Origin of the sequence: Halalkalibacter oceani, assembly GCF_023715705.1 — a bacterium.
GTDB classification, from domain to species: domain Bacteria; phylum Bacillota; class Bacilli; order Bacillales; family Bacillaceae_D; genus Halalkalibacter; species Halalkalibacter oceani_A.
Window position 1 is genome coordinate 56,738 of record NZ_JAMBOS010000011.1, and the last position, 50,763, is coordinate 107,500.

Annotated in this window: 50 protein-coding genes (1 of these 50 running past the window's edge); 15 read left to right on the forward strand and 35 right to left on the reverse strand. The window is 47.9% G+C overall.

Annotated elements, in window-relative coordinates; translation table 11 throughout:
• From deoC to gpr, 15 genes are all read right to left on the reverse strand, one after another.
• A protein-coding gene (gene deoC, locus M3212_RS12075) for a deoxyribose-phosphate aldolase (protein ID WP_251194233.1) crosses the window boundary here: on the reverse strand, positions 1–129 show its 5' end (the start). Its footprint begins 546 nt before the window's first position; the window shows 129 of its 675 coding nt (coding positions 1–129); it begins with the start codon at positions 127–129; its stop codon lies off the left edge, out of view.
• A 293-nt stretch (positions 130–422) separates the two neighbouring features.
• Positions 423–938, reverse strand: coding sequence for a type 1 glutamine amidotransferase domain-containing protein (locus M3212_RS12080; protein ID WP_251194234.1), 516 nt, complete (start codon positions 936–938; stop codon positions 423–425).
• Between the two features lie 166 nt (positions 939–1,104).
• A complete protein-coding gene (helD, locus tag M3212_RS12085; RefSeq protein WP_251194235.1) occupies positions 1,105–3,417 on the reverse strand; it encodes an RNA polymerase recycling motor HelD in 2,313 nt (770 codons plus the stop codon).
• A gap of 341 nt (positions 3,418–3,758) precedes the next feature.
• Positions 3,759–5,108, reverse strand: a complete 1,350-nt coding sequence (mtaB, locus tag M3212_RS12090; RefSeq protein WP_251194236.1) for a tRNA (N(6)-L-threonylcarbamoyladenosine(37)-C(2))-methylthiotransferase MtaB — start codon at positions 5,106–5,108, stop codon at positions 3,759–3,761.
• A 5-nt stretch (positions 5,109–5,113) separates the two neighbouring features.
• A complete protein-coding gene (locus M3212_RS12095) occupies positions 5,114–5,866 on the reverse strand; it encodes a 16S rRNA (uracil(1498)-N(3))-methyltransferase (RefSeq protein ID WP_251194237.1) in 753 nt (250 codons plus the stop codon).
• Between the two features lie 20 nt (positions 5,867–5,886).
• Positions 5,887–6,822 carry a 50S ribosomal protein L11 methyltransferase gene (gene prmA / locus M3212_RS12100; RefSeq protein ID WP_251194282.1) on the reverse strand — a complete coding sequence of 312 codons (936 nt, stop codon included), beginning with the start codon at positions 6,820–6,822 and terminating at the stop codon, positions 5,887–5,889.
• A gap of 37 nt (positions 6,823–6,859) precedes the next feature.
• Positions 6,860–7,966, reverse strand: coding sequence for a molecular chaperone DnaJ (dnaJ, locus tag M3212_RS12105; protein ID WP_251194238.1), 1,107 nt, complete (start codon positions 7,964–7,966; stop codon positions 6,860–6,862).
• Positions 7,967–8,503: 537 nt separating this feature from the next.
• Complete coding sequence (gene dnaK, locus M3212_RS12110) at positions 8,504–10,348, reverse strand: molecular chaperone DnaK (protein WP_251194239.1); 1,845 nt, start codon at positions 10,346–10,348, stop codon at positions 8,504–8,506.
• 44 nt (positions 10,349–10,392) lie between these two features.
• Entirely contained in the window at positions 10,393–10,956 is a 564-nt protein-coding gene (gene grpE / locus M3212_RS12115) for a nucleotide exchange factor GrpE (protein ID WP_251194240.1), read from the reverse strand.
• A 162-nt stretch (positions 10,957–11,118) separates the two neighbouring features.
• The gene (gene hrcA, locus M3212_RS12120) at positions 11,119–12,150 is read right to left on the reverse strand and encodes a heat-inducible transcriptional repressor HrcA (RefSeq protein ID WP_251194241.1); all 1,032 of its coding nucleotides are present in this window, start codon (positions 12,148–12,150) and stop codon (positions 11,119–11,121) included.
• Between the two features lie 97 nt (positions 12,151–12,247).
• Positions 12,248–13,405: a radical SAM family heme chaperone HemW gene (gene hemW / locus M3212_RS12125; protein WP_251194242.1), complete on the reverse strand. Its 1,158-nt coding sequence runs from the start codon at positions 13,403–13,405 to the stop codon at positions 12,248–12,250.
• Between the two features lie 143 nt (positions 13,406–13,548).
• On the reverse strand, positions 13,549–15,369 hold the full coding sequence (lepA, locus tag M3212_RS12130; RefSeq protein WP_251194243.1) for a translation elongation factor 4: 1,821 nt from the start codon (positions 15,367–15,369) through the stop codon (positions 13,549–13,551).
• Between the two features lie 171 nt (positions 15,370–15,540).
• The gene (locus M3212_RS12135) at positions 15,541–15,879 is read right to left on the reverse strand and encodes a hypothetical protein (protein ID WP_251194244.1); all 339 of its coding nucleotides are present in this window, start codon (positions 15,877–15,879) and stop codon (positions 15,541–15,543) included.
• A 2-nt stretch (positions 15,880–15,881) separates the two neighbouring features.
• Positions 15,882–17,075 carry a stage II sporulation protein P gene (locus tag M3212_RS12140; RefSeq protein ID WP_251194245.1) on the reverse strand — a complete coding sequence of 398 codons (1,194 nt, stop codon included), beginning with the start codon at positions 17,073–17,075 and terminating at the stop codon, positions 15,882–15,884.
• Positions 17,076–17,540: 465 nt separating this feature from the next.
• The gene (gene gpr / locus M3212_RS12145) at positions 17,541–18,662 is read right to left on the reverse strand and encodes a GPR endopeptidase (protein WP_251194246.1); all 1,122 of its coding nucleotides are present in this window, start codon (positions 18,660–18,662) and stop codon (positions 17,541–17,543) included.
• A 214-nt stretch (positions 18,663–18,876) separates the two neighbouring features.
• On the opposite strand from gpr, the gene rpsT reads away from it, so the two are divergent.
• On the forward strand, positions 18,877–19,146 hold the full coding sequence (gene rpsT, locus M3212_RS12150) for a 30S ribosomal protein S20 (RefSeq protein ID WP_251194247.1): 270 nt from the start codon (positions 18,877–18,879) through the stop codon (positions 19,144–19,146).
• 100 nt (positions 19,147–19,246) lie between these two features.
• Here rpsT and holA read toward each other — a convergent pair whose 3' ends face one another.
• The gene (holA, locus tag M3212_RS12155; protein ID WP_251194248.1) at positions 19,247–20,275 is read right to left on the reverse strand and encodes a DNA polymerase III subunit delta; all 1,029 of its coding nucleotides are present in this window, start codon (positions 20,273–20,275) and stop codon (positions 19,247–19,249) included.
• Between the two features lie 449 nt (positions 20,276–20,724).
• Between holA and M3212_RS12160 the strand changes: the two genes are divergently transcribed.
• Entirely contained in the window at positions 20,725–20,862 is a 138-nt protein-coding gene (locus tag M3212_RS12160; protein WP_251194249.1) for a YqzM family protein, read from the forward strand.
• A 157-nt stretch (positions 20,863–21,019) separates the two neighbouring features.
• On the opposite strand, the gene M3212_RS12165 is transcribed toward M3212_RS12160, so the two are convergent.
• From M3212_RS12165 to M3212_RS12180, 4 genes are all read right to left on the reverse strand, one after another.
• Positions 21,020–23,338: a DNA internalization-related competence protein ComEC/Rec2 gene (locus M3212_RS12165; RefSeq protein WP_251194283.1), complete on the reverse strand. Its 2,319-nt coding sequence runs from the start codon at positions 23,336–23,338 to the stop codon at positions 21,020–21,022.
• A gap of 39 nt (positions 23,339–23,377) precedes the next feature.
• Positions 23,378–23,938 (reverse strand): ComE operon protein 2, encoded by a 561-nt coding sequence (locus M3212_RS12170; RefSeq protein WP_251194250.1) that lies wholly within the window; start codon positions 23,936–23,938, stop codon positions 23,378–23,380.
• Between the two features lie 132 nt (positions 23,939–24,070).
• A complete protein-coding gene (locus M3212_RS12175) occupies positions 24,071–25,360 on the reverse strand; it encodes a homocysteine synthase (protein WP_251194251.1) in 1,290 nt (429 codons plus the stop codon).
• 75 nt (positions 25,361–25,435) lie between these two features.
• A complete protein-coding gene (locus M3212_RS12180) occupies positions 25,436–26,035 on the reverse strand; it encodes a helix-hairpin-helix domain-containing protein (protein WP_251194284.1) in 600 nt (199 codons plus the stop codon).
• Positions 26,036–26,110: 75 nt separating this feature from the next.
• Between M3212_RS12180 and M3212_RS12185 the strand changes: the two genes are divergently transcribed.
• The gene (locus tag M3212_RS12185; protein ID WP_251194252.1) at positions 26,111–26,368 is read left to right on the forward strand and encodes a DUF2533 family protein; all 258 of its coding nucleotides are present in this window, start codon (positions 26,111–26,113) and stop codon (positions 26,366–26,368) included.
• 174 nt (positions 26,369–26,542) lie between these two features.
• A complete protein-coding gene (gene comER / locus M3212_RS12190; RefSeq protein ID WP_251194253.1) occupies positions 26,543–27,367 on the forward strand; it encodes a late competence protein ComER in 825 nt (274 codons plus the stop codon).
• A 97-nt stretch (positions 27,368–27,464) separates the two neighbouring features.
• Here the strand turns inward: comER and M3212_RS12195 are convergent, their stop codons facing one another.
• The 9 genes from M3212_RS12195 to M3212_RS12235 are packed head-to-tail and all read right to left on the reverse strand — an operon-like array spanning position 27,465 to position 33,424.
• Positions 27,465–28,205 (reverse strand): class I SAM-dependent DNA methyltransferase, encoded by a 741-nt coding sequence (locus M3212_RS12195; protein ID WP_251194254.1) that lies wholly within the window; start codon positions 28,203–28,205, stop codon positions 27,465–27,467.
• Positions 28,202–29,062 carry a CvfB family protein gene (locus M3212_RS12200; RefSeq protein WP_251194255.1) on the reverse strand — a complete coding sequence of 287 codons (861 nt, stop codon included), beginning with the start codon at positions 29,060–29,062 and terminating at the stop codon, positions 28,202–28,204. Before M3212_RS12200 ends, M3212_RS12195 begins: the two co-directional genes overlap by 4 nt.
• Entirely contained in the window at positions 29,062–29,415 is a 354-nt protein-coding gene (gene rsfS / locus M3212_RS12205) for a ribosome silencing factor (RefSeq protein ID WP_251194256.1), read from the reverse strand. The genes M3212_RS12200 and rsfS overlap by 1 nt, the downstream gene beginning before the upstream one ends.
• Before the next feature lie 44 nt (positions 29,416–29,459).
• Positions 29,460–30,029 carry a bis(5'-nucleosyl)-tetraphosphatase (symmetrical) YqeK gene (yqeK, locus tag M3212_RS12210; protein ID WP_251194257.1) on the reverse strand — a complete coding sequence of 190 codons (570 nt, stop codon included), beginning with the start codon at positions 30,027–30,029 and terminating at the stop codon, positions 29,460–29,462.
• Entirely contained in the window at positions 29,998–30,594 is a 597-nt protein-coding gene (locus M3212_RS12215; RefSeq protein ID WP_251194258.1) for a nicotinate-nucleotide adenylyltransferase, read from the reverse strand. Before M3212_RS12215 ends, yqeK begins: the two co-directional genes overlap by 32 nt.
• 14 nt (positions 30,595–30,608) lie before the next feature.
• On the reverse strand, positions 30,609–30,902 hold the full coding sequence (yhbY, locus tag M3212_RS12220) for a ribosome assembly RNA-binding protein YhbY (protein ID WP_251194259.1): 294 nt from the start codon (positions 30,900–30,902) through the stop codon (positions 30,609–30,611).
• A 2-nt stretch (positions 30,903–30,904) separates the two neighbouring features.
• Positions 30,905–31,738, reverse strand: a complete 834-nt coding sequence (aroE, locus tag M3212_RS12225; RefSeq protein WP_251194260.1) for a shikimate dehydrogenase — start codon at positions 31,736–31,738, stop codon at positions 30,905–30,907.
• 27 nt (positions 31,739–31,765) lie between these two features.
• The gene (yqeH, locus tag M3212_RS12230) at positions 31,766–32,875 is read right to left on the reverse strand and encodes a ribosome biogenesis GTPase YqeH (protein ID WP_251194261.1); all 1,110 of its coding nucleotides are present in this window, start codon (positions 32,873–32,875) and stop codon (positions 31,766–31,768) included.
• Complete coding sequence (locus M3212_RS12235; protein ID WP_349774192.1) at positions 32,876–33,424, reverse strand: YqeG family HAD IIIA-type phosphatase; 549 nt, start codon at positions 33,422–33,424, stop codon at positions 32,876–32,878.
• 386 nt (positions 33,425–33,810) lie between these two features.
• Here M3212_RS12235 and M3212_RS12240 point away from each other — a divergent pair, with 386 nt between their 5' ends.
• Positions 33,811–33,951 (forward strand): sporulation histidine kinase inhibitor Sda, encoded by a 141-nt coding sequence (locus M3212_RS12240; RefSeq protein WP_251194263.1) that lies wholly within the window; start codon positions 33,811–33,813, stop codon positions 33,949–33,951.
• A 113-nt stretch (positions 33,952–34,064) separates the two neighbouring features.
• Here the strand turns inward: M3212_RS12240 and M3212_RS12245 are convergent, their stop codons facing one another.
• On the reverse strand, positions 34,065–34,277 hold the full coding sequence (locus tag M3212_RS12245) for a hypothetical protein (protein WP_251194264.1): 213 nt from the start codon (positions 34,275–34,277) through the stop codon (positions 34,065–34,067).
• A gap of 348 nt (positions 34,278–34,625) precedes the next feature.
• Between M3212_RS12245 and M3212_RS12250 the strand changes: the two genes are divergently transcribed.
• The 7 genes from M3212_RS12250 to mnhG are packed head-to-tail and all read left to right on the forward strand — an operon-like array spanning position 34,626 to position 40,389.
• Positions 34,626–37,043, forward strand: a complete 2,418-nt coding sequence (locus M3212_RS12250; RefSeq protein WP_251194265.1) for a Na+/H+ antiporter subunit A — start codon at positions 34,626–34,628, stop codon at positions 37,041–37,043.
• A complete protein-coding gene (locus M3212_RS12255) occupies positions 37,040–37,474 on the forward strand; it encodes a Na(+)/H(+) antiporter subunit B (RefSeq protein ID WP_251194266.1) in 435 nt (144 codons plus the stop codon). The genes M3212_RS12250 and M3212_RS12255 overlap by 4 nt, the downstream gene beginning before the upstream one ends.
• Positions 37,474–37,812 carry a Na(+)/H(+) antiporter subunit C gene (locus M3212_RS12260; protein ID WP_251194267.1) on the forward strand — a complete coding sequence of 113 codons (339 nt, stop codon included), beginning with the start codon at positions 37,474–37,476 and terminating at the stop codon, positions 37,810–37,812. The genes M3212_RS12255 and M3212_RS12260 overlap by 1 nt, the downstream gene beginning before the upstream one ends.
• On the forward strand, positions 37,805–39,286 hold the full coding sequence (locus tag M3212_RS12265) for a Na+/H+ antiporter subunit D (protein ID WP_251194268.1): 1,482 nt from the start codon (positions 37,805–37,807) through the stop codon (positions 39,284–39,286). Before M3212_RS12260 ends, M3212_RS12265 begins: the two co-directional genes overlap by 8 nt.
• A gap of 5 nt (positions 39,287–39,291) precedes the next feature.
• Positions 39,292–39,768: a Na+/H+ antiporter subunit E gene (locus tag M3212_RS12270; RefSeq protein WP_251194269.1), complete on the forward strand. Its 477-nt coding sequence runs from the start codon at positions 39,292–39,294 to the stop codon at positions 39,766–39,768.
• Complete coding sequence (locus tag M3212_RS12275) at positions 39,768–40,043, forward strand: Na(+)/H(+) antiporter subunit F1 (RefSeq protein WP_251194270.1); 276 nt, start codon at positions 39,768–39,770, stop codon at positions 40,041–40,043. The genes M3212_RS12270 and M3212_RS12275 overlap by 1 nt, the downstream gene beginning before the upstream one ends.
• Positions 40,030–40,389 carry a monovalent cation/H(+) antiporter subunit G gene (mnhG, locus tag M3212_RS12280; RefSeq protein WP_251194271.1) on the forward strand — a complete coding sequence of 120 codons (360 nt, stop codon included), beginning with the start codon at positions 40,030–40,032 and terminating at the stop codon, positions 40,387–40,389. Before M3212_RS12275 ends, mnhG begins: the two co-directional genes overlap by 14 nt.
• Before the next feature lie 205 nt (positions 40,390–40,594).
• Here the strand turns inward: mnhG and M3212_RS12285 are convergent, their stop codons facing one another.
• The 4 genes from M3212_RS12285 to M3212_RS12300 all read right to left on the reverse strand — a co-directional run bounded on the left by M3212_RS12285 (position 40,595) and on the right by M3212_RS12300 (position 45,394).
• Positions 40,595–41,938, reverse strand: a complete 1,344-nt coding sequence (locus M3212_RS12285) for a (Fe-S)-binding protein (RefSeq protein ID WP_251194272.1) — start codon at positions 41,936–41,938, stop codon at positions 40,595–40,597.
• Complete coding sequence (gene glcD / locus M3212_RS12290; protein ID WP_251194273.1) at positions 41,935–43,347, reverse strand: glycolate oxidase subunit GlcD; 1,413 nt, start codon at positions 43,345–43,347, stop codon at positions 41,935–41,937. Before glcD ends, M3212_RS12285 begins: the two co-directional genes overlap by 4 nt.
• A 128-nt stretch (positions 43,348–43,475) precedes the next feature.
• Positions 43,476–44,609, reverse strand: coding sequence for a CdaR family transcriptional regulator (locus tag M3212_RS12295; protein WP_251194274.1), 1,134 nt, complete (start codon positions 44,607–44,609; stop codon positions 43,476–43,478).
• Positions 44,606–45,394: a phosphatidylserine decarboxylase gene (locus M3212_RS12300; protein WP_251194275.1), complete on the reverse strand. Its 789-nt coding sequence runs from the start codon at positions 45,392–45,394 to the stop codon at positions 44,606–44,608. The genes M3212_RS12295 and M3212_RS12300 overlap by 4 nt, the downstream gene beginning before the upstream one ends.
• 383 nt (positions 45,395–45,777) lie before the next feature.
• Here M3212_RS12300 and M3212_RS12305 point away from each other — a divergent pair, with 383 nt between their 5' ends.
• Positions 45,778–46,053, forward strand: a complete 276-nt coding sequence (locus M3212_RS12305) for an HU family DNA-binding protein (RefSeq protein ID WP_144450545.1) — start codon at positions 45,778–45,780, stop codon at positions 46,051–46,053.
• Positions 46,054–46,412: 359 nt separating this feature from the next.
• Complete coding sequence (locus M3212_RS12310) at positions 46,413–47,849, forward strand: carbon starvation CstA family protein (RefSeq protein WP_251194276.1); 1,437 nt, start codon at positions 46,413–46,415, stop codon at positions 47,847–47,849.
• A gap of 105 nt (positions 47,850–47,954) precedes the next feature.
• Here M3212_RS12310 and M3212_RS12315 read toward each other — a convergent pair whose 3' ends face one another.
• The gene (locus tag M3212_RS12315; RefSeq protein ID WP_251194277.1) at positions 47,955–48,971 is read right to left on the reverse strand and encodes a S66 family peptidase; all 1,017 of its coding nucleotides are present in this window, start codon (positions 48,969–48,971) and stop codon (positions 47,955–47,957) included.
• A 618-nt stretch (positions 48,972–49,589) separates the two neighbouring features.
• Between M3212_RS12315 and M3212_RS12320 the strand changes: the two genes are divergently transcribed.
• Positions 49,590–50,468 carry an SDR family oxidoreductase gene (locus tag M3212_RS12320; protein WP_251194278.1) on the forward strand — a complete coding sequence of 293 codons (879 nt, stop codon included), beginning with the start codon at positions 49,590–49,592 and terminating at the stop codon, positions 50,466–50,468.
• The last annotated feature ends 295 nt before the right edge of the window (positions 50,469–50,763 follow it).

Sequence of the window (50,763 nt, forward strand, 5' to 3'; positions counted from 1 at the left end):
TGTCGGATTGACGCAGACGGAAGCAAATTGGTACGTCTTCGCCTCTTCACATAATGTTTCGATCTGGTCCTTTGTTGTGTCGGCCTTCAAGGCTGTATGATCAATAAATGAAGCAATGGATTGAGTCATTGGTTGCATCCTCTTTTCTTTAAAAAGTTGTCCGTACATCTTTTTTTATCCTAGCATAAAAGCGAAAGAGAAACGAGACTTACTTTTCTTAATTGCAATGCACGGTGCCCCTGCCATGTTTTACGTCAATCACCAAGTGGGCTTCATGGTGATTGACGCGCAGGGTGCGGAGCCATTGCTATTCTTTCCAACTCTCTTGAAATGGCTACATGGGTGACTGGAATTTATTAAATTCTTATCCTACAAAAAAGCGCACACTATCATAGTGATAGTGTGCACCTTTTGCTTACTCTTTATTTCAATACATTCAGCGATTCACGGTTAAAGGCAGGTAAATCGTCCGGCGTCCGACTCGTGACGAGGTTTCCGCCACAAACGACTACTTCCTTATCATGTAAGTTCGCCCCGGCATTTTCGAGATCAACGTGAATTGATTTATATCCAGTCACGTCCCGGCCTTTAAGGACCTTGGCTGTAATTAAAAGCTGTGGACCATGACAAATAGCCATAATCGGCTTCTTGCTTTCGGCAAATTGCTTTGTGAATGTCACAAAGCGGTCATCGGCACGGAGCATGTCCGGCGAAAAGCCTCCCGGAATAAAAAGCGCCTCGAAGTCATCCGGTTTCACATCGTCAATGCCTTTATCAATCGTTACGGTCGCTTCTTTGTTTTTCCCCGTAACGGTAGTCCCGCTTTCTTTTTCAATCGTCACAATTTCATGACCTGCTTCCTTAAATGCTTTGACAGGCTCCGTATACTCAGAATCCTCAAATAAGTCTGTTACGACAACAGCTATTTTCTTACTCACGTATATCACTCTCCTGTTTCAGTCTACTCTTACGATACCCCTTTATGGATAAATAAAACATGTGATTCATTACCGAATTTATCGCGTCATTATCGTAAACAAATCGAAGAGCGCAGGCTCCCCTGCATGACGAACGAACAAGTGAAAATCGACCGTTGCTGAAAAATCACTCTGTTAAAAACAGACTCGGCTCCCCGACGCAGTAAAGCTGTAAGCGATGCATCGCTCTCGTGCAGGCAGTATAGAAAACGCGGCGCAGACTCTCTTCTCCATATACCTGGTTCGACGCATCATAGATGATGACGGCCTCGAATTCGATCCCCTTCGACAAATAGGACGGAACGACAACGACACCCTCCTCATATTCGACCGAGCTGCTTTTTAACAATTTGATGGTCGCAATATCAGCAGAAAGAGCATCATAGGCACGCCCGCTCTCTTCGGCTGATTTGCAAATAACAGCAATGCTGGTAAACCCTTCGTTTTGTAAATCTGCGATTTTCGCAGCAATGCAGCGGTGCAGTTCGTCCTGACTCGTCACTTGCTGCAGCCCGGGCTGCTCCCCGTCACGTTCAAATGGAATAATTCTTTCGCCAGCCGGAACGAGATGTCTCGTAAATTCGATGATTGGCTTTGTTGACCGGTAGCTTCGTGACAAGTTGATAACCTCTGTTTGATCCGGACCATACAGGCTTGTAAGCGTGCTGAAATCGACCATTTCGCTCGCATGGGCGAAGATCGCCTGATTAAAATCACCGAGCACCGTCATTTTTGCCGCAGGAAACAACCGTCGCAGAAATTCAAATTGAAACGGGGAATAATCCTGCGCTTCATCAACGACGAGATGTTTAATCGAATTGTTTATTTGAAAGCCTTGAATCAGCTCTTTCAATAGCAGAAAAGGAGTAGCATCCTCATAATAAAACTTCTCTTCATCGAGCATTTCGAGCGTTAATTGACAAATTTCGGGCCATTCATCCGGAACCTCACCCTCTATCCACGCACTGATTCGCTGAGGATCTGCAAAAAGCTGTCTGTACATCTCCTTTATGTCGAGGAAACGAAGCGCGCGGATCTGCTTTTTCAACGGCCTTACTTTCTGCTGAACAATTAGCCGGGCAAGCGCTTCCGGCTCGATTTCATAGTCGGCAACCGCTTCTCTTTGAAAACCGCGCTTTTCCGCCAAATAGCGGTGTGCCTTATGATATTCTTCATTGCTGAGCAGCTCGATCTCCTCCTCGACCCAAGGCTTTGCCCTTTCGCCCTTCTGGACTTCTTTCACCTGCTTCATCAGCCACTCCTGCAAGCTTTCAAGCCTGTTATGGAAGCGAAGGGTCGTATCATGGCTATAAAATCGTTCCGTTATTTGCTGCGCCGTAACGACCGGCTTCCCTCTGAACATGATATCGGTGAATTGCATTCCAGCTACTTCGAGGGATTGTCTGTAGGATTGAAGCGCCTGAAAAAAATGAGCTGAAGCTTTACATGTGATCGCCGCAACCCGTTGCCTGTACGCCGGAGCATTTGCCTGCGTCAACACATATTCCAACTGCTCGTAAGGGGTTTCCACTTGAAATTCCTTGCTGAGCCGCCGGTTCAAATATTGCTGGAATGTGACCTGCTGCATATTTTCCTCCCCAAGCTCCGGCAAGACATTAGATACATAGCTGCTAAACATCGGATTCGGTGAAAACAAAATAATTTGATCAGCATTCAGCTTATCTCGATATTTATAAAGTAAATAGGCAATCCGTTGCAGAGCGGCTGACGTTTTTCCGCTTCCGGCCGCCCCGTGAACAATGAGCAGCCTTCCGCGGTCATGACGAATGATCCGGTTTTGATCCTGTTGAATCGTCGCGACGATATTGTGCATCTGTTTATCGGTCCCTTTGCCAAGCACCTCTTGCAAAATTTCATCACCAATGGTTAGACTCGTGTCAAACATGGAGTGAAGCACGCCAGCGCGGATCAGATACTGCCACTTTTTCTCCAGCTCACCGTAAACCTTCCCTCCTGGTGTTTCATAGACAGCCGGCCCCGGCTCGTAATCGTAGTAAACACTCGAGATCGGTGCTCGCCAGTCATAGATAAGAAAATCTTCTCCAGCGGCGTCACTGAGCGCGGAGATGCCGATATAAATTTGTTCCTGGCCGGCGACACCTTCCTCCGTAAAATCAATCCGTCCGAAGTAAGGAATCTCATGCATCCGGCGTAGCGTTGCTAAGCGCTTTGAGGCGAGTCGGTGACTGCTCTGGCTGACGGACAAAGCCTGAGTCTCCTGGCGTAAGCCGATAATCGTCTCCAGATAATCATCAAATGTATCGGTATTCACCTTAACTTCATCCCAAAAATGTTTGCGAATTTGAACGACTTCTTTTTTATGCCTTGAGGTTTCTTCTTCCAACCTGCTGATTTCCTCTGCAATAATTTCCGTTACACGGCCGACCCGATCTTGCTCCTTTTGTCGTTCGATATTCATAGCAACCACTCCTTAAAAAGTATAAGCCTTTCTTTTTCCAGGCACGGAGCCTCCACCACGGTTTGAGCCGGTGCTTTCCTCGAACCAACCCCGAAAAATTATATTCTTTCTCACCTTGAAAAAAGGCTTGACGAACTACCCATCCGTATCCTATAATTAAAATAGGGATAATATACGAAAATATAAAAAATGTAGGCATCTATATAAATTTAGCATAAGAGCGGGGTTTTTTCAATAAAAAAATGAGGCATCGCAAAAGCTGACACTTTTGCGATGCCTCATTTTTCTCAATCAAAGCTGGACGAAAGCAGCAGCTCCCGTTCCAGCTTAAAACCGTTAGCTTAGCCGTTCACGACTTGCTTCAGCTCATCCTTATCCAACACGCGGACAAATTCACCTTCATTATACGGATAGCCGGCTTTCGTGATTTTGACTTTAATCAGCTCTCCAATCAACTGCTCATCGCCTTTGAATCTCACCTTTAAATAATTATCCGTATAGCCGATGAAAAAGCCACTTTCCGGATTTTCTTTCTCTCTTTCCTCCGGAATCATCTCTAGCACTTCTCCTTCGAACTGGGAAGCATACTCCTTCGCCAATTGGTTTGATAGCTCAATCAGCCGGTGCACGCGCTCATTTTTCACCTGTTCGTCGACTTGGTCCTCCATCCGCGCCGCCGGAGTGCCGGTCCGCTTCGAATAAGGAAAAACATGAAGCTCACTGAATTTATGCTTGGCAATAAAATCAAAAGTTTCCTGGAATTCCTCCTCCGTCTCTCCCGGAAAGCCGACAATGACATCGGATGTAACCGCAAGCCCTGGTAAAACTTCTTTCAACCGCTCCAGCCGCTCTCCAAAAAATTCCATTGTGTATTTTCGCCGCATTCGTTTTAACACGCTGTTCGAGCCTGACTGCAACGGAATATGCAGGTGACGGACAACCTTCTTTGAACGGCCAATGACCGAAATGACTTCATCCGTCAGCTGACTCGCTTCAATAGAAGAAATTCGGATGCGCTTCAAGCCATCGACATGTTCTAGATCTTCGAGCAGCCGGGCGAGGCTGTAATCTTTAAGATCCTCTCCGTAGCCGCCGGTATGAATCCCCGTCAAAACAATTTCCTTATAGCCGGCATCGACAAGCTGCTTCGCCTGGCGCAGCACTTCCTTCGGATCACGGGAACGCATGAGTCCTCTGGCCCATGGAATAATACAGAACGTGCAGAAGTTGTTACAGCCCTCCTGAATTTTAAGCGAAGCGCGTGTCCGGTCTGTAAATGCCGGGACATCAAGCTCTTCATAGACACGAGACTTCATAATATTGCCGACCCCGTTAATCGGCTGGCGCTCCTGCTTGAACTGCTCAATATAATCAAGCATCTTGACACGATCCTGTGTACCGACGACAATGTCTACTCCCGGAATCGCCATCACTTCAGCCGGCGATGTCTGGGCGTAGCAGCCCGTCACACAAATCACCGCGTCCGGGTTTTTGCGGATCGCGCGGCGAATGACCTGGCGGCTTTTTTTATCTCCTGTATTTGTCACCGTACATGTATTGATGACATAGACATCTGATCTCGCCTCAAAATCAGTCTTTTCGTAGCCGGCCTGCTGAAACAGCTGCCAAATGGCTTCTGTTTCATAATGATTTACTTTACAACCTAATGTATGAAAAGCAACAGTAGGCATTTTGTTCACCTCATTAATTCGAAATGGTACGAGATCGCAGCAAGGGCATAAAGCGCTGCTGTCTCCGTACGTAAAATTCTCGGTCCAAAGCCGCATGGCACTGCTCCTGCCTCGACGAATTGACCGATTTCAGCTTCTGTCAATCCGCCCTCGGGACCGATCACGATCAAGAGCGACTGACCGGGAGCAAGGGTCTGAAGACATTGAGCAAACCGTTGCTGTTCATTTGCTTTTGCTTCCTCTTCATAGGCAATGATCACCGCATCGAACTGAGCAGCGAAAGCGGCAAGTCCGGCAGCAGACTCCAATGGCAGCACAGCTGGAATGTGTTCACGGTACGACTGTTCCGCCGCTTCCTTGGCGATCTTCTCCAGGCGCTCCACTTTTTTCGCCATCTTCTTCGGCTCCCATTTCACCACGGAGCGACTGGCTGAAAATGGCTGAAAAGCGACAGCACCAAGCTCCGTCCCTTTTTGGACAATGAATTCCAGCTTGTCTCCTTTCGGTAGCCCTTGCGCAATCGTCACCTTAAGCGGAAGCTCGGTATTCGGCTTGAGCTCTTCGATAATAGGCGCCGTAATGTAAGTTTCGGCAATTTGCTCAATTTGACATTTCACTGTCCGGCCGGCTCCGTCACTACAAATGATCAAATCCCCCGGATTCATTCTCATCACACGTGAGATATGTTTGACGTCTTCCCCTGTAATCGTCGCCGTCGTTGGTGAAAGCTGGTCCTTTGTTACAAAATAGCGTTGCATCTTTTATCGCCCTCTATTCATTACTGCTTTTCCGCCAGAATGGCGACCCAATCCTCCATTTCGACGACTTCGTTGATCGTAAAGCCACCTTCAAGCAGCGCATCCTTCACTTCCTGCTTCTTTCGCTTAATAATACCTGACGTAATAAATGAGCCGCCTGGTTTAAGTATCGCTGCCGCATCTTGAATACACTGAACAACGATCTCCGCCAAAATATTGGCAACGACAATATCATAATTTCCAGATACTCCTTGAAGGAGATTATTTTGTTTGACGGAAATTTTTGCTTCCAGCTGATTCAATGCTATGTTTTGTCTCGCGCTGACAACAGCGACATCGTCAAGATCAAGAGCGAGCACCTGCTCTGCTCCAAGCTTTGCCGCAGCGATGCTTAATACCCCTGAACCTGTGCCGACATCAACAACCCTCTCCCCGCCTTTTATCGTTCGGTCCAATGCTTGAATACAGAGCACCGTCGTCGGGTGAGTCCCCGTGCCGAATGCCATCCCGGGATCAAGTTCAATAATCGTTTCGCCGTCCTGCGGGGTGTACGACTCCCATGTCGGTGTAATCGTAATCGACTTTGACACTTTAACAGGCTTATAATATTTTTTCCAGGCCGTTGCCCAATCTTCCTCATCAACCTCGACAATTTGCACATGATTGTGACCGAGATCAAAATCATAGACGAGCAGACCATTTATTGCTTCCTTAATTTCCTCGATCGTTTCCGCTAAAAAACTATTCACCGGGAAATAAGCCTTAATTCGCACGCCTTCTTCAGGATAATCGTCAGGAGAGAGCTGGTAAATTTCGCCGTAATGAATACCCCATTCCTTTACGAGGTCCATTGGATCTTCGATTACGACCCCGCTTGCACCTGCTTCATGCAGAATATTACATATCGGCTCAACTGCTTCCTCAGTCGTATGAATGCTGAATTCCGACCATTTCATCATCTTTTCCAACTCCATCCTTTCGATTCCATCCCAATTATCCTTTAAACGCCCGTTTCACTTTGGCAAAGAAGTTATCATTTTGTTCATCCGGCTGACCGCCACTCATTTGCGCGAACTCGCGAATCAGGTCCTTTTCTTTTTCGGTCAAATTCTTTGGTGTAACGACACGGACTTTCACGTGCTGATCACCTTGCCCGCGACCATGGACATTCGGCACTCCTTTGCCGCGCAGGCGGAAGTTCGTTCCTGTCTGTGTGCCGGCAGGGATCTTCAGTTTTACTTTTCCATTTAATGTCGGAACTTCAATTTCATCACCCAATGCCACTTGGGCAAACGTTAATGGCATTTCGCAGTAAATGTCGTCACCGTCACGCTCGAAGAATTCATGCGGCTTCACATTAAAGACTACAAACAAATCTCCCGGAGGACCGCCATTCGTCCCGGCTTCCCCTTGCCCGGAAACACGCAGCTGCTGGCCGTGATCAATTCCGGCAGGGACCTTCACATTAATTTTCTTGCGCTTACGGACTTTCCCCTTGCCGCCGCATGTTGTACATTTTTCCTTAATGAATTTACCGGTTCCCTGACAATGATGACAAACACGGCGATTGACAACGCGGCCGAATGGTGTGTTTTGTTCAACATTCAATTGACCGCTTCCGCCACAATGCGAACATGTTTCCGGCTTCGTTCCAGGCTTCGCCCCTGAACCGGTACACGTTTGACATGTTTCCTCGCGCGGAATTTCGATCTCCGTTTCCTTGCCGAACACAGCTTCTTTAAATTCAAGCGTCATCGTGTATTGCAAATCAGCTCCTTGCCGCGGGGCGTTCGGATTCCGGCGTCCCCCGCCGCCAAAGAACATATCAAAGATGTCGCCGAAGCCGCCGCCAAAGTCGCCGGCGCCACCAAAGCCTTGATTTGGATCGGCATGGCCAAATTGATCGTAGCGCGCCTTTTTCTGAGGATCGCTCAATGTGTCATAGGCTTCTTTTACCTCTTTAAACTTTTCCTCAGCATCCGCTTCCTTATTGACATCCGGGTGATACTTGCGTGCTAATTTACGGTACGCCTTTTTCACCTCATCAACTGAAGCATTCTGATCGACACCAAGGACTTCATAGTAATCTCGTTTACTCATGTCATCCACTCCCGACTCTTTTCCATAACGTTCATCATACCATCATAACGCCTTCCCCTGCAAGCCGTGCAATACCCATGTTTTGCTTTCATCATTCCGTAGAAAAGGACTTGTTCCTAAAAGGCCGATTTTTACCTTTTCAGGACAAGTCCGACGAAGGGCTTTAAAGATAGTCCCTTAAGAAAACCGTAGAGCGGCTTTTCTTAGAAGTGGCGTGCGGAGCCGTTACATTCATTTAAAACCGTCTGAAAGCGTGATTCTTTCAAACGGCCACATAACGCGTGAAGCCGCCGCCCTTCCTCGAATCCACCCGAAAAATTTTTTCTTTCTTTCGTTTGAAAAAAGGTTGTCTAAAAAGGTAAAGCTTCCTTTTTAGACAACCCCTGAAATCAAGAGGTGGCAGTGGCTCCGGTCTGCGCAAGCAAGCAGGGAAGCACAGTAAACCTGCTGTGCAGACTTCGCACGCTGCTCCGGGGATATCTTAAAAGGAAACACTCATCCTTTTTGCGATATCATCTCCAAGAGGGCTGGTCAACCTTACTTCTTGTCATCCTCTTTTACTTCTTCATAATCGGCATCGACGACATTGTCATCCTGTTTGCCGGCAGCATCCGCCGCTCCGCCTTCAGCCTGCTGGGACGCCTGAGCTGCTTGAGCTGCTTGTTCGTACATTTTCGTTGAGAGAGCCATCACAATTTCCTGCAGCTCATCCTTCGCCGTGCGGATTTCGTCAATATTGTTTGACTCGATCGCAGCTTTCAGTTTATCCTTCGCCGCTTCCGCCTTATCCTTTTCCGCCTGCTCAACATTATCGCCAAGGTCTTTCAACGTTTTTTCCGTTTGGAAGACAAGCTGGTCAGCTTCATTGCGCAGTTCAACCTCTTCACGGCGCTTCTTATCTTCCTCGGCGTTCGCCTCGGCGTCTTTCACCATCTGTTCAATTTCTTCGTCAGACAGACCGGAAGATGATGTAATTGTGATTGACTGTTCTTTATTAGTGCCAAGATCCTTCGCCTTAACATTAACGATACCGTTCGCATCAATATCAAATGTGACCTCAATTTGCGGCACACCGCGTGGAGCCGGTGGAATGTCTGTTAATTGGAAGCGGCCGAGTGTTTTGTTATAGGCTGCCATTTCACGCTCCCCTTGAAGAACGTGAATATCAACAGACGGTTGGTTATCAGCCGCCGTCGAGAACACTTGTGATTTAGAAGTCGGGATCGTCGTATTCCGATCGATCAGCTTCGTGAACACGCCGCCCATTGTTTCAATTCCGAGAGAGAGCGGAGTAACGTCTAGTAAGACAACATCCTTTACATCACCAGTCAGAACGCCAGCTTGAACAGCAGCACCGAGCGCTACTACTTCATCAGGGTTAACCCCTTTATGCGGCTCCTTGCCTGTCAGCTTCTTGATTGCCTCCTGCACCGCCGGGATACGCGTTGATCCCCCGACGAGAACAACCTTGTCAATTTCGCTCGCTGAAAGACCTGCATCAGAAAGCGCATTGCGAGTCGGTCCAAGTGTGCGTTCAACAAGGTCTGCAGACAGCTCCTCGAACTTCGCGCGGCTTAATGAAAGCTCCAAGTGCTTCGGTCCTGTCGCATCAGCTGTAATGAACGGCAGTGAGATTTGCGTCTGTGTTACGCCGGAAAGATCTTTTTTCGCCTTTTCCGCTGCATCCTTCAAACGCTGCATCGCCATCTTATCCTGGGAAAGATCAATGCCATTGTCCTTTTTGAACTGGTCAACAAGATAGTCGATGATTACCTGGTCGAAGTCATCCCCGCCAAGCTTGTTGTCACCGGACGTTGCTTTTACTTCAAAGAAGCCGTCGCCAAGCTCAAGAATCGACACGTCGAACGTTCCGCCCCCAAGGTCATAGACGAGGATCGTCTGGTCTTCTTCCTTTTCAAGGCCGTATGCCAATGCCGCGGCAGTCGGCTCGTTGACAATCCGCTCTACTTCAAGGCCGGCAATTTTACCGGCATCCTTTGTCGCCTGGCGCTGGGAATCATTAAAATAGGCCGGTACTGTAATAACCGCCTTTGTTACCTTTTCTCCGAGATAAGCTTCTGCATCGGACTTGAGCTTTTGTAAAATAATCGCTGAAATTTCCTGTGGTGTATAGTCTTTTCCCTCGACCGTTTCCTTATGGCCTGTTCCCATATGGCGTTTGATCGAAATAATGGTATTCGGATTTGTGATCGCCTGCCGCTTCGCAACTTCCCCGACAAGACGTTCACCATCTTTAAAAGCAACAACGGATGGAGTTGTACGGTTTCCTTCCGGGTTTGGAATAACTGTTGCTTCGCCACCTTCCATCACGGCGACACAAGAATTCGTTGTCCCTAAGTCAATTCCAATAACTTTACTCATGGTTTATTCCTCCACTTCACGAATTATCATACATATGTAAAGGATCAAGCGTTAACCTTGACCATCGACGGGCGCAGGACGCGATCCTTTAGCTTATAGCCCTTTTGTAATTCTTCCACAATCTGATTCGATTCAAACTCAGGCTCCTCCACCTGCATCACCGCCTGGTGCAAATGAGGATCAAAGGTTTGACCTACCGTCTCGATCACTTCAACACCTTCGTTCTTTAGCGCATCCTGAAACTGGCGGTAGACCATTTCCATCCCTTGAAGCAATGATTTCGCTTCCTCCGTTTCCGGCTTCACGAGCAAAGCGCGCTCGAAGTTATCGATAACCGGAAGGAGAGCTTCGATGACAGTCTGCGATCTATATTTAGCAGCCGCTTCCTTCTCCTCACGAGAACGGCGCCGGAAGTTATCATAATCTGCTTGAGTCCGCAAAAGACGGTTCCGTAGTTCCTCGATTTCCTTCTGCTCGGACGTTACCTCTTCTTCAGCGACTTCCTCTCCAGCGTCTGCGGTCTTCTCTTCCACTACCACTTCTTCTTCCTTGTTCTCTTCAGCTTGAAGTGTTTCTTCCTCGACAGCTTGCGATTCCTTTTCGTTCAATTCGTTCACCTCCTCATAAAATTAACAGATCGTTATGTAAAATCAAGCGGGGGCCATGGCTGACAGCCCCCTAGACAATGGCACCCGTTCTCACGTAAGAACTTCAGCCGCTGCTGCAAACACGGTTCAGATAGCAATAACTAATTGTCAATATTACCATTTCTACCCTTGTTGATACAACCTTGTTAAGAGCTTCGTTAAATCCTTCGACACTGTATCAAGGACGCCGATCACCCTGCGGTATTCCATTCTCGTCGGACCAAGGATGCCGATCGTTCCCATATGCTTGCCGCCGATGGAATAAGAAGCTGTAATCAAGCTGCAGTTATCAAACGCTTCAAGCTTGTTTTCCTGACCAATCTTCACCTGAATACCTGCATGCGGCGTTCGCAGTATCTGATTCATCTTTTCATCTTCTTCGAGCATATTCAGCAGAATACGGACTTTTTCGATATCGCGGAACTCCGGCTGCATCAGCAAATTCGTCTTCCCGCTGTAAAAAATCTTTTCTGTTTTTTCCAGGTCAACGGAAGGCAGGAGCATTCCGATAATTTGCCGGTAATTCTGAATATGGGCGCGCAGCACATGACCGACTTCCGATTTCAATTTATGCCGCAGCTGATACAATGGTACCCCGACGAGCCGTTCATTTAAAATGTTGACGGTTCGTTCCAGATCGGAAGCGTCAATGGACTCCGGTACAGAAATCGTCTGATTCTCAACATGCCCTGTATCCGTCACAAGAATTAAAATCGCCGACCCTTTACTGAGCGGGATAATTTGAATGTTCTTCAACGTCGCCTCGAACATTTCCGGGCCGAGCACCAACGAGATGTAGCTCGTCATATTGGATAAAATTCTAGCTGAATGCTGAATGACCTCTTCCAATTCCTGAATCCGGTCCGAAAAAATCGAACGGATATCAAGCCTTTCATCTGCCGTTAGGCGGTGAGGCTGAAGGAGGTGGTCAACATAGTAGCGATACCCTTTCTGAGAAGGAATACGGCCAGCGGAGCTGTGAGGCTTTTCTAAAAAGCCGAGCTCCTCCAAATCTGCCATGTCATTTCGTATCGTAGCTGGACTAAATGTTATATCTTCCCGCTTCGAAATACTTCTCGAGCCGACCGGCTCGGCGGAGCGGATATAATCATCAACAATAGCATGTAAAATGAGCAATTGTCTCTCAGTTAACATCCGTATATCACCTCTGTTAGCACTCAACATAACCGAGTGCTAAATCTAATGATAAATTATCAAATCAGGCGCCATTTGTCAATATTGAAACGTTTCCTCATTCGATGACGCCTTCATCCAAAACAGCGATAAACTGTTCGAATACTTCATTACCGAGGAGCAGCCCTTGCTCCGTCAGCGCGATCCGCTCCGGCGTCACTTCCAGCAGGCCGCGTTCCACTAAATCATCAATCTGCCGGTTGAAGTAAGCCTCCAGCGTCCGGCCATACTTTTCTTCGAATTTCAAGCGGCTGATGCCGTCGCGCTTTCTCAGTCCCATAAACAGTTCCTCTTCGATCCGCTCGACCCGTGTTACCAAATGGCTCACGAGAACAGGCGCCTCTTTCTGTCTGATTGCCTGTAAATACTTCGGCAAAGGACCATGATTCTGATGACGGATGCCGTCGACATAGCCATGAGCTCCCGCGCCAAACCCATAATACTCTTCATTATTCCAATAAACGAGATTATGCCTGCTTTCGTAGCCCACTTTGGCAAAGTTGCTGATTTCATATTGGATCAGTCCGGCACGCGCGGTATCCCGGCGAAGCTGTTCATACATCTTTACTTCATCCTCTTCTGGAGGAAGCTGCAGCCGCCCTTTTCGCTGTCGGTTGTAAAAGACGGTTTTCTCCTCAATTTTCAGCGAATAGGCCGACAGATGCGGAACATCAAGGCGCAGCGCTTCAGCAAGCGTTGCGGCAAATTGCCCGGGAGTCTGTGTTGGCAGGCCGAACATTAAATCGAGTGAAAGATTCGTTAATCCAGCTTTGCGGCTTCGCTCCACCGCACTGATGATACTTTGCCGTGAATGCGTCCTTCCGATTTCCTGTAACAGTCCTTCATCAAAGCTTTGTACCCCGAGACTGAGCCGGTTCACCCCGCCTTCCTTCAGGACCGTGATCTTATCATCATCAAGGCTGTCAGGATTTACCTCGACCGTATATTCCTCCACCTCTGCTAGCGGCAAAATCGTTCGCATTCCCGTTAACAATCTTTGCAGCTGTTCAGCGGACAAAGCAGTCGGCGTTCCTCCGCCAATATAGATCGTTTTCAGCCGGTCGGTCGGCTGCGCTTCAAGCGTCCGTTCCATTTCCAAAAGCAGTGCCTCAATATATTCATCGACGGGCTGATTTTTCAGGAAAACTTTATTAAAGTCACAGTAGTAACAAATCTGTTCACAAAAAGGAATATGCACATAAGCTGCTGTTCTCATTCTTATCCTCCTTTCTCTGATGTCCAGTTAAGGAAAAAGGAGATGTCCCAAAGGATTTCCTCAACCCTTTAAGACATCTCCGAAGCGGTGCGCAGTACGGAGCACTGCCTCATTTTGGAAGATGAAGACACCCGCGACGGGTATCAATCGTCCATGCGCAGTACAGCCATAAAGGCCTCCTGCGGCACTTCCACGTTTCCGACTGCCTTCATCCGCTTTTTCCCTTCTTTTTGCTTTTCCAACAGCTTCCGCTTCCGTGAAATATCACCGCCGTAGCATTTCGCCAAAACGTTTTTACGCATCGCTTTGATCGTCGAACGAGCGATAATTTTTTGCCCGATACTCGCCTGAACCGGAACTTCAAACTGCTGACGCGGGATAAGCTCTTTCAGCTTCTCGACAATGATTTTTCCGCGGTCATACGCAAAATCACGATGGACGATGACCGATAAAGCGTCAACCTTTTCCGCGTTTAGCAGAATATCCATTTTCACGAGCTTCGACGGCTTGTAGCCGATTAGCTCATAGTCAAATGAAGCATAGCCCTTTGTATTTGATTTTAATTGATCAAAGAAATCATAGACGATTTCCGATAATGGAATCTCATAAATAATTTGGACACGGTTCGCATCAAGATACTGCATGTCAATAAAGATACCGCGTTTGCCCTGACATAGCTCCATCACCGAGCCGACAAAGTCGTTCGGCACCATAATGGTCGCTTTAACATAAGGCTCCTCGACAGATTCAATCTTTTGCGCGTCAGGCATGTTCGCCGGATTATCGATGCGCAGCTCCTCGCCGTTCGTCATCTTGACATTGTAGATAACACTAGGAGCCGTCGTAATGAGCGTAATGCCGAATTCACGCTCGATCCGCTCCTGAATGATTTCCATGTGCAACAGGCCGAGGAAGCCGCAGCGAAAACCAAAGCCGAGCGCCTGGGACGTTTCCGGCTCATACTGAAGCGAAGCATCGTTCAATTCAAGCCGCTCGAGCGCTTCACGGAGATCATTGTATTCATTCGTATCGATCGGATAAAGCCCGCAATACACCATCGGATTCATCCGGCGATATCCCGGTAAAGGCTCCGGTGCAGGGTTTTCCGCACCGGTAATCGTATCCCCGACCCGCGTATCGCCGACATTTTTGATCGCGGCTGACATAAAGCCGACATCGCCGACGGTTAATTCATCGCGCTTCTCCGCTTTTGGAGTGAAGACGCCAAGCTCTGTCACTTCAAATTCCTTGCCTGTCGCCATCATTCTAATCTTTTGTCCCGGCTTAACCGTTCCTTCGACAATTCGAATGTAGGCCACAACCCCGCGGTAGGAGTCATACAGCGAATCGAAGATCAATGCCTTCAGCGGCGCTTCCGGATCACCGGTCGGCGCAGGCACCTTTTCTACAACCTGTTCAAGAATTTCTTCAATCCCGATTCCGTTTTTCGCCGAGGCAAGCACAGCATCGGATGTGTCTAGTCCAATGACCTCCTCGACCTCCTGCTTGACTCTTTCCGGCTCCGCGCTTGGCAAATCAATTTTGTTAATGACCGGTAAAATTTCAAGATCATTATCAAGCGCCAGATAAACATTCGCCAGCGTCTGCGCTTCAATTCCCTGAGCGGCGTCGACGATCAGCAACGCTCCTTCACAGGCGGCCAGACTCCGAGATACCTCATAGGTAAAATCGACGTGCCCCGGTGTATCAATTAAGTGAAAGATATATTCTTCTCCGTCTTTTGCTGTATAGGTCAGCTGGACGGCATTTAATTTAATCGTTATCCCACGCTCCCGCTCCAGGTCCATGGCGTCAAGCGTTTGCTCCTTCATCTCCCGTTCAGTGAGCGCGCCCGTTTTTTCTAAAATCCGGTCAGCCAAAGTTGACTTCCCATGGTCAATATGAGCGATAATCGAAAAGTTACGGATTTTCGACTGCCGCGCCAGCCTTTGTTCTTTATTCATGACTTGATCACTCCTACATTCTCGTCCAACGTGCACTATTTCTGATTATACCAATGGTTGTCCGCGCAAGCAACAGTGACCTCGCCATCGCCGAAGTCGCTTTTATCTTCTGCCCATGCTTGAAGTAACCAGACGAAAGGCGCGGCAGCTTTTCAAGGCCGGTAAAAAGCTTTACGCTGCCTCCTCCCCATTCAATACCTGGCGAACAAAGGCCATGATCTGTGATAAAAACGAACGGCTTAGCTTATTCATTCCATCGGCCAATGATGTCCCCATTTCCGAAAAGAAATTCAGCCGCCCAACCTGTTCGACCCGTTCGTATTTGGCTGCCAGCTCCTGTTTGGAAAGGGAAGGGGCTGCCGCCTCGGTTTCCTCCGGGACATTTTCCGGAACGGTTAACGGAACAGGCTGCGTGATTCCAAGTTGCTCATTCATATATTGGACACCCGCCAAAGCGCCGAGCAATAAAATCGTACCGGTGACGATTACTTGAACCATAAGCCGTTTCACGATCACTCTTCCCCTTTCTCTACCTCTGCCTCTGCCTCTACTGCTTCAGCCTGCCAGTAATAGTCAGCAAATACCTCGGCCATCGCTTCTACGCTGCGATACGTTTCCTCTAATGTGTTGTCAACCCCGCCGACTTCCAATAAAACGGACTGATTTGATAAATCCTGATTAAAGCGTCCATTCGTCGTCGCCCCCTCTTTAATAATGACACCGCGGCTTAATCCCGGATATTTTTCTTCCAGCATATTATGGAGCTCTTCCGCCAGGTGCAGATTATGCTTGTAATTACTGTTGTTGCCCCCGATCACAAAAATCGTCCGTGCATATTCGACGCCATTGATCGTGACGGTCGTTCGATCACGACGCAGAGAATCGCGGTGGATATCGAAGAAAAATTGGAGATCCTGGTTTTGTGCCATCGCTTCCTCAACCATTTCTCTTGAAGCATCATACGAGCGTGGATAACTCCAGCCGCGTTCACTCAGGCTCGCCTGAATATCGCGCTGCTCCACCTCTGCCCCTATTCCTCTTTTTTCTAGCTCTTGAGAGAATTTTTCGCCTACGAGCGTGATATTGACCTGGCTATGATGGGCTTCATTAGGAACATCCGTCTCCAGCTCCGGCAGGAACGATTCATAGTTGTGCGAATGAATGATATGGACTACCTTCTTACCGTTTGTACTTTCAAGCGCATTGGCGTCTTCCTCCAGCTGCTCCAGCATCGCCAGGCTCTCCTCTGTCGCTTCACGTTCCGCCATCAGTACTTCCATCGGCGGGGCAGATTCGATCGGCAAGTTCGTGTAATCCGTTCCTTCCCCAGCGACAGCGATTCTGCCATCGAATAAAGCAAAGCCGGGCAGCTCTCTGCCAAGCAGGCTTCTCGGATCCTCAGGGTTTAGACTTGTCGCTACTCGAAAAGCAAGATTGGACACCTTTAACGGTTCACTGTCCTCCGGCAGCACCTGGGAAAAATATTGATTCTCCATGGCGAGCACATGAACGAAATGTTCCCCGGTAAAATCACTCGCCCATTCATGAACCTGGGTCGAAGCAAGCCCATATCCCGGTTCCACTGAAGTGAGCATTCCTGCAAAAAGAAACAGAACAATAATTCCTGTAATGACGAGAGCAATATAACGTTTTAGGCTCGTCCGGTTTAGCTTGACCGTAAATCCGTGAAATTGCTTTTTTCGCATAGTCTCTCTCCTTCTCCTCTAGTATGACGGCTGCAATTGATACTTGTCCGATTCTTCTTCCGACTTTTAAAAAGGAGCTTTATTAACTTCTATGAGAGTGCAGGTGAAAATAGACATCGCTTTTCTCAGACAACAGACAAAACGCTGCTTGGTCAAACTTATCTTCTATCTGATTATCCGAACAAATGAAAAGAGGGGAATCCGTCGCTCCTGAAATAGACTTCGCTTTCCGCGGAAAGCGTGCCTCCTATCCCGGGAGCGAGGTCGAAAAGCCAAACCCTCACTACTAAAAAGCCATACAGCTGCTTTTCTTTAGAAGCGGCGTGCGAAGGCGTTACAGTCTTTTGAGGCTGGCTCAAAAAAAGACTTGCCCCAAAAGGTTGATTTCACCTTTTTGAACAAGTCCAGTGTTGTATGCTGTTTCAATCTTTTCGGTCGACTCGCCTTTTGACCTGTCTGCGGCTGTTAACGCGTATAGGCGCCGACGTTCCCCTGATCGACCTGACGGTGCAGGGCGGCATTTAAGCCGGAGGCGATGACATTGGCCATATCTTCAATAAAGACATCGACTTCCTTCGGTGTAACCATTAAATTGTGTCCGAGCGGCGCCAGTACCTCGCGAATGAGCTGACGCTTTTCCTCCTCCGGCAAAGTGCCGACCATTCCCATTAGCGTCCGGCGCTTTTCTTCTGCCGGCAAATCCTCTTCGGTCAGCTTTCTCGTCTCACCGAACGTCATCCCGGCGGGAGTCAGTGAACGCGACGGCGCCTTGCCTTCCTTCATTTCCCGGCCAAAATGCTTCAGCACATAGTCAATCGTATCGCTCGTGATCGAAACCGCATCAACGACGGTCGGTATGCCGACGGCAATCACCGGAATACCGAGAGCATCCTTACTTAATTCCTTCCGTTTATTACCGACCCCGCTTCCGGGGTGAATACCGGTATCCGCAATTTGAATCGTTGTATTGACCCGTTCAATCGAGCGGGCTGCAAGGGCATCAATCGCGATCACAAAGTCGGGCTTTGTCTTTTCAATAATCCCATAAATCATGTCACTCGTCTCAATTCCGGTAATTCCCATCACCCCCGGGACGATCGCGCTGACCGGACGAAATCCTTCCTGCACCTGCTCCGGAGCAAGCTCAAATAAATGGCGGGTAATTAACAGATTTTCGACCGCCAGCGGGCCGAGGGCGTCCGGCGTCACATTCCAGTTTCCGAGCCCGACGACGAGGCACGTATCCGTTTCCTTAATGCCAATATTAGTCATAAAGGAATGAAACGCGTCGGCAAATACCCGCTCCATTTTTTCCTGAAGATCGGTATCCTTTTTTCGAATGCCCTGCGCTTCAAACGTCAAATAATGACCGGGCTTCTTATTCATCCGCTTCGCTCCTACCTCGTCGACATGTACGTGGGTCAGCGTCACTCCGTCAATGGTTTCTTCCTTTATCTCTATCCCACTGAGATCCTCAGCGGCGACATTCTCCTGCTTTTTCTGCTCCTCCTCCAACACCATTTCACGCGCTTCTACAGCTAAATCCGTCCGGACCTGATAGCGCTCCAGATTTAATTCATCAGCCATCTTGACCACCTCGCTTCGAAAATTAACTCGCACGTGTAGTGTTTCCACTCCTGTTTTTTTCATTCTTCCAGAAATGGCGTCAAGAAAAAACCTTTCATTCTCACTTTCCTCTATTGCAATTACGGGGCATTTTTGATAGAATGCAATTTGTTGTATAAACGAAGCAAAGCCGTTCCTCATGAAGGAATTGATGATCGATCAGGAGGTGAAAGATATGCCAAATATTAAATCAGCGATCAAGCGTGTGAAAACAAATGATAAGCGTCGTGCTCATAATGTAGCGATCAAATCTGCTCTTCGCACTGCTATCAAAAACTTTGAAGCAAAGGCTGCAGCAGGTGAAGTAGAAGCTGCAACAGCGCTATACACAGAAGCTAGCAAAAAGCTTGACAAAGCAGCAAGCAAAGGACTTATTCATAAAAATGCTGCCTCTCGCCAAAAGTCCCGCTTAGCAAAGCAGCTTAACAGTGTTTCTGCATCATAAGAAAAACGCCACAAGCGTTTTTTCTTGAAAGAGGGTGTTCCGAAAAAGCTAACGCTTTTGGGAACACCCTCTTTTTCTAAAAAAGCCACTGTGCATATTTTTATGCATGCTGGATGGAAGCACTTGCCAGTTTCAATACGAGCAGCTCTACTCCGAGCACCTTGTCCACCTTACCTGATTTAATTGCGAAGTCGGTATCGGCGCATTGCTTCAGCAAGGTGAGCAGCTGCCGATCCTCAAAGCGGCCCGCCTGCTGGCTGGCCAGCTTGACCACATATGGATGAAGCTTCAGCTGTGCCGCCATCTGTTTCTGGGAATAAGCGCGCCGTGTTAGCTCCTTTACCTGGTAATAAATCCTGAGCTGGCGCGCGATCAGGACAAGTAGCTTAAGCGGTTCTTCCTTTTTCTTCAGCAAATCATGGTACAGGAGCAAAGCCTCATGCGCTTGCTGCTTCACCGCAAGATCAAGCAGGGCAAAGACATCCTGCTCGAGTGAACGGGCGACAAGCAGCGCGACGACGTCCTCATCTACCTGCCCGTTCTCTCCGACATATAAAGCGAGCTTCTCGATTTCCGAGGCGAGCAACAGCAACTGCGGGCCGACCCGCTCTACTAGCTGCTCTTTACCCCGTCCGGTAAAGCGAAATCCCTTTTCCCGCGCCTGGTCCTCCAGCCATTCTTCAGTCATTTTCGCGTCGAATGGAGCACAGTCAACGACCGTGGCATGCTCTTTTAGCGCTTTCGTTATTTTTTTCCGCTCATCGAGTTTTTCATATGGTGTGATTAAAATCAGAATCGATTCCGGCAAAGGAGCAGTGAGATAGCGTTCCAGCCTGCTCAGATCATGCTCGATTTTCCCTTCCGGCTTCTGGCTTGTCACAAAAAAGAAATCCTGAACAATGACAATTTTCTTGCCGCCAAAAAACGGGAATGTTTCGGCTTCTTCTACCGCGAGCTCCAGCGGTGTATCAACTAAACTGTATGTAATGACGTTTTCCTGCTCAACAGCAGCTTTGGCAATGATTTGCTGGGTAATATCCTCAATTAAAAATGTCTGCGTCCCATGCAAAAAATACACACGGTCGATGTTGCCCTGCTCGAGCTTTTTTTTGGTCTTAATGTATGACATGGTCTACCTTCCTCTTTTTTCCTGCATCTTTTTCAGTCGTTCGGGTATGCTTAAAATATCTCCTGTTCTTCTAGCTTACCCAAGCTATGTCCAGAAAACAAGGGAAAGAAAGCGAACATAAGGGGGGTGGAGTCCGCTAAGAACCACACCCCATTTATGATAAACGCCAAGCAGCAAGCTCCCGGGTGCGCCTGCCCTCGACGATAACCATAACCGTCTTCAGTTGTTATGATATCCTATGCCGGCGTAAACTATAGGTGACAACTCTTTACAATCAAGCCAGTCGATTGTTCATAAAATAGTTGGTTTTTCCTTTTCCCGCTTACAGCGCTTGCCGCGAAGCCCCGTTTTCGGGAATCAACGGGGAAGGCCGGCGGTATTCCGCTTTTCCAGCTGGCTTTTTAAAGGCTCATCCCGTATACTATAGGTTGAACAAGGAGGGGTGCCAGATGAATCATTTTGAAAAAGATGTACAAAGCAAACGTAATGATGCGATTGATTCTGGTGTGGCCTTTGTCGCCTCTTTCGGTTTCTTTGCACTACTTTTTATCATTGCTAATCTCGTTGATGTATTTAGTGCATTTTAAACAAACCAAATTGAGGTCACCAGGCCAAAAAGAGCTGATTCCTGCATATGCGGAATCGGCTTTTTTTTGAAAAAAATTCGAAAGGATCGGAAATAATCAATGAGCAGAGGCCGAGGAGAGTGCGTCGACATTCTTTTGCCAAATCACCTCCCGCCCTTTACGGAAGCTCGCCGGCTTTACTTGGGCGGACCACGTTCAGCTGCCCGTCCTTTAAATAGAGCCGCACAGCTCCCTGATTACTTTGCCATACCCCGACATGATGGGTCGCCAAACGTGTCAGCACTTCGGGATGTGGATGACCGAAATGATTGTTGCGACCCGCCGAAATGAATGCCGCACTCGGTTTAAGCTGTTCGACAAACTCCTCCGTCGTCGAAGTCCGGCTCCCGTGATGGCCAACTTTTAAAATATCGACTTCCAGCGACGGATAGGCCGCCAGCAGGCGACGCTCCCCCTCCTCCTCAAGATCACCGGTAAAAAGAAACGAAACACCTTCGATTTCCGCATACAACACAATCGACCGTTCATTGACGTTCGGGTCGGTGGCAGCCTGCTTGTTCGGTGCTAAAATGGCAAATCGATTTCCCCCGACTGTCCAGCTCTCCCCTTGTCTGACGACGCGAATCGGCGCCTGACGCTGCAACGCAGTCAAAATCTCTCTTTCATGCTCTGTCATGTCTCCACTGCCATAAAGCACCTCTTTTATCCGGAGCGCCTCATTCAAGGCGACGGCCCCGCCAATATGATCGAGATGGCCATGTGATAAAATCAGGCGGTCGATTTGCCGAATACCGCGCGCTTTTAATTCGGGAACGACAATATCTGCCCCGACATCAAACGACCGGCGACGGCGGCGCCATTCTTCATCAAAATAAGTGATCGTCCCGCCTGTATCAAGCAAATAGACTTCCTTCCGATATGGCAGCTCAAGCAAAAAGCTGTCTCCCTGTCCAACGTCGAGCATCGTCACCTTCGCCCTGCCATCCAAATATGGAGTCAGCATCTGGAATGCCAGCAGAATGACAAGCAGGCATGCCGGCACCCGCCACCAGCCCTGCTTGCCCCGCTCCCAGGCGAGACAGCCGTAAACAAGCACACCGTAAAAAACGATAATGAAAGAAAAAGACGGTTTACCTGTGATAATCATCGTCCAGCGATGTCGGGCCAATTCAGTTAAACCGGTATGAGCAAGGCTCACTCCCCATTCCAGCAGAACAAGGATGGGATTTCCATCAAACGGAAGCCAGAATGAGAGAATAAAGCCAAGAAAGACGAGCGGCAGGACACAAAATGAGATAAAGGGTACATAAAACAGATTGACAAAGATACTGATCCAGGAAATTTCGTAAAAATGGAAGAGAATAAGAGGCGTTGCCATTAGCTGGGATAAAGTCGTTATGCAAAGGAGGCGGGCGATTGGGTGAGCGTAGCGCCGCTCGATCAAGGGAGCCGATACAAGCAAGGCAAACGTAATGAGAAAGGAAAGCTGGAAGCCGAGCTGAAACAAAGCTGTTGGCTTGATCAGGAGATACATCATATAAACCGCCACCACCGCTGTTAAAGGAGGTAGCCGCAGCTGGAAACGCAAGCAGACAAGAACGGCCATTGTCATGCAGGAAGCTCTGATTACAGGTGGTGCTGCCCCCGCGATAATCATATACACTGGGAGAAAACAAAACAACAGGTCAAATGCCCGTTCACGGGTTACGTCAAAACGAATCAGGCCATAAAAAGCCGCCGCCGTGACGAGACCGACGTGCAAGCCTGAAATCGCCAAAAGATGAATGACCCCAAGCTGCTGGTAAGCCTGGAGGATCTCCTCGTCAAGCAACAGCCTTTCACCGAACAAAAGCGCGGTCATGATGCCGGCGAGCTTCGGAGAAACGGTTTCCTCAATTGTCTGCATCTGTGTCTGCCGCCAACGCTGGAGTGCCGTTCGCACCGTCAGACTTGTCTGATAGCAGTTGATTCCTCCTTGCCGCGCACGGACAATCCAATAAATATGCTGTTGTTCCTTTAAATATTGCGGGTAATCAAATTGGGCAAAATTCGTTGGGGGGACGGGGCGGGTGAGAGAGCCGCTGATCATACATCTATCTCCGGGTGAGAAGCTTCTGAACAAGTGCTGCTCACTTTCATTCGTCATATAGGCCTGGACGAGCAGCCTTTCGTCGTGAGGCCCCTTTATCCGCATCGTCATACGGTCACCATCAACAAGCGGAATATCGACAATCGTCGCCGGCAATGTCTGTTCACCAGCGTTGTGAACCGTTTCATGACGCTCAAGTTCAGCAAGTCCGACGAGATAATAGAGGAGGAAAGCCGCTGCCACGCTGAGGAAAAGCTGACGAAACCTCACGCGCTGCAAGCATACGAAGAAAAGAAAAACGACTGTGAAAAGGTAGTAAGCAGGACTTGGGCCGCGTAAAGCCAAAATCAGGCCCAATGACGCCGCGACGGCGAAGAAAGGAAGCACCCTCGTCAAAGACACACCTCCCTGCTTCCCTCTGCCACATTAGGAAAAGAGTTTATCAGCCTCGGCTTGGAGCTTTTGCAGTTCATCCTCATCAGCTCCCGCCTGCTTCAAGCGCTCAAGCAGACCTGTGGCAAAGGCTTTTTTTTGAAGCTGCTCCTGTTCATCATAAAGATTGTGATAAGGCACTTGCACAACGGTCACGCCCGCTTCCGCGAACATGTCGATTGCGTATGGATGGTTTTTGTAGTCTTCGGCATAGTAAACCGTTTTGATCCCGGCCTGAATGAGTGCTTTTGCACAATGAACACATGGGAAATGCGTTACATAAATTTCCGCTCCGTTTGTAGGTACGCCGAACTTGGCACATTGCAACAGAGCGTTAACTTCGGCATGCACCGTGCGAATACAATGATTATCAACGACATAGCAGCCTTCATCAATGCAGTGCGCGCCCCCTGTAACAGAGCCATTATAACCGCCGGCGATAATCCGTTTTTCCCGCACAATTGTCGCTCCGACCATCAACCGTGTGCATGTGCTCCGCAAAGCAAGCAAATGACTTTGCGCCATAAAATATTGATCCCAAGAAATTCTCTCCAACTTCATACACTCCTCTTTCTGTTTGAAAGGAGTTGTCCCATTTTCGGGACAACTCCGAAACGGCAGTGATTTGTACGATCATTTCGCCGTAAGCAAAACAAATCTCCGTCTTCTTTTATTCTTCTAAGACACCTAAGCCTGGCTTTTTTGCAAAGCCTGCTCCAAGTCAGCGATGATATCCTGAATTCCTTCAATCCCGATTGAAAGCCGGATAAGCTCCGGTGAAACGCCAGCCGCTCTCTGGTCGGCTTCACTTAATTGCTGATGGGTCGTGCTCGCCGGATGAATCACCAATGATTTCGCATCGCCGACGTTCGCCACATGAGAAAACATCTCCAAAGCATTAATAAACCGTTTGCCTTCTTCCAGGCCACCTTTGATACCGAACGTTAAAATCGCCCCCTTGCCCGACGGGAGATAGCGTTCCGCGTTTTGATAGGAACGGTGCGATGGAAGACCGGCATACGAGACCCATTCCACTAATTCATGCTTATCCAAATATTCTGCCACACTCTGCGCGTTTTCGCAATGACGTTCCATCCGCAAATGCAGTGTTTCCAGCCCTTGTAGCAACAGGAAGGCGTTCATCGGCGCGATCGCCGGACCAAGATCTCTCAGCAGCTGGACGCGCGCTTTAATAATATAGGCGAGCGGTCCGAGCGCTTCCGTATAAACGAGACCGTGATAGCTTGGATCAGGTTCCGTCAAGCCCGGAAATTTGCCATTATTCCAGTCAAAATTCCCACTATCAACGATGATGCCCCCGATCGACGTTCCGTGTCCGCCGATAAATTTCGTCGCTGAATGAACGACAATATCCGCCCCGTGCTCGATCGGCCGGCACAGCGCAGGCGTGACGAAGGTCGCATCAACCATCAGCGGCAGGTTATGACGATGAGCCACTTCTGCAACGGCCGCGATATCAAGGACGTCTCCGTTCGGATTGCCGATCACCTCGGCGAAGACTACTTTTGTTTTTTCATTGATTGCTTCCTCGAAGGCTTCCGGCTTCGTCCCGTCAACAAGACGAACGGTGATGCCGATTTTTTTAAAGGTATGGACAAACAGATTATACGTCCCGCCATAAAGCGCGCTTGAAGCGACAACCTCGTCGCCCACCTCACAAATGTTCAAAATCGCGAGATGGATCGCCGAACTACCACTCGCCGTCGCCAACGCCCCGATTCCTCCTTCGAGCTCGGCCATCCGCTTTTCGAATACATCCTGCGTCGGATTCATAATTCGCGTGTAAATGTTGCCGAACTCTTTTAAAGCGAACAGATCGGCGGCGTGCTCGGTATTTTTAAATCCGTAAGACGTCGTTTGGTAAATCGGCACAGCGCGCGCCTGTGTAGCTGAATCAACCTCTTGTCCTCCGTGAACAGCGATCGTCCCGATCGACCAGTTTTTCTTTTCTGCCATCCCTTTCTCCTCCCCATTAAACGGAATCATCGTACATGCCTATTTTATCAGAATATTCTTCCCCTTGAAACGCTTTCATTTAACGCTGATATGCTCGCGCAGCTGCTCCAGCGTCTTCACGCCGATACCCGGCACATCAAGCAGCTGCTCGACATCGCTGAAACGTCCCTGCTCCTCGCGATACGTAATAATTGCCTCCGCTTTAGCCGGGCCGATTCCGGGTAACTGCTCCAGCTCCCTCGCGTCAGCCTGATTGATCGCAATTTTGCCAGCGTCGGCCGCTCCGTGACGTCCAGGGAGTTCCTCCGTTTCTCCTTCAGCCGGAACATAAATCATCATTTCATCGTAAACGCGTTCTGCCAAATTCAGCTGTTGCTCGGCCGCTTCCTCCCGAAAGCCTCCGGCGCGTTCGATTACATCATAAACCCGGCTCTCCTCGTCAAGCTGATAGATACCGGGGGCATGCACCGCTCCCTTTACATCGACGATTATCGTCCGCACTGCCGGCGGCTCCTCCTCCTCTGTTTCCTCAAGCTCGACTTCAAATAAAAACCCATTCTCCGGCTGGGCCGCTTCCTCGATTTCAGCATTGCGAAAATGCTGAAACAGGACTACACTTACTAAAAGAGCTACTAAGCCAACAAGGGCAAGCTGTAGCCGATTAAGCTTTAGCATTTTCACAGGAATCACTCCTTTCGAAATTAAAGGGGGTTCGTTTGTGAGAATAAGCAATAAAGGAGAGAAAATGAAATGGCCGTCCATTTACAAATTAGCGAACAAGTGAAGAGACACCGGCAGGCTCAACAGCAATTCCGGGAACTCGATGCGAAACGGGAACAAGCGATTGAACATGTCCTTACCGCGGCAAAGGCGGGGCAGGAAATAAACATAACTGAAATCAACCGGATTACAAATGAAATGAACCAAACTGCGGCGCGCTTTCACTTCCCGACAAGAAAAACCGTCACAGTCGAGATGGTCAAGGACGTCATTCAGCGCAGCAAATAATCGCGTTTCAGCGGTCGGTGGCGGCTCCGTGTAAACAGCGCTGCTTCGGGGCGCTCTCGCCAAAGGGGATAAACCTCCTTCTTGCCGTGTGAAAAAATGACATAATATGCCTTGTTCCTTCATACACTTCGTCATAACGATGTTCGTGTGAAAATGAATGAAGGAGGGGGCATCATGAAAATCGGGATAATAGGGACAGGAAGCATGGGAACCATTCTGCTCGAATCGTTCATTGACTCTGGCCGGATCGCAGCCGAACAATTGATTATTACGAACCGGACAAAGCAGAAGGCAGAAGCGCTTCAAGCTCGGTTCCAGGATCTGAATGTGGTCGAAGATGGGATGGCTGTCGTCAAGCAGGCCGATGTCACATTTCTATGTGTCAAACCGTTACAATTCCCCGAATTGCTGCGGCAGCTTGCACCCCACTGCCGACCGGAAAAAATCCTCATTTCGATTACGAGTCCGATTGCCGTCAGGGAACTGGAGCATATGGTGGACTGCAAGGTTGCACGTGCAATTCCGAGCATTTTAAACCGGGCGTTAACCGGTTCTTCGCTCTTAAGCTTTGGAGAAAGATGTATGGAAGAAGACCGCCGGCTTGTCACGCAAATAATGCGCTCGATTTCAGAGCCTCTGCTTATTGATGAGGACATTACCCGCGTTTCATCTGATATCGTCAGCTGCGGACCGGCGTTTTTCAGCTATTTGGTTCAACAGTTTATCGAAGGGGCTGTACGGCAAACAAAAATTTCGAGGGAAGATGCGACGATTTTGGCGACAAACATGTTAATTGGAATGGGTAAATTACTGGAGGAAGAACATTTCACCCTGCCGTCGCTGCAACAGAGGGTGTGTGTACCAGGTGGCATTACGGGAGAGGGAATCAAAGTGCTGGAAGAGGAAGTGGGGCAGATGTTTGATCATCTGTTTCAGCAAACACAGGAAAAATATGCCGAAGACAAGGAGCTGCTTTCGACTGCCTTTGCCAATAAATAGCGTTGCGCGCAGCCTGCTGCTTCAAGGTTCAAGGGCAGATCAAGGGGAAACCCGTTTGATCTGCCCCTTAATTTCGCCATTCATTTTGTAGAATCCTTTATTTTTTTGCACAAAAAAAGATTCGTTCACTTCGTTCATGCGGGGACGCTTCAGTGAAATCGGCCGTGATCCTTTTTACGGTAAAGCCGGCAGCGGTCAGCCACGCTTCATATTGGCTGATCGCGAAAGTCCGCTGCTTATGCAGCTCCTCTTTTTTGATGTAGTAGGGAGAGCGGTCCTCGATGAAAAAGGTCAGTTCATGTTCGACGCTAGCAGGATATTCACCAGGAAAGGCAGTCCAAATATAGGCTATCTCCCCTTCATCGTCAGCGAACGTTTGGCCGATATACCCTTCTTCAATCTTATGAATGGAATGGACATCAAATAAGAGCAGTCCGCCAGGCTTGAGCCGGCTGTAAACACCCTCAAAGGTAGCCTGAACATCACTTTCCCGCTCAAGGTAATTGAGCGAATCACAGAAAATCGTGATGACATCATAGCTTTCATCACCGGCCAGCTCCGTCATCGACTGCTCGAGCAGCGTTACCTGCACACCTGTCTTTTCGCATTTTTCATTGGCGATTGCCAGCATTTCCGCGGAAAGGTCGACGCCTGTAACCCGGGCTCCTTCAAGCGCCAAACGGACGAGCAGCTCACCCGTGCCGCAGCCGACGTCCATGACCGCTTTGCCCGCCAGGCTGTCAGAATCAAGCTGCCGCTTTACGTACGCCAGCCACTCATCATAGGGGGCTTCCTGCATCAATTGATCATATAACGCGGCAAATACTTTATAGCTCATAGATGCTCCTTCGTATAGGTCCAGCCGTCGCGCTGTTCAATCTTGTTTTCTTTCATCAGCTTTCCCAATGCTCGTTTAAATGCCGCCTTGCTCATCTGAAAGCGCGCCTTGATATCCTCCGGCGGGGTCTTGTCCCAATAAGGCATGGAGCCTCCCCGTTCAACCAAATAATCATAGATCCGTTCTGAATCCTCCTGCTGACGTTCCGAGCGCAACGGTCGCGCTGTGACATTCAGCTTGCCGTCTTCACGAACAAAAATAACACGCGCCTGTACATATTCCCCGTACCGCGGCTCCACAGTCATTTCATCGTGATGCAAAAACGCGATATAGCCTTCATCGGTAAACAGCCTTACACCTTCGTCAAGGAAGTGGTAGGCGTATCCGCCAACCTCCTGCTTCAGCATCTCGGCAGGTGCCGGCTTCGCCATCTTTTCAATCGGTTCTCCGCGGACAAGCCGAGCCATTAAGCGCCCTTTTTTATCCCATGTTAAAGAAAGCGGCAGCTTATCACCGGGCTGTGGCCAGCGTTCACGATCATATGGCAGTTCATCCATCGAAAGAAACAGATCACGGGCGATCCCATTATGAAAAAACACGCCGTGCCCTGTTCGCACTGAAACCGCTTCAAGCCAGGCGATCTCTCCAACCTTGAGCAAAGGCTCTTCCATCGTCGCCGACAGACGACCTTGATGATCCTGATAGAGAAAAACCTCCACTTTATCGCCAATCTGCACGCCTTCCTTCGCTTCCCGTTGATGAAGGAGAACATCGATGTTTCCATCGCTTAAAAAGAAGCCGAAGCGCGCCTGACGTACGACCTCTAATGTTACGACAAATCCGGGCTTAAGCTCCATTATCCTAATACTCCTTCTAATTCAATGACCGGCGCGTCGCCCCACAGTTTTTCCAAATTGTAATATAACCGTTCATCCTTATGAAATACATGGACGACGACATCGCCGATATCGATCAGCACCCAGCGCGCCTGATCATAGCCTTCCAGCCGTTTAATATCGATATCATGCTCCTGCATGACCTTTTTAATTTCGTGGGCAATCGCTTGCACCTGCTTGTCAGAATTCCCGTGACATATGACGAAATAATCGGCAATCAAGGAAACACCCTTCATATTCAGGGCAACGATATTTTCTGCCTTCTTATCATCCATTGCTTTTACCGCTAAGGATAGCAGGGGGGAATGACTCATTCTCTCACATCTCCTTTTTCATTTTAAAATTTATGATTGAAGCATTATGCTTTCTTTGCTTCGGCAATCAGGTGATTATACGTATCGATCGTTTTTGGGTAAACGAGCTGCCCGCGTTTCAGCAAAAAGCTTACCGTATTGGCAAGCGCGGCGACAATCGCTTTGTCGAGATCCTTTTGCGCGATTTCACGCACTTCTTCTACTCCTTTAAATACCCGCCCCGGCTCAATATAATCAGCAAGAAAGATAATCTTTTCCAGCAGGCTCATCCCCGGCCGTCCGGTCGTATGGTAACGAATCGCATTCAGGACTTCTTCATCGATAAGCCCGACTTCTTCCGCGACATAATAAGCGCCACAAGGGGCATGGAGAAGCTCATCCCCATAATCGAGAATACTCTTATCAGATAGTCTTTCCTGAACGAGCGCTCTCATTTCCTTTTTATCGCGAAATTTAGCATAGTCATGAAAAATCGCCGCCAGCTCCGCTTTTTTTTGATCGGCCCCGTAGCGTTCAGCGAGCATGAGCGCGCTCTCGAGTACCCCTAATGTATGAACATAACGGTGCTCCGTTAAATGCGGTTTAATCCGTTGCAGGGCTTCTTCTCGCTTCATACAATCCTCTTTCCTTTATAAATTTTTCAACCTCATCAGGAACCATATATGTAATCGGCTTCCCTTCCGCAATCCGCTGCCGGATCATCGTAGAGGAGTAATCAACCTGAACCATATCCAATAGCTCGACCGCCCCTGAATAAACGGAAGCCGACGTTGAGCCAGGACGCTTCGTGCCGATAAAGGTCACCAGTGTCATCAGCTCATCAATCCGGTGCCAGTGCGGCAAATAATCAATCATATCGCCACCGATTAGAAAATAAAACTTCTCATCCGGGTATTGCTTTTTTAACAGCTTAACCGTATCAACCGTATAGGAAGGACCTTCCCGTTCCACTTCAATCGTGGAAACGGAAAAGGTCTTATGGCGCTCCGTCACCTTCTTCAGCATAGTAATCCGGTCGTCGTTTGAAGCCAATTCGTCACTTTCCTTATGAGGAGGTACATTAACAGGAATGAACCACAGTTCATCAAGCTCATAAGCTAAACACGCTTCCTGAGCGAATAGCATATGGCCAAGATGCGGCGGATTAAATGTTCCGCCAAACAGCCCGATTTTCTTCACATTTACGCCTCCTCTCAGGAAGGGAGAATCAGCTCTTTATGTTCTTTTGATTCTTTATAAAGCACGATCGTATGACCAATAATCTGTACGACCTCGGCTCCCGTTGTTTTCGCTAGAGCGTCGGCCACCTCCTGCTTATCATCCTCACAGTTTTGCAAAATGCTCACTTTAAGCAGCTCGCGTGCTTCAAGCGCTTCGGCTACCTGCTTGCTCATATTTTGATTGACGCCGCCTTTCCCGACTTGAAAAATCGGATTTAAATGGTGCGCTTTTGAACGCAAAAATCGCTTTTGTTTTCCGGTTAGCATAATTATCCTCCTAATTTTTCCAATACAATATTCCTCATCCGGTTCCGGTCCGGCTGCTGCTTCGTCCAATGCTGAAACGAAAGTGCGGCCTGATTGACAAACATTCCTACACCATTGACCGTTTTCGCTCCCCGCATTGCCGCTTCTTTCAATAGTTTCGTCTCCAACGGATTATAAATTAAATCACTGACAACCTGATCGCTCGTAATTCGTTCAAGCGACAGTGGAATTTCTTCGACATTTGGACTCATCCCAATTGAGGTTGAGTTAATGATAATAGTAAATTCAGCTAGACGCTCTTCCGCCTCCTGCTTGTGAATCGCTTCAGCATCTGTCGCGAACTCGCGCGCCAGCTGAAGAAGCGGCTCTGTCTTTTCGAGCGTCCGGTTTGTCATCGTCAGCTTGCCGATTCCTTCACGCAATAGTGCCGTCACCACCCCGCGGGCTGCGCCCCCAGCTCCGATCATCAGCACGTGTTTTTTTGCCAGGCTTTCCGTTTCTTCGAGCAGCGACTCGACATAGCCGCGCCCATCCGTATTATAGCCGATTAAGCACCCATCCTCGTTGACAATCGTATTGACTGCCCCGATTTGTGCAGCTTCTTCATCAATTTTATCTAAATGCGGGATGACCGCCACTTTATGTGGTACGGTGACATTACAGCCCGCAATGCCCAACGCTCTGATTCCTTCAATCGCCTCTTTCACCTTGTCCGGGCTGACATCAAACGCATGGTAATTCGCGTCAATTTCTAATGAACGAAAGGCGTCATTATGGATAGACGGCGACATGGAATGACCGACCGGATGTCCGAGTAACCCAAAGACTTTCCCCATCTTTCTCCCCCCGCTTCTTCCTGATAGTTAGATAAGTGACTCGCGGATCGACACCTCAACGCCTTTTGGCGCATAGGCTTCAAGCACGACATTTGTGCCATTCACCGTTACCCAGCCAAGGCCGGAGAAAACAATATCGACCTTCTCTTCCTTCACGCGAAAGCTGTGCTTGACGAGCGGCGGCAGATCCGCCTTTGTTTCAGGCCCTGGCGGTGTCAACAGTTCTCCCAAATGCTCTTCATAGAGCTGGTCCGCTTTTTCCTGTTTCGTACGATGTATATGAAGGTCGTTTGAACAATAGCATGTAAAAGAAGTTCGTTCGCCTTTCAGAAAATCAAAGCGTGCCAGACCGCCAAAAAATAACGTCTGTCCCTCGTTTAGCTGAAAGTTGATCGGTTTGATCTCTTTTTTCGGGGTGATCAGCTTCAACTCCTGCTTATCGACATGATGCGCCATCTGATGATGGTTAATAATCCCCGGTGTATCATACAATGTACTCCCGTCATCAAGCGGAATGTCGATCATATCAAGGGTCGTCCCCGGAAAATAAGAAGTCGTGATCAGTTGCCCGGAATCTCCGCCAAACGCTTTAATGATTTGATTAATGAACGTTGATTTCCCGACATTCGTACAACCGACAACATAGACATCTTTCCCTTCGCGCCATTCATCGATCGCAGCAGCCACCTCTTCCACGCCCTGATTTTTGCCCGCGCTCATCAGCATGACGTCAACAGGTTTCATCCCGAGCTCCTTCGCTGATTTTTTCATCCAGTTCACCAGCCGGTTTTGGTTTAACGACTTCGGTAGCAAATCGACTTTATTGCCGACGAGAAGAACCGGATTTCCGCCGACAAAGCGATGCAGACCCGGAAGCCAGCTTCCTGTAAAATCAAAAATATCAACAATCTTGACGATCAGTGCATCCGTTTTACCAAGTCCATTCAATATTTTTAAAAAGTCATCATCCGTCAGAGCGACATCCTGCACCTCATTGTAGTGCTTCAAGCGAAAACAGCGCTGACATGTAAGGACGTCGCGCTCTAGGGCAGAAGGCGGTGCATAGCCCAAACCTGCCTTGTCCTCAGTCTGTACTGCTACTCCGCAACCGGAGCATATCATTTGGCGTTCTTCCATCTATTCATCCTCCCACTGAATCATTCCGCGTCTTTTCATCCAATTCAATACAATCCGTTCCATTCTTCTGTTCAGCCTTGTTGCCCAACCGTCAGAACTCGAAACCGGCACGACAAGAATCGTATGCAGCCCGGCCCTGTTGCCTCCCAATACATCAGTAAAAATTTGATCGCCGATCACGACAACTTCATCCTTTGCCAGCTCCATTGCTTTACATGCCTGCCGGAACGCTCTCCGCTGCGGCTTACGCGCCGCATGAATAAACACAATATCCTCCGGCTCCGCAAACGCTTTTACACGCTTACTCGTATTATTCGAGACAATCGTCACCTTCATTCCTGCTTCTCTCAGCTGCTTTAACCAGGCTCGTACTTCTGGCGTCGCGTCAGGACGGTCCCATTCAACCAATGTATTATCAAGGTCTGTAATGACTCCTTTGATGCCTTTTCTGCGCAAAGCATCCATGTCAATATTGTAAATGCTTTTTTCATATTGATTCGGAAGCAGCTTGGTAAACAAACGTACACACCTCTTTACTGTTTTCTGCACGGACTTCTAATCAAACTTTAACTATACCTGTCCTGTCCAAGATTTTCAATTGATATCCCTATTTTTATTCACAAGCAAATTTATAACGTTAAAAATTTTTCGACAAAATCAGATGACGCTCAACACTGTGGATAACTTTATACACCGCTTAAAGGTAGATTCTATCAAGCTTTTCGAAATTTATGTACAAGCAATCAACAAGTTATCCACGTTGATATGTGGATAAATCGAACAGTTGTTCTATTTTACAACTCATGGTAGGATAGGAAGTACAAAGGATATGAACAACTTACTACCATATGAAATGACGTAAATAAATATACCCGTTTTCTACATCTATTTATAAGGAGGTGAAACCTGCTCCAGCTACCCTGAGCGGGATCCAAATGGACAACCTTTCAAACGAATTACTCCTTGAGACATATTTCAAAGCGATTGATTTAGAACTTAACGAAGACTTTATCGAGTTAATTTACCAGGAAATTGTAAAGCGCTCCCTTACCGATAAAATTAAAATGTCCTCTTAAAAAGGGGAGGTATCCCCAAAGCTGACGTCAGCTTTGGGGATACCTCCCCTGATTCATGTACGGAGTCTTTGCTTTCCGTACTACACAGTTTATCCACCCACACCCTGTTTCCGTTAACGGGGGGCAATACGTATATACTCCCGTGGTTTAAACGGAACGGCCTGTGGGATCTCCACTTCCTGTCCACCCTGGATTAATATCTGATTAGAAGGATCCAATCCCTTTTCATCGATTAACCGTTGATTCCATTCGTTCGCGACCCAGCCCGCTACTAGCAGCACCGTAAAAATACTGGCCGCAACGGTCCCCTTTTTTTTATTACTCATTCGTTCGTCACTCCAGTTGGAAGAGTTTTCTTTCCTTCTCTCCTCATAGCATGGCGTGTTTTATGACAAAATATACACTGCTGCCATTCCGGACTCGTTCATTAAACTGTTAAAATTTCTTCACATTTTCTCTATTCAGAAAAAAAATCTAGGTTTTTTGGTCCTTTTTCTACATATTTAACTTAGAATGAAAAACATCCCAAGCCAAACAGATACGAAGGATGCATGTCTATTGAATTTAGGTTATAATTTGTTTTAGTTCTCACGGTGGTTCTATTCAGTAGTCCGTCATGGAGAAAGAGGGCCTTGCATTACATTCTATTTTTGACGTTGAAGGAGGTATGTCAGTTGACGGTTTTACATTGGGCTACAATCTCTCCATTTTTGTTAGCTATTTTGATTCCGTTTTTGTATAAGTACGCAAGATCCATACATACCGGGTGGTTCGTTTTAATCTTGCCACTTGTTTTGTTTGTTTATTTTATTCGGCAATTACCCATCACTTCTAATGGAGGTACGATTTCACATAATGTCCCTTGGGTGCCTTCTCTCGGCATTCATTTTAATGTGTATTTAGACGGGCTTAGCTTGCTGTTTGCCCTGCTCATTACCGGGATCGGAACCCTGGTTGTCCTCTATTCCATTTATTATTTGTCGAAAAATAAAGAAAAATTGCATAATTTTTATGTTTACTTGCTAATGTTCATGGGTGCGATGCTCGGGGTCGTCCTATCCGATAACCTGATCGTGCTTTACACCTTTTGGGAACTTACCAGTTTAGCCTCCTCATTGCTGATCAGCTATTGGTTCCATCGCAAGAAATCAACATACGGTGCTCAAAAGTCGATGCTGATTACAGTGTTTGGCGGATTTTCGATGCTTGCCGGGTTTATTCTGCTCTATCTCATCACAGGCTCATTCAGCATTCGTGAAATCATTGACAATGTCGATATTGTCACAGCGAGCGCGCTTTTCCTACCGGCAATGCTGTTAATTTTGCTCGGCGCGTTTACAAAGTCGGCCCAGTTTCCGTTTCATATTTGGCTGCCTGACGCGATGGAAGCACCGACTCCAGTCAGTGCCTACCTTCACTCGGCGACAATGGTCAAGGCCGGAATTTATTTAGTCGCGCGCTTGACGCCTGTTTTCGGCGGAGCTCCTGAATGGTTTTGGCTGCTTGCCGGGTTCGGGATTGTCACCTTATGCTGGGGGTCCATCTCAGCAGTTAGGCAAAAAGACCTGAAAGGGATTTTAGCCTTCTCTACGGTCAGTCAGCTTGGCTTAATTATGTGTTTGCTCGGTCTTGGTTCTGCTTCCTTATACTACAGCGACGGGACTGACACGGAAATGTATACAATTGCCATTTTGGCGGCGATCTTCCATTTAATTAACCATGCGACCTTTAAAGGAAGCCTGTTTATGACGGCCGGGATTATCGATCATGAGACCGGCACTCGTGATATTCGTAATCTGGGTGGCTTAATGACGATCATGCCGATCACCTTTACGATTTCCTTAATTGGACTTGCTTCCATGGCCGGGCTGCCGCCATTTAACGGCTTCTTAAGTAAAGAGATGTTCTTTACGGGTGTCTTAAATGCGTCAGAATTAGATATTTTCAATATGCAGACATGGGGTCTTCTCTTTCCTGTCCTTGCTTGGATTGCCAGTATCTTCACGTTTGCTTATTGCGCGATTCTCTTTTTCAAAACCTTTACAGGACCATTTAAGCCGGAAAAATACGACGTCAAGGTTCACGAAGCTCCAATCGGTATGTTAATCAGCCCAATTATTCTCGGTTCCCTCGTCGTAATCTTTGGTTTATTTCCGAACTTGCTCGCCTATACGTTAATCAATCCGGCAATGGAAGCCATTCTTCCAACACTGCTTGCCGAGGGCGAAGTCTTTAAGGTCGATATTTACCATTGGCACGGTTTTAACCTTGAGTTGTTTATGACAATCGGGGTCATCCTTTTCGGTACACTCGTTGTGTTGACAATGAGAAAATGGGCACAAATGTCCTTCTATTTAAAAGAACGCGATCCGTTGAATTGGTTTTATGACAACGGACTTGAGGGTGTCATTAAAGGATCACAGGTTGTGACGCGTCTGCAAATGACAGGATTGCTTCGTGATTATTTTGTCTACATGTGTGTGTTTATGATCGTCGTTTTCAGCTATGCGATGTTCCGTTATGATGCATTCGTCATCGACACAGCCAATGTTTCGGCGATCGATCCGTACATGTGGGTGCTGACGATTGTCTTTATCGCAGCGACAATCGCCATTCCATTTATTAATAACCGGATCACCGTCGTTATCGTTGTCGGGGTCGTCGGGTTCCTGCTTGCGCTATTTTTCGTGGTCTTCCGCGCGCCGGATCTCGCCTTAACCCAGCTTCTTGTCGAAACCGTAACCGTTGTTCTGTTTATGCTGGCATTCTATCACTTGCCTGAAATGCGGAAAGAACGATTCCAACCGCGCTTCAACCTCGTTAACTTCTTCATTTCGATCGGGGTTGGCGGGCTCGTGATGGCGATTGCCTTTAGTTCCTTCGCCCTCGGTCACGAGGCGAATTTCGAATCATTATCAGAGTATTATATCGCCAACTCAAAAGTGCTTGCCGGTGGCTACAACATGGTCAACGTCATTCTCGTTGATTTCCGTGGTCTCGATACTTTGCTTGAAATTCTCGTTCTCGGTATTGCCGCGCTTGGAGTGGTTGCTCTGATCAAGCTTCGATTTACAGGGAGGGAAGATGTATGAAACAAGTAAGATCAAATGAAGTTATGCTCCATACGATGACAAGGATTCTGACGTTTATCATCCTCTCCTTCTCTATCTTTTTATTCTTCGCCGGTCATAATAATCCCGGCGGAGGATTCATTGGAGGATTAATGACAGCCAGTGCCTTGCTCCTTATGTACCTCGGGTTTGATATGAAAAGCATGAAGACGGCCATTCCTTTTAACTTTACGACCGTTATCGCCGTCGGCCTGTTAATTGCGATTGGAACAGGTGTATCGACCATGCTTTTGGGCTACCCGTTTTTGACTCACTTCTTTGAGTATTACCCGGCGCCGATTTTAGGCGAGGCTGGTTTGACAACAACGCTTCCGTTCGACCTTGGCGTTTACCTCGTTGTCGTCGGCATCGCGTTAACGATAATTTTAACGATTGCGGAGGATGATAAGTAATGGAGATTCTAATGATCGTCGCAATCGGTGTCCTCTTCACCGTTGGGACTTACTTGCTTTTATCAAAAAGCTTATTACGGGTCATCCTCAGTCTCGTCATTTTGTCACATGGAGCTCACTTGCTCCTGTTGACAATGGGAGGTCTGCAAAGAGGCTCGTCACCGCTGTTAAATCTCGATTCTGAGGCTTACACCGATCCATTGCCACAGGCGCTTATTTTAACAGCCATTGTTATTAGTTTTGGGGTCACATCTTTCTTGCTCGTACTAGGTTACCGGACTTATAAAGTACATAAGACAGATGATTTAGACCAGTTAAGGGGATCTGCTGATGAATAACATAGTCATACTACCGGTTTTAATCCCACTGATTGTTGGTACGGTTCTCATCCTGTTCGCTAAACGCCATAAGCTTCAGCGCGTTATCAGTGGATTTACAACGATTGCAATGCTGCTTGTCGCGGTTTATCTCGCGGTATATGTGTATCAGGAAGGTATCACGGTTCTTGAGATGGGGAACTGGCCTGCACCATTTGGTATCGTGCTTGTCGCTGATATGTTCGCGACGATGATGGTCATTTTAGCCAGTCTAGTCGGAGTCGTTTGTCTGTTCTTTGCTTTCCAGACCATTTCCTCAGAGCGAGAGAAATTTTACTTCTATCCGTTTTATTTCTTCCTGTTGGCGGGAGTAAACGGGGCCTTTCTGACTGGCGACTTGTTTAACCTGTTTGTCTTCTTTGAAGTGATGCTGATCGCCTCCTATATTCTTATCGTACAAGGGGGAACAAAATATCAGCTCCGTGAGTCATTTAAGTATGTTGTTATCAACATCTTTGCTTCGATTCTTTTCCTCGTGGGAGTAGCTTACATTTACTCCGTAACAGGGACATTAAACATGGCTCACATTGCCGAACGTGTGGCAGAGCTTGAACAAGTTGGCATCTTAAATGTTATCGCCGTACTCTTTTTCGTTGTATTTGCGATGAAGGGTGGCTTGTTCCCGCTATACTTCTGGCTTCCACGCTCATATTATGGTCCGCCGGCAGCGATTGCGGCCTTATTTGGGGGCTTGTTAACAAAAGTAGGTATCTATGCGATTATCCGGTCGTTTACGTTAATCTTTACCCATGACCCTGATTTTACCCATATGCTCATCCTGATTATTGCCGGCTTTACGATGCTGTTTGGTGTACTCGGCGCCGTAGCCCAATTTGATTTTAAACGGATTCTCTCCTACCACATCATTAGTCAGGTTGGATATATGGTGATGGGGCTCGGTATTTATTCGCAGCTTGCCGTCGCTGGTGCGATTTACTATATTTCTCACCACATTATCGTTAAATCAGCCTTATTCCTGTTTGCAGGCGCCACGGAGCGAATCACCGGCACAACAGATTTAAAGAAGATGGGCGGCTTATTGAAAACTCATCCATATCTGGCATGGCTGTTCTTTATTACTGCAATTTCCCTTGCCGGAATCCCGCCTTTAAGTGGATTTTTTAGTAAGTTTCCAATCATTGTCGCGGGCTTCGAGGAAGGAAATTATATTATTGCAATTGTAGCCCTTGCTGTCGGTCTTTTGACCTTGTTCTCCATGATCAAAATTTTCAACTATGCATTCTGGGGAGAGCAAAAGCATACGGAAGAGCAGGCCAAGTTCAAAGTTGGTACACTTCTTTTACCGATCGTTCCACTTGTAGCATTGACGATCATTCTCGGCTTTGCCGCAGAGCCTATTTTCGTCTATTCACTGCAAGTTGCTGAACAAATCCTAGACCCATCGATTTATATCGAATCTGTTCTTAAGGAGTAGTTGCTATGGCCTTTCAAATCATCTTAAATATTGTCATCGCGCTCATCTGGATGTCCCTGTCAAACAGCTTTACAGGAAATAACTTTATCATCGGTTATGTCATCGGGATCCTCATCCTCTACGTATTGAGGCGATTCTTGAAATTTGATTTCTATTTTTTCCGTGTCTGGGCTGTATTGAAGTTGATTGTCCTGTTTATCAAGGAACTTCTGTTAGCGAATATCGATGTTATTAAAATTGTGCTCAGTCCGAAGATGGATATTCAGTCAGGTATTATCGCGGTGCCGACCAGGCTCAAAACAGATTGGGAATTGACACTGCTGGCCGCGCTTATTTCACTGACACCAGGTACGCTGTCGATGGATTTTTCCGATGATAACAAATATATTTACATCCATGCCCTCCATGTGCCAGACAAGGAAGCGATGATTAAACAGATTCATCAAACGTTTGAGCGTGCGATTATGGAGGTGACGAAATAATGTTTCAAACAATCCTGTATGTTGTGCTCGTTATTATGTCGCTTTCCTTATTCGTCTGTTTTATCCGGACGATTATCGGGCCGACGATCCCGGACAGAATCGTCGCCCTCGACTCCTTTGGCATCAATCTGATCGGCTTTATCGGGATCGTGATGATTTTACAAGATACACTCGCTTATTCAGAAGTGCTTCTCGTCATTGCGATTCTCGGCTTCATCGGAACGGTAGCTTTATCTAAATTTATTGAGAGGGGTGTTGTTTTTGAACGCGATTGAAATCATTGTCAGCTTTTTCGTCGTAATTGGGGGCTTTCTCAGCCTGCTCGCTTCAATCGGGCTAATCCGGTTTAAAGATGTTTACGCCAGAACCCATGCTGCGACAAAAAGTGCAACGCTCGGCGTCGTGTCCATCATGATTGCAACATTCCTTTTCTTTCTCCTCGTTCATGGAGAATTTATCAGTAAATTCTTGTTAACGATTCTGTTCGTTTTCTTGACAGCTCCCATAGCCGGACTGTTAATTGGACGTTCCGCTTACAAGACGGGAGTTCCTCTTGCAGACCCGGAGTCGAATGATGATTTAAAAGAAATGTATGAGCAGAAAGTGAAGCAGACACAATAAAATTTCGCTTCGTGTCAAGAGCTTGAGACAACACTAGCTATTGTCCTACTGGCAATGGCTTCACACGCCACAAGCCCGTTGTGAGGAACCCACTCACAACGGGCTTTAAAAGATCGTGGCCGTTCCGCTCATTGCTTAGAGGCTGGGCAAAAGGTAAAAAAACTACCTTTTATCCCAGCCTCTTTGCTTTTCGCTTACCTTATGTTCAGCTGTTATCAGCTACAGCTTCTGCCTTTTCCGCTTCTTTAACCGCGTCAGCAAGCAAATCAACGATATGGACCGCTTTGACGCTGTCTGACAGCCCTTCACGTTCAATTCCGACCTTCATTTGCAGCAGACAACCCGGATTGGCCGTGACGATTGTCGTCGCTTCTGTCGCCTTGGCATGAACCATTTTATGGTCGATGATTTGCATCGACATCTCCGGCTGGACAATGTTGTAGATCCCTGCTGAGCCGCAGCAGCGGTCGGCTTCCTTCATTTCCCGGAAGGTGACGCCCTCAATTTGCTTTAAAAGCGCCCGCGGTGAAGCCCCTCCTCCCATCACATTGCGCAAATGACAGGAATCCTGGTACGTGACGACCTGCTCAGGCAGCTTCATCGCCGGCAGACCAAGCTCTAGTAAAACCGCCGAAATATCTTTCACCTTTTCAGCAAAATGCCGCGCTCTTTCCTTCCATTCCGGATCATCGCCAAGCAAATGATCATATTCCACTAGCAGCGCACCGCAGCCGCCTGCATTGGAAATAATATAATCGACTTGTTCTTCTTCAAAGGCGCGAATATTCTTTTTCGCCAGCTCCTTCGCCGTTTCCTTTTCACCGGAATGAGCGTGCAGCGCACCGCAGCAATTTTGCGACTGCGGAATGACAACTTCACAACCTGCTTTCTCCAGCAAATATAACGTCGAATCATTGGTTTTCATAAACATCGTGTCCATTAGACAGCCCGAAAAGAATGCGACCTTCTTTTTCACCGTTCCGGCCGGCTTGACATGATGCGGACGATTTTTCAATTCTTTTGGCGAGGCGATTTCAGGCAGCACCCTTTCCATCGTCGCCATTTCCCCCGGCATGATGTTCAACAGCTTAGAACCTCTGACCACCTTTTGCAGCCCGCTTTTTTGATAGAGCCAGAGCATATTGTTCACCGTACGCATCCGGTTTTGGTGAGGGAACAGACCATCAAATACCGTTTTACGCAGCACCTTGGCGGGCAGGCTGTGCTTTTTATGCTCATTTAAAATATCGCGCGCCTCTTCAAGCAGATGGCCGTATTTCACGCCTGACGGGCACGCTGGCTCACAAGCGCGGCAACCGAGACATAGATTAAGCTGACGTTCAAAATCCTCGTCAGGGGCCTTCTTGCCATCGACAACGGCCTTCATCAGGGCAATCCTACCACGTGGGGAAGCCGCTTCATTTTGATCGGTTTCTCCATAGGTTGGACAAGACGGTAAACAAAAGCCGCATCTCATACAATTCATCAGTTCATCATAGTCCATCCGCTCCTGAAACGCTTTTACCGTTTCCTCCTGCTTCGTCGTCATCGTTGCACCACCACCCGTTTCTTTGTCTCCTTGGCGAACATTTTTCCAGGATTCATAATATTATTCGGATCAAAAGCAAGCTTCAGCGTCTTCATTGCCTCCACGCCTTCCTCTCCGAGCTTCCAGGCCAGATATGGTGATTTCATGACGCCGACTCCATGCTCACCCGTAATCGTTCCGCCAAGCGCAATCGCCTTGGCAAATATTTCGGCAAAGGCTTCTTCGACCCGGTGAATCTCCTCTTCATTGCGGGCATCGGTCATACAGGTTGGATGAAGATTGCCGTCTCCGGCATGTCCGAACGTACAGATTTCCACCTGATACTTCTCGGCAATCTCATTGATCGCTCTGACCATCTCCGCCACCTTCGAGCGTGGCACAGTCGCATCCTCAAGAATTGTCGTCGGCTTCTTGCGGGCAAGGGCGGATAGCGCAGAACGCCGCGCCGTCGTAAGGGCCATTCCTTCCTCCGGTGTTTGCGCGACCTGAACCGATAGGGCGTGAGACTGCTCACAGATCGCAACAATCCGTTCAATATCGCGCTCTACGACCTCGAGTGGTCCATCCTGCTCAATTAACAGCACCGCCCCGACATTGGTCGGCAGGCCGATCTTGGCGAACTCCTCGACGACTTCCAACGTCCCCTGATCAAGAAACTCAAGCGTGGCCGGAATAATCTTATTCGAAATGATCGCCGAAACGGCTTCTCCGGCCCCCTCCAGGCTGTCGAACAGAGCGAGCATCGTCTTCTTCGTCTCCGGAATCGGAATAAGCTTCAGCGTCGCCTCCGTGATGATTCCCAGTGTGCCTTCAGCACCGACCATCAGACGAGTAAAGTCATAGCCGGCAACGTCCTTCGCCAGCTTTCCTCCAGTGCGGATCAGCTCGCCGTTTGGCAGAACAAACTCCAGACCCATGACATAATCACGTGTCACGCCATATTTCAGCCCACGCAGTCCACCTGAATTTTCGTTAATATTTCCGCCAATCGTTGAAATTTTCATTGAGCTGGGATCCGGCGGGTAAAAAAGTCCCTTCTCCTCCACCGCTTCAATTAAATTCAGCGTTATCACGCCCGGCTGAACCGTGACCGTCAAATTATCCTCATCAATTTCCAAAATATTGTTCATATAAGTGAACAACAGAACAATTCCGCCTTCAAGTGGACAGGTGCCGGCGCAAAGATTCGTTCCCGATCCCCGCGGCACGATCGGCACTTTATGTTCATTACAGACTTTCACAATCTTCTGAATTTCATATTTATCCCGCGGCTTCACAACCGCATCCGGCATCGCCTGAAAATTTGGCGTAGCATCATAGGAATAAACGACAAGATCCTCCTCTGAATCGAGCACATTCGTTTCCCCGACAATGTCAATCAGCTTCTGTTTCACTTCTTCCTGCAGCATTCTTTCACTCTCCCTCAATCAAGCAAAACAGCTTGAGTGTTTATACATGTATTATAAAGGAAAAAAACCGCTCCTTCTATGTTCGAAAACACAAAAATAAAGCGGTTACTAAACATTTCATTGTATTCTTATCTAAATGACTGTTCCTTGAAATACCATAATGCGATAAAAAGCGCCACGAGATCCTTCGTTTCCTTCAGCTGACAGCCAGACAGCTCCTGAATGCGTTTCAGCCTGTAATGAAGGGTATTGATATGAATATGCAAGGCGGTCGCCGTTTCCTTAATCGAGAGCTGATGAGTAAAGTATGCCTGCAACGTCTCGATCAGTTCCGTTTCCCCCTGGAGCTGCCCAAGTGCTTTGTCGATGATGTGCTGCCTTGTTTCAGGCTTTGCTTCGGCGAGCACGACCTCAAGGATAAACGTATCATAGAAAATAATCGGCTCTTCCGCCTTTTTGACCGCGAGTGCCTGCTGGGCTTCACGGTAAGCAAGATTCATCTGCAACGGGTCAGGCTGCTGTCTACTGATCCCAGCCCGCAAGCCGAGATGGTATTTTTCCTTTATTTTGCGCGATAAGGTTAACAGCTCCTGCGCGAGACCGTGACGGCTATGCTGTTTGGCGGAAGCAAGCAAGGCAAACCTCCCCCTCCCCCAGCGGACAAGCACATCCTTTTGTTCATTCGGAAAAACAGAGCGAATCGTTTCCAGCACATCAATTTCAACGCCGGGCTCCATTGCTTCCTCCTGCTGCTGCCACAGCTGTAGCAGCACACAGTAGCGCGCCTCACTCATTTCAATACCGAGAATATAGCCGCGGTCCTGCAGCTCGGCTGTCACCGTCTCCGTATGCAGCCACTCATAGACAAATGTTTCCAGTCCGCGCAGCTCAGAATCAAGCTTCTCCGCAGCGTAGGCCTCTTCAATGATTAGTTCTGTCAGCCGCTGGATCAGCTCCCCATGCAAAGCTGCACCCGACTTAGAGCCGGTAATCCCAACAGCGCCAATCACTTTTTGCTGGAAACGGATCGGCAAATTCAGTCCGACCTTTACCCCTTGCAGTCGCTCGGTTTCTTTTTCCGTTATGAGCAACTTCTGTTCCGTTGTGATCACTTCTTTTCCGCCCTGATGAAAGGAGCCGATCCGGCTCCGGTCGCTGGCGGCGATGATCGTCCCCTCCCGATTCATGACAATCACTTCTTCTGAAAGGACCTGGTTGACTTCATTGACGATTCGTTGCGCGACATGGGTTAACAGTCTCATCGTTCCTTTTCCTCCTTCATGGCCAGCCTAGCGCCCATTTGAATGCTGCCGATGTCAGCCACGCTATCCGGGACGAGTAAGCCCTTTTCCGCCAAAAGAACGACCGTCGAGCCAAATGAAAAATAGGCAATTTCCTCCCCTTTCTTTATCTCCGTTGATTGATGAGTCCATTCAATCGTATTAATATTCATTGCCCCGACCTTGACGATTGCCAGCTGCTTGTCTGCGACCTGCAACTCTGTAATCATGCGGTAATTTCGAGAAAGCGGACGCCTGCCATAGCGCAAACCCGCTTCATTCACCGGGTAGGAGCGTCCCCCAAGCGACCATTGCTTCCTGACGACACCATCGACAGGACTATGTATACGATGATAATCCTTCGGGCTTAAATACAGGATAATGTACATCCCGTCGCGGTAACGCCCTGCCGCCTCCTGACTGCCGAGCATTTCGACGATATTATACTTTTGTCCCTTTACATAAAAACACGTCTTTTCCTCAAGTTGGCCGACCTGAGCAACTGCTCCGTCGACAGGACTAATCACGCTTCTGGCATCAAGGTCAATCGGGCGCGCTCCCGGCTTCAATGTCCGGATAAACAGGTCATGCAGATGCGAGTATTCAGAAACCGGGCGTCCCATTTCCTCCTCATTCAACTGATAGGTTTTAACAAAGGACGGGATCAGCCTGCGGCTTATTTTAGATCGTGAAAATGCACGTAATATTCTCGATAATAGTCGTTGATTGGTCAGTTCAATACATGCTCGATAAAATAGCTTCTTCACATTGTCCTCCACTTTCTATTACGGGGTTATGTAAATCATACTAAACTGTATCACAAACAACTAGATTCTTTCTAGTCCCGTCCCCGGTAAGCTGGTGATTATCCGGTTTAGCAATTTGAATTTTTTGGTATTTAATTCTCGTTTTTCTGCTCAAATAACCGCAAAAAACATCCTCAATTGTCAAAAAGCGTGAAAATTATGGGTTAAAATGCTTTAATTTCTATTCAAAGGCTTGACACTACAAGGCTTTCATGAGTAAATTTAGTTGCGGCGCTTTATAGTTTATTTACATAAGAGTAAGCTATAAAAAACGAAGAATAAATACTTCTTCTAATTCAGTAAGGAGTATTTTTCAAAACAAGGTATGAAAGGGAGTTTTTTTCGTGAACAAAACAGATCTAATTAATGCAGTTTCTGAGCAGGCAGACCTTTCTAAAAAGGATGCTTCAAAAGCAGTAGACGCAGTATTCGACAGCATCACAAACGCGCTTGTTGAAGGTGGCAAAGTGCAGCTTGTTGGCTTCGGTAGCTTTGAAGTACGTGAGCGCTCCGCTCGTAAAGGTCGCAATCCGCAAACAGGACAGGAAATTGAAATTCCTGCAACAAAGAATCCAGCATTCAAGCCTGGTAAGCAATTGAAAGACGCAGTAAACGAATAAGTCTTACCCAGAATGGGATGTATCGAGGTGTTTCCTTTGATACATTCTCAGGCAGCGCGTGACGTCTGCACCCAATAGCGAACGGGAACAATCCGTCTCCCTGACCGCTTTCGTGCAAGATGACCGCTGCTTTTTATGATGACTCAATAACCACTCCACCTAAAAGCTATAAAGCTTTGCTGGCGGGGTGGTTTTTATTTTATTAATATAATATTTTCCATGTAAACGCCTTCTATCCTTTTGAAAGCGTTTTTATTTTTGTCCTCCTTTCTTTTTTCTGAAATAGCATTGCACTGTTTGTCAGATATCGTTACAATACTATTACTGTTCATTTTTCAGAAAAATTGGAGGATTCTATTATGGTCACGTTTCTCGGTTCTATTATTCTATTAGTGGTAGGGTATCTCATTTACTCTAAAGTTGTTGAACGCGTGTTTGGCATTAATGACCAGACCCCTACCCCTGCTTATACAAATCAAGACCCTGTCGATTATGCTCCGATGAGCTGGTGGAAGGGAAACTTGATTCAACTGCTAAATATCGCCGGATTAGGTCCGATTTTCGGAGCTGTCTCCGGCGCTTTATACGGACCTGTCGCTTTTATCTGGATTGTCATCGGCTGCCTGTTTGCCGGCGCCGTGCATGATTACTTCTCAGGAATGCTTTCCTTGCGTCACAACGGAGCTCAATTTCCTTCGCTTGTCGGCCGCTATTTAGGAAACGGGATGCGACGCGTTATTAATATCGTCTCGATTGTACTGATGATTCTTGTAGCGGCGGCTTTTACGGCTGGTCCGGCCCAGCTGATCGCCCAGATCACACCACTGTCATTTTCCGTTGCGTTAGCTGTTATTTTTTTATATTTTATCGCTGCGGCTGTTTTGCCAATCAATCGCGTGATCGGCAGGATTTACCCGATTCTCGGCGCGATTTTACTGTTTATGGCGGCGGCGATCGGAGGCGCTTTACTGTTTTCCGATCATTCGATCCCGAATCTGACGCTGCAAAACCTCCACCCCGAAGAGCTGCCGATCTGGCCGCTGCTGATGGTGACAATTTCCTGTGGCGCTATTTCCGGCTTTCACAGTACACAGAGCCCGATTATTGCCCGAACATTAAAGCGTGAATCAGACGGGCGAAAAGTCTTTTATGGCGCGATGGTGCTCGAAGGCGTGATCGCGTTAATCTGGGCCGCTGCCGGAATGACGTTCTTTGGCAATACCGGCGGCCTCCAGGAAGCGTTGGCTGTTGGTGGACCAAGCGGGGTCGTAAATGAAATTTCGACAAGCCTTCTCGGCACATTAGGCGGAATCCTGGCTGTTCTCGGGGTCATTATATTGCCTATTACAACTGGAGATACCGCCCTGCGTTCATCACGAATGATGCTCGCTGAGCTGCTTGGCAAGTTCGCAAAAGTACGTGGCAAGAAGGGCATCCTGCTCGCTTTGATTCCTGTGGCGATTCCAACGGTCTTTCTGGCAACGATTGATTATTCCTTTCTCTGGCGCTATGTCGGAGCGACGAATCAGCTTGTCGCGACAGTCATGCTTTGGACAGGGGCGATGTATTTGCTGCAGCATGGAAAATGGCACTGGCTATGCGGCGTACCTGCTCTCTTTATGACCGGCGTCGTTTCCACATACGTCTTCTATGCTCCTGAAGGCTTTGCCTTGCCTTATCAGCTTTCCTTGCTCATTGGCGGGGCAATTACGCTTATCACTGCCTGTTGGTATGCCCGAAAGATCCTTTTGGCCCATCGCCGTGCAGGCAACGATTTCAGTAGGACAGCTGCGTAATCCGTTCCTTTTGGAAAACAACTTATTGAATCCCTGCACTCGACACAAGCCCGTTGTGAGACACTACTTCTCACAACGGGCTTTTACATTAACAGAAAAGCATAATTACTGTTTAAAAGATTGCTTGACCACTGCTTTTCCGTCTTTCACTTTAACTTCAGCGTACGCGCCGTTAATAAAAGTCAGTTGCGGTGGCATATGGCCGCAATCAATATCATAAATAATCGGCACTTGTAACTCCTCATGAAGCTCACGATACATATCTTTCACTGTATAATTGTCAACAGGTTGATTGGCGGGGCTTCTGCCAAAAAGAAGCCCCGAACAATTGTCAAACCAGCCTGCTAATTTCATTTGCACGAGCGATCTGCGTAAATCGGTTGTCGACAGCTCGCAATTCTCCAAATACCATAAAATCGGCTCATTATGAAGAGACCTTCTTTGAAATTGTGGGACATCACCAAATGGTGTTCCAATCAAATGTCTGATCACATCGACACATCCACCAAGCAAACGCCCCTGTATGGTGACATCTGCATCGGGAACAGCTTTCCAATATGTTTGTTCTGTTAGATGAAAGACACAAGGCGAAGGAGCAGAATGGTTCCATTCCTTTTGATATGTTTCTGATGAATATTGGATGATTGATCCACCTGTCTTAGTTGCTAAGGCGGCTTTCCACTTGGCAGTTGTCTCATCTGAAAACTCTCCCCGTAAATCAACAAGATTGGCTCCGTGAGCAGTAGCAATCCCTGTTTTTACTGTTATGGCCAGCAGCAGGGTACTCGTATCCGAATACCCTAGTACCCATTTGCTTTTGAAATGAGCAAAATCAAGATGTTCAAGAATTTCGATCAAAAGTTCACCACCCCATGGCGGGATGATCATCCCGATCTGCTCATCTCTCATCATTTTGTTCAATTCATTAGCACGTACGATAGCAGGAGAAGACTTTGCCTTATTTTGAGTCCAGATCGTTTCTCCACTGACAACATGGAACCCTTGTGCCTCCAGACGCTCGAAAGAAAGCCTGAGCAACTGATGTAATTCGGCTTTTACGCCAGAGGAGGGCGCTGTTACGCCAATTGTTGCCCCCTCGTTTAAAAATGGATATCGAATCATCTGTATCAGCCTCCCTAATTTGTGTTATTTTACTGTGTAAACGTGCAGAGTGCAATAATAGGTAGTAGTTAAGTAAGTCGCTTGAAAAAGGCAGTGGCCACCCTGACAACGGCTGCACTCGCCACAAGTCCGTGACGGCTCCGCTGGCTTTTCGCCGATCAAAAAAGGGAAGTTCACCCTTTTTAACCCGCTCTGCTCGTTGCTCGGTCAGGTCGACAAACCCACTCGGCCTGACCTTTAAAATCCGGCAACGGCTCCGCTGGCTTTTCGCCGATCAAAAAAGGGAAGTTCACCCTTTTAACCCGCTCTGCTCGTTGCTCGGTCAGGTCGACAAACCCACTCGGCCTGACCTTTAAAACCCGGCAACGGCTCCGCTCGCTTTTCGCCGATCAAAAAAGGGAAGTTCACCCTTTTAACCCGCTCTGCTCGTTGCTCGGTCAGGTCGACAAACCCACTCGGCCTGACCTTTAAAATCCGGCAACGGCTCCGCTGGCTTTTCGCCGATCAAAAAAGGGAAGTTCACCCTTTTTTGATCGGCTACGTTTATCTCTTTTATTTTCGGTTATTTATCCTCTTATAAGACATTCTAAAGGTAGAGATGAAGAGGAGTGATGAGGAATGGAATATAATAAAGTTCACAGTTTGCAACAGAAGGGGCAGCCAGCTCAGGAGCAGGAGCGGCAGCCGGGATTCGAGCATCAGATGACTCCGGCTCCGATTTACGATGACCCGAACTATCAAGGCAGCAGGAAGCTGCTGAATAAAGTTATCCTTCTGACTGGCGGAGACAGTGGAATCGGGCGAGCTGCCGCAATTGCTTGCGCCAAGGAAGGAGCAGACGTGGCAATTGTTTATCTTGATGAACACGAGGATGCGAACCAGACAAAAGCTGCCGTCGAGGGCTATGGACGCTCCTGTCTGCTGATAGCCGGAGATGTGGGCGATGAGCAATTTTGTCAGCAGGCTGTCAAGCAGACAATCGAGCGATTCGGCAAACTCGATTGTCTGATTAACAACGCGGCGGAGCAGCACTTTCAGGAAAAAATCGAAGATATAAGCACCGCGCAAATGGAGCGTACGTTTAAGACAAATATTTTCTCGATTTTTCATTTCATTAAAGCGGCGATGCCTCATTTAAAAAAGGGCAGCACGATCATCAACACCGCTTCGATTACCGCCTACCGCGGCATGCCGGTACTGATGGATTATTCGGCAACGAAAGGAGCGATCGTCGCCTTGACCCGTTCACTCTCCGAAAACCTTGTCTCAAAAGGGATCCGCGTTAATGCCGTTGCTCCAGGTCCGATTTGGACGCCATTAATCCCGGCTTCCTTCCCTGCCAGCGAGGTAACGAAATTCGGCACCGACAGCCCGATGGGACGTCCCGGACAACCGGCGGAGCTTGCTCCGAGCTACGTATATTTAGCGTCAGATGATTCCTCCTATGTGTCTGGACAAGTGCTGCATGTCAATGGAGGAGAAATCATTAACGGCTAATCGCCGGTCACATCACACAGAGATCTCGGCAAAAGCTTGAGATCTCTTTTTTCGCCTGATTTCTCGCCTGGGGCGTTTCTTTCGGTATAAAAAGAGATCATTTAGACTCACCCTCCTGCCAAATCCTATCAATATATGCAATCAATAGCTCATATTCGATAGAAGAGATTGTTTTTTTTCTTAGACGGAATAAACAACACCAATCGCAAAAGTGCGTTATAATAGACGTATAAACTATATTGGTTGGTGTTTATTTATGCGTACAAAGAATAGATTAAATCCGGATGAGTCTCAG

Bases quoted from the DNA above. Each gene is read 5' to 3' on its own strand.
- yhbY (WP_251194259.1), bottom strand. From the start codon at position 30,902: ATGCTAACCGGAAAACAAAAGCGATTTTTGCGTTCAAAAGCGCACCAT.
- M3212_RS12095 (WP_251194237.1), bottom strand. From the start codon at position 5,866: ATGCAACGCTATTTTGTAACAAAGGACCAGCTTTCACCAACGACGGCG.
- M3212_RS12265 (WP_251194268.1), top strand. From the start codon at position 37,805: ATGAATAACATAGTCATACTACCGGTTTTAATCCCACTGATTGTTGGT.
- M3212_RS12310 (WP_251194276.1), top strand. From the start codon at position 46,413: ATGGTCACGTTTCTCGGTTCTATTATTCTATTAGTGGTAGGGTATCTC.
- hrcA (WP_251194241.1), bottom strand. From the start codon at position 12,150: ATGTTAACTGAGAGACAATTGCTCATTTTACATGCTATTGTTGATGAT.
- M3212_RS12245 (WP_251194264.1), bottom strand. From the start codon at position 34,277: ATGAGTAATAAAAAAAAGGGGACCGTTGCGGCCAGTATTTTTACGGTG.
- dnaK (WP_251194239.1), bottom strand. From the start codon at position 10,348: ATGAGTAAAGTTATTGGAATTGACTTAGGGACAACGAATTCTTGTGTC.
- M3212_RS12285 (WP_251194272.1), bottom strand. From the start codon at position 41,938: ATGACGACGAAGCAGGAGGAAACGGTAAAAGCGTTTCAGGAGCGGATG.
- M3212_RS12140 (WP_251194245.1), bottom strand. From the start codon at position 17,075: ATGCGAAAAAAGCAATTTCACGGATTTACGGTCAAGCTAAACCGGACG.
- M3212_RS12255 (WP_251194266.1), top strand. From the start codon at position 37,040: ATGAAACAAGTAAGATCAAATGAAGTTATGCTCCATACGATGACAAGG.
- M3212_RS12175 (WP_251194251.1), bottom strand. From the start codon at position 25,360: ATGGCAGAAAAGAAAAACTGGTCGATCGGGACGATCGCTGTTCACGGA.
- prmA (WP_251194282.1), bottom strand. From the start codon at position 6,822: ATGAAATGGTCGGAATTCAGCATTCATACGACTGAGGAAGCAGTTGAG.
- M3212_RS12240 (WP_251194263.1), top strand. From the start codon at position 33,811: ATGGACAACCTTTCAAACGAATTACTCCTTGAGACATATTTCAAAGCG.
- hemW (WP_251194242.1), bottom strand. From the start codon at position 13,405: ATGAGAACAGCAGCTTATGTGCATATTCCTTTTTGTGAACAGATTTGT.
- helD (WP_251194235.1), bottom strand. From the start codon at position 3,417: ATGAATATCGAACGACAAAAGGAGCAAGATCGGGTCGGCCGTGTAACG.
- dnaJ (WP_251194238.1), bottom strand. From the start codon at position 7,966: ATGAGTAAACGAGATTACTATGAAGTCCTTGGTGTCGATCAGAATGCT.
- gpr (WP_251194246.1), bottom strand. From the start codon at position 18,662: ATGGCTGATGAATTAAATCTGGAGCGCTATCAGGTCCGGACGGATTTA.
- M3212_RS12195 (WP_251194254.1), bottom strand. From the start codon at position 28,205: ATGAGCTATAAAGTATTTGCCGCGTTATATGATCAATTGATGCAGGAA.
- M3212_RS12200 (WP_251194255.1), bottom strand. From the start codon at position 29,062: ATGGAGCTTAAGCCCGGATTTGTCGTAACATTAGAGGTCGTACGTCAG.
- M3212_RS12160 (WP_251194249.1), top strand. From the start codon at position 20,725: ATGAATCATTTTGAAAAAGATGTACAAAGCAAACGTAATGATGCGATT.
- M3212_RS12260 (WP_251194267.1), top strand. From the start codon at position 37,474: ATGGAGATTCTAATGATCGTCGCAATCGGTGTCCTCTTCACCGTTGGG.
- M3212_RS12275 (WP_251194270.1), top strand. From the start codon at position 39,768: ATGTTTCAAACAATCCTGTATGTTGTGCTCGTTATTATGTCGCTTTCC.
- holA (WP_251194248.1), bottom strand. From the start codon at position 20,275: ATGTCATACATTAAGACCAAAAAAAAGCTCGAGCAGGGCAACATCGAC.
- M3212_RS12185 (WP_251194252.1), top strand. From the start codon at position 26,111: ATGGCCGTCCATTTACAAATTAGCGAACAAGTGAAGAGACACCGGCAG.
- yqeK (WP_251194257.1), bottom strand. From the start codon at position 30,029: ATGAAGCGAGAAGAAGCCCTGCAACGGATTAAACCGCATTTAACGGAG.
- rsfS (WP_251194256.1), bottom strand. From the start codon at position 29,415: ATGAGTCATTCCCCCCTGCTATCCTTAGCGGTAAAAGCAATGGATGAT.
- M3212_RS12315 (WP_251194277.1), bottom strand. From the start codon at position 48,971: ATGATTCGATATCCATTTTTAAACGAGGGGGCAACAATTGGCGTAACA.
- M3212_RS12320 (WP_251194278.1), top strand. From the start codon at position 49,590: ATGGAATATAATAAAGTTCACAGTTTGCAACAGAAGGGGCAGCCAGCT.
- comER (WP_251194253.1), top strand. From the start codon at position 26,543: ATGAAAATCGGGATAATAGGGACAGGAAGCATGGGAACCATTCTGCTC.
- M3212_RS12270 (WP_251194269.1), top strand. From the start codon at position 39,292: ATGGCCTTTCAAATCATCTTAAATATTGTCATCGCGCTCATCTGGATG.
- aroE (WP_251194260.1), bottom strand. From the start codon at position 31,738: ATGGGGAAAGTCTTTGGGTTACTCGGACATCCGGTCGGTCATTCCATG.
- M3212_RS12180 (WP_251194284.1), bottom strand. From the start codon at position 26,035: ATGCTAAAGCTTAATCGGCTACAGCTTGCCCTTGTTGGCTTAGTAGCT.
- rpsT (WP_251194247.1), top strand. From the start codon at position 18,877: ATGCCAAATATTAAATCAGCGATCAAGCGTGTGAAAACAAATGATAAG.
- glcD (WP_251194273.1), bottom strand. From the start codon at position 43,347: ATGCTGCAGGAAGAAGTGAAACAGAAGCTGATTGACATTGTCGGGGAA.
- lepA (WP_251194243.1), bottom strand. From the start codon at position 15,369: ATGAATAAAGAACAAAGGCTGGCGCGGCAGTCGAAAATCCGTAACTTT.
- yqeH (WP_251194261.1), bottom strand. From the start codon at position 32,875: ATGGAAGAACGCCAAATGATATGCTCCGGTTGCGGAGTAGCAGTACAG.
- M3212_RS12295 (WP_251194274.1), bottom strand. From the start codon at position 44,609: ATGAGACTGTTAACCCATGTCGCGCAACGAATCGTCAATGAAGTCAAC.
- mtaB (WP_251194236.1), bottom strand. From the start codon at position 5,108: ATGCCTACTGTTGCTTTTCATACATTAGGTTGTAAAGTAAATCATTAT.